Below are 57,671 nucleotides of genomic sequence, written 5' to 3'. Positions count from 1 at the left end.
TATGCCTTCTCCCTTACTTAATGAAAACTGCAGCTAAAAAGCAGAATTTGCATAAAGATATAGTTATACTTACTGCAACTTCCGGCGATACAGGGAAAGCAGCATTGGAGGGCTTTTCAGATGTAGATGGAACAAAAGTCATGGTATTTTTCCCAGAAGAAGGGGTAAGTAATATACAGAAGAAACAGATGATCACACAAGTAGGAAAGAATGTAAAGGTCCTTGGCATAAAGGGGAATTTTGATGATGCTCAAAGAGAAGTTAAAAAGATTTTTAATGACGCTGAATTAAAAGAGGAACTGAATAAAAGATCATATATGTTTTCTTCGGCTAATTCCATAAATATTGGAAGACTGATACCACAGATGGTATATTATTTTTACAGCTATATGGAACTTCTGCGGAGAAAGGAAATAGAGTTCGGAGAAAAAATAAATTTTGCAGTTCCAACAGGAAATTTCGGAGATATACTTGCAGCTTATTACTCTACAAAAATGGGCTTGCCTATAAATAGACTTTTATGTTCTTCCAATGAAAATAAAGTGCTGAGTGATTTTTTAAATAGTGGAATTTACGATGCTAGAAGAGAGTTTTTAGTTACTATATCTCCTTCAATGGATATATTGATATCCAGTAATTTAGAAAGATTTATATATGATATAAGCGGCAGAAATGCTTTTACTGTGAAGGAGCTTATGAATGACTTAAATGAATTTGGGAGATATAAAATTAGCGAACACATGAAGAGCAGAATGAATATATTTTATGGCGGTTTTGCCACTGATGAAGAAACAAGGCAATCCATAAAAGAGGTGTTTGACAAATATAGATACCTTATGGATACTCATACTTCAGTTGCCTATTCTGTATATAAAAAATATTTACTGGAGACTCATGATAATACTAAGACCGTAATAGTTTCTACTGCGAGTCCCTTTAAGTTTACCAGATCTGTAATGGGTGCTTTGGATGACAAATATAATAAGGTAGATGATTTTGAACTTATAGAGGTAATGAGTAAGGCAGCTGATCTTAAAATCCCTAAGCCTATAGAGAAATTGAATAAACGTGAAATTATACATAATACTGTATGTGAAATGGGGCAAATGGAATCTGAAGTGAGAAAGTTTTTAAAATAAAATTTCAATATAAAAATTTACCAGATTATCTTCAACAATAATTTGGTAAATTTTGTTTATATATTGTAAAAAATTAAACAATAATGAATATTGAACATAAAACCATAGCTAAATTTTGTAAAATAACGGTATAAATTCGCGATAAGTATTATATGAAAATGCTATGATATACCTTTAATGAGTAGTATAATATGAAATAGAAATAGCTAGATATAAGCTTGTTGTATGTTTTTATATTTATTTATGGGCAATGTATTTTTATATTTTAAAGGAAAAATTTTACTAATAATATATACTTTTACTGGTATTATTGTAAAAAGCGATAATTTAATGAAATTGTATATATAATAAACAATTTTTGGGTTCAAATCAGTTTTTGCTCATATTTAAGTTAAATAGATTGTAATAGAGGAGAGATTTATGTTTATATCATTATTGGAGAGATATAATCAACTTAAAAGTGACTATGAAAGCTATCAAAAATTAGCGGAAGAAACCATACAAAAGCAGAATAAAGAGATTAGGGAATTGGATAAAAAACTGGATATGTTATCTTCAATAATAGAGATAAGTCAATATATAAATAAATGCCTTGGCAGCGATGAGATAATTTCTAAGATAAATGATATAATGATAGGGATTTTAGGGGTGAATTATTCTAGTGTATATCTTCTTGAGAATAGAAAATTAAAGTTAAAATGTACTAATTTGTACAATACGGATCATCATTTTAAAATAAGAGAATATAATGAACATAAGTTGTCCAAATTAACTCCATGTTTAGCTAATTCTGTGGACAATATGTGCATGGGCAGCGATATTCAGGTACATTCTTCTCTATTTATGCCTATATACTTGAAAGAAGAACTTTTGGGAGCTATTTTAGTAGAACATAATATATACAATTATTTAAATCAGGGCAGTATAAAGTTATTATCTGCTCTTAGCAATCAAATTGCCATATGTATAGAAAATAATAGACTCTACAATAAAATAAAGGAAAATTCTCAGAGAGATTTTCTCACGAATTTATTTAATAGAAACTATTTTTTCTCTGCTATACAGGAGAAAATAAAAAATTGTGGAAGGGGTTTTGCCATCATAATGGTGGATATAGATAATTTTAAGAACTGTAATGATACTTTTGGACATCAATGTGGTGATATGGTTCTTAAAAGGGTGAGTAGTATTATAAAAGATAACCTGAGAAAAGAAGATATGGTAGCCAGATATGGGGGAGAAGAAATCATAATATATATGTATGATATTAAAGAAATGTTAGATGTATATAATAGGATGAGCAGTATAAGGAAATCTATAGAAAGAGAACCTGTAGAATATAATGGAAAATTATGCTTTGTCACAGTTTCTATAGGAATAAGTATATCTGATAATAAAGATGAAAATATCGAGAATGTCGAGAATGTCATAAGAAAAGCAGATATGAATTTATATAAGGCAAAGAATTCTGGAAAGAATAAGGTAGTCTATTGATTTTAATACAGTATTTGATAAAGAGGAATGATACCTATGAGTAAAAAGTGGACTGAAGCTCAACGTGAAGCTATTTTTACACAAAAATGCAATTTGTTAGTAGCAGCAGGAGCTGGAACAGGTAAAACGGCAGTGTTGGTGGAAAGAATAATACAGAAGATAACTAACACTGATGAAGATGTAGATATAGATAGGTTGTTGGTTGTTACATTTACAAACGCAGCAGCTTCCGAAATGAAAGAGAGAATAGGAGAAGCACTTTCAAGGTTATTGGAGATGAACTGCAATTCTAAGAATCTTCAAAAGCAACTGGCCTTGTTGAATCAATCCAATATAATGACTATTCATTCTTTTTGTCTTAAAATTATAAAGAGCAATTTTCATTTAATAGATTTAGATCCAGGTTTTAGAGTGTGTGACAATACTGAGGCCATACTCTTGAAACAAGATGCACTTCAAGAAATTCTGGAGGAAAAATATCAGGATGCAGAAAGTGAATTTTTAAAGCTGGTGGATAGCTTCAGGGACAAAAATGACATAAGGCTTCAAAATATGATTATATCTCTGTATGAATTTTCAAGAAGTAATCCCTGGCCTAAAAAATGGTTAGAGGAAGCTGCAGAAGATTTCAATGTGGGGGAAGATTTTAATTTCGAAGATACTCTGTGGGCTAAGATGTTAATACATAATTTGAATGTAGAAGTCGGCGGCTATAGAGATAAAATGGAAAATGCCCTGGAGATAATTAAAAGCACTATAGGTCTGGAACATTATATATGTCCTTTTGAAGATGATATTAAAAGTATAGATAAAATACTTCAAACTAATTCATGGAATGAAATGAAGAAGGAGTTTATGGAATTGAAATTTCATAAGCTTCCTGGTAAAAAAACAGGAGATGATATAGAAAGTATAAAAAAGAGTGTTAGAGATATAAAAGATGAAGTGAAGAAAAAGTTAAATGATATAAGGGAAAGCATATTTTTAAATTCAGATAATCTAGTTAAAGATATGAAGAAGGTGTATCCTAGAATTAACTGTCTAGTAACTCTTGTGATGGATTTCAGCAGCAGATATTATGATAAAAAAAGGGAGAGAGGAGTGCTGGACTTTAGTGATATTGAGCATTTTTGTCTTGATATATTGACAGATATGGATGATATGGGACATAAAATACCTTCGCAGGTTGCCCTGGAATATAGAAAATATTTTCAGGAAATATTTATAGATGAATACCAAGATAGTAATGAAGTTCAAGAAGTTATAATAAATATGATAAGCAGAAAAGATCAAGATGCAAATTTATTTATGGTAGGGGATGTAAAACAGAGTATATATAGATTTAGACAATCAAAACCGGAGTTATTTCTACAAAAATATGATGCCTATTCTGAAAGAAAGGGAAGTAGAAATAGAAAAATAAAATTATCTGAAAATTTTAGAAGCAGGAAAGAGATAATAGATGGTGTGAACTATTTATTCAAGCAAATAATGTGCAGGGAAGTAGGGGAGCTTGATTATAATGATGACGAATGCCTGATAAGTTCAGCTCAATATAAAGATTGCAGTGGGAAATCTGGGGGAGCCATAGAAATCTATATGGCTGACAAAAAGGAAGCTGAGTCAGGATTGGAGCTGGATAATGAGGAAATGTTGGATAACATTCAAGTGGAAGCCCGTATGGTGGCGGGGAAAATAAATGAATTGGTGAACCCAAAATCAGTTGAGGGGCGTTTTAAAGTATATGACAGTAAAATGGATTGCTATAGAAATGTTATGTACAGGGATATAGTAATATTGATGCGTGCAACTCGAAATTGGGCATCAACTTTTGTGGAACAGTTGAATGATTTTGGGATACCTGTATTTGCAGATACTTCGACAGGTTATTTTGATACCGTTGAAATAAAAACTGTAGTGTCACTTCTTGAAATAATAGACAATCCAATACAGGATATACCGCTGATAGCAGTACTTAGATCACCTATAGAAACATTTTTGCCAGAAGAACTTATGGATTTGAGAATGGTAAACAGGGAAGCACCCTTTTATGAGGTACTCAAAGCAGTGGCAGAGGAAAGCACAAACTCAAAATATTCTCTGGAGGGCATAGATGATGTATTGAAATGTAAAGTTGTAAAGTTCTTGAAGAGGCTTGAAAACTGGAGGAGAAAAGTTATATATATGCCCATAGATGAATTTATATGGCATCTTTATACAGAGACGGGATACTATGGTTTTGTAGGGGCTATGTCTGGAGGAGTTCAGAGGCAAGCAAATCTGAGGATGCTGTTTGAAAGGGCAAAGCAGTATGAGAAAAGCAGCTATAAGGGGCTTTTTAATTTTATAAATTTTATAAATAAACTTAAAAGCAGCAGTGGAGATCTGGGAAGTGCAAAAGTTCTCGGGGAAAATGAAGATGTGGTCAGGATAATGAGCATACACAAGAGTAAAGGTTTAGAATTTCCCATAGTAATATTGTCGGGAGCAGGGAAAAATTTTAATTTAATAGATATAAATAGAAGTTTGTTGTTCCATGATAAATTAGGGTTTGGGCCAGATTGTATAGATATTGAAAGACATATATCCTATCCTACGATTATGAAGCAGGTATTGAAGAGAAAATTAAAAATTGAGACTCTTTCTGAAGAGATGAGAATATTATATGTAGCTTTTACCAGGGCAAAAGAGAAGCTTATAATAACAGGAATGGTGAGGGACATTGAAAAAACAGCTAAAAAGTGGTGTGAGTATGCTTCTTATAGTAAATCTAAAATTTCAGAATATGCTCTTATGAATGCTAAAAACTTTTTAGATTGGATAGGACCAGCAATTGCAAGACATCCTTTTGGAAAACCTATCAGGGATATTGCAGGTTCCCAAAATAATTCAAATTGGATAGTTAAAGAGGACGAATCCATATGGAAAATGTATATTAAGGGTATGGATAGTTTTATAAAAGGCATATCTACTGGAGAAGTCCGTGGAGATGATATAACGGAATGGATCAAAAATTTAGATAAAATTTCTTGTAAGAAGACATGTGCAAAAGAGGTCAATAAAAGACTAAACTGGAAATATAAATATGAAAAGGCTTCTGAAATACCTGCCAAATTTTCAGTATCGGAATTGAAGAGAAGATTCAATCTTATAGATAGAGAAGATAGTGTGGAATTTATAGAACCCGTATATTTAAAAAAACCACTCTTTTTAAAAGGGAGTAGAGGTCTTACTGCAGCGGAAAAAGGAACGGTTATGCATTTGGCAATGCAGCATATTGATATTAAAAAAGTCAATTCCTATTCGGAAATAGAAGAGCAGATACGCAAATTGGTGCTGGAAGAATTTATAACTGAAGAAGAGGCAAAATCCATATCAATACAAAAAATATTAAAATTTTTTAATTCTTCTATTGGTGAAAGAATGAAAAAAGCAGAAAATTTGTATAGAGAAGTTCCCTTTTACATGGAAGTAGGCAGCAGTGAAATATATAAAGAACTGCCTTCAAAAATTTATGATAATGAGAAAGTGCTGGTACAGGGCGTAATAGATTGCTATTTTCAGGAGAAAGATGAATTAGTGCTCTTGGATTACAAGACAGATTATGTAGAAAGCTTAGAGAATATGAGAGAGAAATATAAAATTCAAATTTATTATTATGCACGAGCATTGGAAAAACTTACGGGTAAAAAGGTTAAAAATAAATATTTATATCTATTTTATAACGATAATATATTAGAAATTTAAATAATAATATAATTATAAAGTACTTTTTATGTTCAGATATTTTATTTTATTGGAGGAATTTGTATGGAAAATGCTGTAGATAAATTATTGAGATATGTAAAGTTTGATACTAGCTCTGATGAGGAATCCAGCACTGTGCCGAGTACTTTAAAGCAGTTGAAGTTGGCAGAGCAGCTTTCAGAAGAATTGTCAAGGCTCAATATGAAGAATATATCCCTGGATGAAAAAGGTTATGTTATGGCTACGTTACCTGGCAACACAAATAAAAAAGTTCCAACAATCGGTTTTATATCCCATATGGATACCAGTCCTGAAACTTCAGGAAGAAATGTAAATCCCCATATATTAGAAAATTATAATGGCGAGAATATAATTTTAAATAAAAAGGAGAATATAATTTTAAGTACCGAAGATTTTCCGGAGATAAAGAATTATAAGGGTAAGAAAATTATAACTACGGATGGAACAACTTTATTAGGTGCAGATGACAAAGCTGGTATTGCAGAGATAATGGCTGCAATGGAGTATTTAGCGGAACATCCAGAAATAAAACATGGAGATATAAGAGTAGGATTTACACCAGATGAAGAGATAGGGAGAGGACCAGATCATTTTGATGTAAAAAAATTCAATGCTAAATTTGCATATACAGTGGACGGTGGAGCCCTTGGAGAACTGGAATTTGAGAATTTTAATGCAGCTTCTGCAAAGATAACAGTTTCTGGAAGAAATGTACACCCTGGTGAAGCAAAAGGGAAAATGATAAATTCAATGCTCATAGCTAGTGAATTTATAAATATGCTTCCTAAAGATGAAATTCCGGCATCTACGGAAGGATATGATGGATTTTATCATCTAGTTTCAATGAAAGGAAATGTAGATGAAACTAAACTTAATTATATTATAAGAGATTTTGATCAGAATAAATTTAATGGCAGAAAAAGTTTTATAGAAAGATGTGTAAAAAAAATAAACGAAGAATATGGCAGAGAGGTTATAGATGTTAAAATAGAAGAACAGTATAAGAATATGAAAGAAAAAATTGAGCCTGTGAAATATATAGTTGACATAGCTTTTAAGGCCATGAAGGAAGTTGATGTAGAACCTAAAGTTGTACCAATTAGAGGGGGTACCGATGGAGCAAGACTTTCTTTCATGGGACTTCCAACCCCTAATATATGTACAGGAGGACATAATTTCCACGGCAAATTTGAATATATACCGGCTTTTTCCATGGAAAAAGTAGTACAGATTATAATTAAAATAGCCCAGATAACTGAAAAAAATTATAGTAACTCTTTTTAGAATTTATAATATTATATTCAATATAAGATATAAAAAAACTGGATTTTTGTTTTGATGAATCAGTATTCTCAATGGAAGGGGTATGGATGAAGGAAAATAATGAATTTAAAGTAACAACTGATATAATAGAAGAGTGCTTAAGGGAGTGCCTGGAAAATGAGGATGAACATGAAAAAAAAGATAAACCACACCATGTTAGTAGTAGATAAAGGTGTGGTTCTCATTACAATTAATTAATCGATTGAATATTTTTTTTCCAGGTGCCTGAAGGCAATTACCAAAACTGAAGTTATAACTAGATATATTACAGCAGCTATTATAAAGGGAGTAATGGTAAAATCACGGGTCACTACTTCCTTTGCTGCTCTTAAAAGATCCCCAACTCCAATAGTTGCAACTAATGCAGAATCTTTTATTAGATTTATACTTTCATTGCAAACAGGAGGAAGTACATTTCTGGTAGCCTGTGGAATTATTATCTTTGTCATAGTTTGGTAATAACTCATTCCCAAGACCCTGGAAGCTTCATACTGACCCTTGTCTATGGATTCAATACCAGCTCTGAATATCTCTGCTAAGTATGCAGCATAATTTATAGTAAAAGCAAGTCCGGCAGCAGCTAGAGGAGATAGTCTTATGCCAATTACAGGAAGACCAAAATAGGCAAAAAATAGCTGTAAAAGTAGAGGAGTTCCTCTAAAAGCCCAGGTGTACAAACTTAATATAGTTTTTAGTGGCTTAATTTTAGATATTTTACCTATTGCTACTATACATCCTAAAGGTATGGAAAATACAGCAGTTATAAGAAATAATTCTCCAGTTATTAGACTTCCCTTTAATATAAATCCTGTAATGTCCATAAGATTATCCAATTAAATCACATCCTAACTTTTTATTTTGCTATTATATCTTTACTGAACCACTTTTGGGATATCTTATCTGCAGTTCCATCTTTCTTCATAGAATCCAGTGCTTCATTTAACTTATCTTTAAAAGCTGCATCGCTTTTTCTAATACCAACACCATAATCTTCTTTCCCAAAATTGTCATCAAGTATTTTATATAATCCGGGTTTTTTCTGTAAATAATATCTCCCGACAACCTCATCTACCACAACAGCATCAATACGTCCCTGGTTTAAATCCAGTAGAGCTTCTGTATTATTTGAATATTTTCTCACTTCTTTTAAGGATTTTGAAGTGGCGGTATCCGACTTCAATGCAGTTTCACTGCTGCTCCCAAGTTGAAGTCCTACGGTTTTACCTGATAAATCTTTCTTAGTCTTTATATTTGAGTTGTTTCTCACTACAATTATCTGTTTGTTTTGAAGATATACTTTTGAAAAAGATATCTGCTTTTTCCTGTCTTCTGTTATGGTTAGACCGTTCCATATAACATCTATGTCCTTGTTGTTTAGACTGAGAATAATACCATCCCATTCTACAGGCTTAAAGACTACATTTACCCCCATTTTCTTTGCAGCGGCTTTGGCCATGTCTATGTCAAACCCTACGATTTGACCTTTTGAATCCCTAAATCCCATTGGGGGGAAACTGTCGTCTAGGCCAACTACAAATTTACCCTTTGATTTTATGTCATCCCAGGATGTATCTGTTTTTTGAGATTGTCCACATCCTGAAAATATTGATGTCACAATAAATACCATGATTGCTAAAATACTTAATTTTTTTTTCATTTTAATTGCCTCCCTTTTATATAAATCAATTACAATAAATATTATAATTTACCGTGGTAAATTTGTAAACTGATAAATTAAAAGTATATAGAGCTGTTAAGTGTGAAAAAATGCTGATTGAATTGTAGTCAAACTACAATTCAATCAGCATTTGATAACTTTTAATAAATACTATTTAAGTAGAGCTTTTGCAGCAGCCTTTATATCATTCTTTCCTAAGATAGCAGAAATTACGGAGATGCCATCCACTCCAGTAGATAATACATCTTTGAAATTCTGCTCATTAATTCCACCTATGGCAACAGCAGGTATGCTTATACTATTGTATATTTTACGTAGACCTTCTATACCTATTGGCGTATCTATATCCTTTTTAGTTCCAGTGAAAAATATAGCTCCTATTCCAATGTAATCTGCACTATTTTTTTGTGCATCTACAGCTTCTTCCACAGTACCTGCAGATATTCCTATTATTTTATCCCTGCCCAATATCTTTCTGGCTGCGACTAAGGGCATGTCGCTTTGACCAAGATGTACACCATCTGCATCTACAGCTTGAGCTATATCCAGTCTGTCATTTATTATGAAAGGAACTTTGTAATAATCAGTAACTTCCTTAATCTTCAGTGCTAATTTGTAAAATTCCCTTGTGGAAATGTTTTTTTCTCTTAGCTGAACCAAAGTGACGCCGCCTGAAATTGCATCTTCTACAGCTTTGGATAGATCAATATTTTTTAAAAAACTTCTGTCTGTAACCAAATATAGACTATAATCTATTTCCATACTATTTTGGCACCTTCTTTTAAATTTTCTTCACTTAACTGATATATGCAGTCTATGAGCTTAATTCTAAAGCTTCCAGGTGTATTTGCTGCTTTAAAGGCTTCTTCTCCAGCTATATTCATTGAGAGTATGGCATTTACAGTAGCTGTGAATTTATCTTCAGATGCTCCACAGGCAGCTCCGCAAAGGGCACCCAGCATACAACCGGATCCAGTAACTTTAGTAAACATTTCTGTGCCGTTTTCAATTACAGCACTTCTTTTACCATCTGTTATGAAATCCTTTTTACCGGTGGCAGCAACTGTGCACTTGTATTTTTGAGATAAAGCTATGCAGCATTCTAAGGCACCTTCTCCAGTATCAAAGGAATCTACACCTTTTACATTGGAGGATTGTCCTGCCAAAAATTTAATCTCTCCTATGTTTCCCTTTATGACATCAATTTTTCCAACCTGGAGTATTCTGTTTATAACTTGAATTTTTTTTGGCACGGCGGCACAGGCTACAGGATCTAATACTACGGGGATATCATGGATTTTTGCAGAAGTGCTGGCTAAAACTGCGGCTTGTTCCTGCTCTTTATTAAGAGTTCCTAAATTTATGTACAGGGCAGATGATAATTTGACAAAATCAAAAACCTCATCATAGGCCTCACACATAGCAGGGGAGGCACCATAAGATAGGAGAATATTTGCACAGTCATTTATGGTAACATAGTTGGTAATACAGTGGACAAGAGGTATTTTATTTCTAACCTCTGATAATATTTTTGTTACTTTGTCTAGATTTATATTGTTCAATTTTTTAACCCCCTTTAAGTTTAAAAATAATTTCTTCTATTAAAAAGTTATACCGGCTTTTTTATAAACTTCTATAAAATGTCCAACAGGGCCAACTCCATGACCAATGGGAAATGAATTTTCTATTGCCTTAGTTATATATTGCTTTGATAGGTTTACTGCCTTTTCAATATTGTGTCCTTTGGCTAAATAGGAAGCTATAGCGGAAGATAAAGTACATCCTGTTCCATGAGTGTTTTTAGTGTTTATTCTATGACCTTTAAGGGATAATACCTTATTATCGTGAAGCAAAATATCATTGGCATCATTGCATCTATGGCCTCCCTTTACGAGTATGCTCCTTGCACCCAGTTCTTTTATTTTAAAAGCTGCACTTTCCATATCTTTTTCATTTTTAATTTTTAGTCCGCTGAGAACTTCTGCCTCTGGAATATTTGGAGTTATTACATCTGCAACATTTACCATAGTTTTTATTGCTGTTTCTGCTTCAGGTTTTAAGAGAGAATATCCGCTTTTTGATATCATTACCGGATCGAGTACTATATTTTTGGCCCTATATTCTATTAAGAGCTTTTTTATTACAGATATGGTTTTACTATTTGAAACCATTCCGATTTTTACTGCATCTACTTCGATATCGTCAAATATGGATCTTATTTGAGCCTCCACAATTTCAGGAGTTACGTCCAGTACATCTTGTACACCTATAGTATTTTGGGCTGTAACGGCAGTGATTACACTCATTCCATACACGCCAAGTGCACTCATGGTTTTTAAATCAGCTTGTATTCCCGCACCACCTGAGCTGTCAGAACCTGCAATTGTCAATACTTTTTTCATTAAAAACACCTCTAATTTTGTATTTGTTTAAGCAACTCCAAGGTTCTAAAGAAGCTAGGAGTGCTGGCAGTGATAGACACCGTATAAATATAAAAGGTGTATGCGGAAAAGCATACACCTAATAAAAATCAAAAGTCATGTGAAATTGCTTCCCTACGCCAGTTTTATCTGGATCAGGTTCAAAGGGTTAGAGAATATCTCTTCTCAGCTATATAAAGCACCCCCACAGCCTATTTTATTTTAAACTCATTATACTACCTTGATAAAAATTTGTAAATCAATTTTAAATTTTATTCTTCTGGTTCAGATTTTGTAGGATTAGAGGTCTTTTTATTTAAGCCAAGTATAAAATAGAAAGCTAGTATAAGTAAGAACCAGAAACATCCTACAATAAGAGCAATCCTAGTATCTGGGCTAAAAGCTAGCATTACGATGACGAAAGCTAAAAATGCCAGTACAATCCAGTTAAGATAAGGATATCCAAACATTGGAAAATGCAACTTTTTTATTTCTTCCGGAGTAAGTCTTTTTCTAAACTTCATCTGTGCTATCAGTATAATGCCCCAAGTCCAAATTGCACCAAGTGTAGCTACACTTGTAATGTAAGTAAATACCTTTCCAGGTACCAGAAAATTAAGAACAACTCCAATTAACATAAAAAATGCAGAAATCAAAATGCCAGTAGCTGGAACATGGGTTTTACCAAGCTTACTAAACTTTTTTGGTGCTGTTCCCTGCAGGGAAAGATTGTACAGCATACGTCCAGTACTGAAAATGCCGCTGTTACAGGAAGATAAAGCTGCAGTCAATACTACAAAGTTTATAATACCTGCTGCTGCAGATACACCCAATTTGCTAAATGTTAAGACGAAAGGACTTCCAGTTGTACCAAGGGTATTCCATGGATAGAGTGACATTATTACAAAAAGTGCACCTACATAAAATATAAGTATTCTCCAAAGTACTTTGTTGATAGCTGACGGTATCGTTTTCTCAGGATTCTTTGCTTCACCTGCTGTAACGCCTATGAGCTCTGTGCCCAGATAAGCAAACATAACCATTGTTACTGCAAGCATAGGTCCCCATCCACCTTTAGGGAAAAATCCTCCATGTGTCCATAGATTTGAAATTCCGATAGGTTTTCCACCATTACCGAAACCAAATATAATCATGAGCAACCCTAGTACTATTATTGCAATAATTGTAACTACTTTGATAATTGCAAACCAGAATTCAAATTCACCGTAGGCTTTTACTGCAATTAGATTTACGCATGTCATTATAATAAGTGCTGCCAGTGCAGGTATCCACTGAGGCATAGTTGGAATCCAGAATTTAACGTATACGCCTACAGCTGTAATTTCAGCCATACAGGTTACCACCCACATAAACCAATAAGTCCATCCAGTCATATATCCTGCCAATGGACTTATGAATTCATTGGCATAGGCGCTAAAGGATCCGGAAACAGGATAGGAAGTCGCCAACTCACCTAGAGCTCTCATTATGACAAACATAGCTAGTCCAGCTATAATGTAAACCAATAGAATTGCTGGCCCAGCTGTTTGAATAGCAGTAGCAGAACCTAAAAATAGCCCTACGCCAATTGCTCCTCCCAGGGCTATCAATTGAATATGACGTTCTTCTAAGCCACGCTCGAGATTCTCATTTAATGCATCTTGTTTACTCATTGTGTTCCTCCTTAGTTGGTTAAATAAACCTTAGGATAATTACTTTAAAATTATTTAATTTAAAAATTTATCACCTTCTATGGCTATCATACATTATTTAGAATATTCTCAACTAAATAATAGCATATTTTCATTTACATAACAACTAGTATTTAAAATTTTCATTGAATTTACAATTATTTTAGATTTAAATAATGTTATTTAAAAAATATAAAAATAGTAAGATAAAAGTCATATACTGTTTCACAATATGAATATTATTATAAATTTGCTTTTATACTGCCTCTTGACCACAGGTGATATTTGTGATATTATACTTTTGTCACTTGCCGAAGTGGTGGAATTGGCAGACGCAACGGACTCAAAATCCGTCGATAGTGATATCATGCGGGTTCGACTCCCGCCTCCGGCACCATAGATGTAGAACAAAAAGAACACTTTGGAATTTTCCAAAGTGTTCTTTTTGTTCTATTCTTAAAAAATAGAACAGATCAAAAGATCAATGTGATTTCTTTAAAATAATGTTGACCTGGTCGGTTCATGAGAATATAATATTATATAAACCGATTCGGTTTATATAATGATTCTAAGGTTCTTAAAAAAAAATTTTCTCATAGGTAAATCACTGCAAGCCTTAGAATTACCTCATCCAGGCGCGTAGCAGTGTTTATCTCTCTTTAAAAAGTCAACAATATTAGCAATAGTAGCGTTTGGATGAATTTTGAGAGGTGAGCTTTTTGAAAAAATTTTTTAATTTGCCTGTAGAGAAGCAAAATAAAATCATAGATGTAGCACTTAAATCCTTTGGTAAAAATGGCTATAAGAAAACTTCCATAGGGGACATTGCTGCTGCAGCAGGAATTTCAAAATCCATGGTGTTTCATTACTTTGGTACAAAAAAAGCTTTGTATTTTTATTTAATTGAGCTATGCGACAATATTATTATGAAAGAAGTTGATGAAAAATTTAATTATAAGGTTACTGATTTCTTTGACAGAATTAAGCTTTCATCTAATATTGAAATTTCTGTTATGAGGAAACACCCTGCAATTCCATCCTTTTTAACAAGCATGTATTTTGAAAATGACGGGGAAGTAAAAGGTGATATAAAAACCATTATTCTAGCAAAAGGTGTAGATTTTAGGAACAAAATTGCTTTTGATGGTGTAGATTTTTCAAAATTTAAGGAGAATGTTGATCCAAAGCTTGTTATAAAGATACTTCTTTGGCTTACTGATGGATATATGAATCAATTGTCAAATAGGACAGCAATAAATTATGAAGCTTTTTTTAAGGAATTTGAAGAATGTATTGATTTACTCAGAGACAATCTTTATAAGGAGGAATATGTATGAATCCCTATGTGTTGGATTTCAGCAACATTGATAAATCAGATCTACCTTTAGTGGGCGGTAAAGGTGCTAATTTAGGAAAACTGTCTAAAATCAATGATATTATGTGTTCCAGAAGGTTTTTGTATAACTACTGAAGTCTATAAAAAAATTGTCTGTGACAATTCTGAATTTAATAGCGTAAATGATCAATTATCTTTTTTAAAGATAATTGACAAAAGAAAAATCAGTGAATTCAGTAAAAAGGTTCGGGAGATTATAGAACAGATACCTATCCCGATGGAGATTATAGAAGAAGTCTTGCATTACATTTCAAAGCTTGGCGAGAAAAATGCATATGCAGTGCGTTCAAGTGCTACGGCAGAAGATTTGCCTCTAGCTTCTTTTGCTGGTCAGCAGGATATCTATCTCAATATTAAGGGAATGAATAATATATTGAAATATGTAAAAAAGTGCTGGGCGTCACTTTATACGGACAGAGCGGTAATTTATCGTATACAAAATAATTTTGATCATCGAAAGGTGTATCTCTCTGTAGTAATACAAAAAATGGTTTTCTCCCAGGCCTCAGGGATAATGTTTACTGCAGATCCTGTAACTTTCAACAGAAAGGTAACATCTATTGATGCAAGTTTTGGCCTTGGTGAAGCTCTTGTATCAGGTCTGGTTAATCCAGATATCTATAAAGTGAGAGAAGGAAAAATACTGTATAAAAAGATATCTATCAAAAAACTCGCTGTTTCGGCACTGCAAAATGGTGGTACAAAAGGGAAGGACATTGATACTGCAAAGCAAAATATACAGACCCTTCGGGATGAGCAAATTTTACAACTGACAAATATAGGCAGAAAGATTGAGAATTATTTTGGATGTCCACAGGATATAGAATGGTGCCTTTGTGAAGGTAAATTTTATATTGTTCAAAGTAGGCCTATAACTACATTGTATCCTGTACCATCAGAGGCTGTGGATGGAAAAAATCATGTATATATTTCATTTGGGCACAGACAGATGATGACTGAAGCCATGCGGCCACTAGGAATATCTCTTTTTCAAACTTTATTCAAGCAGATGGTTGGCACTCCCATGAATGAAATGGGCGGAAGGCTTTATATTGATGTATCCCGTGAACTTTCCTCGCCATTTATCAGGATGTCTTTTTTCAAAGGAATGGATGCGGTAGATGTCTTAATGAAGAATGCTCTTGCTGATCTTGTAAAGCGAAAGAATTTTATCAAGACTCTGTATAGGAAGAAGACAGCTATGGCTTCAAAATCAATGTGGCTGAAATGGATACTATTTACTATAAAAGATTACAGAGCAAACAACCCTGCTATTCTCAGCAATATCAAAGCTTTTGGACCAGGTGCCCACAGTATGAAATTTGAACAGAACTTGATAGAGGCAAAACAAAAAAAACATGAAATTATAAACCGTCTTGAAAGATTGCACGGTGGAAAGGGAAAAGCAAGGAAGTTCAAAAAGGCAGTTAGCGTCCTGCGCAATTATGCCGGTTATCGTGAGTTTAACAAGTATGTTTTGGTATGGTATGACTGGATTATTAAACAGACATTTATGAAAGAAGCAGATGCTTTAGTCCATAAGGGTATAATACAGGAAAGAGAAGATATATATTATTTGACTTTTGAGGAATTTAGAAAAGTTGTTGAGGCACATGAAATAGATTACAATATCATAAGTAAGAGAAAAAAAGATTATAAGACTTTTCAAAAACTTACGCCTCCACGTGTTATAACCTCCGAAGGTGAGATCATAACAGGGCAATATAATAGGGATAAAATACCTAAAGGTGCTATGGCGGGAGTACCTGTTTCATCTGGAAGCGTTGAAGGCCGGGCACGTGTTATTTTAAGAATGGAGGATGCGGATATAGAGGAAGGCGATATACTAGTTACAAAATTTACTGATCCCAGTTGGACTCCGCTGTTTGTATCCATCAAAGGTTTGATTACTGAAGTAGGTGGAATGATGACACATGGAGCTGTTGTTGCAAGGGAATATGGTCTGCCTGCAGTGGTAGGTGTTGAAAATGCTACGAAATTGATCAAAGATGGACAGAGAATAAGGCTGAATGGGGAAGAAGGATATGTGGAAATTTTGTAATGGGGTGCATAATAAATTATTTGGAGATGAATTTTAATGAGAATAATTTCCGTTTTGATATCATAGGTATTTTATATAGTAACTTTTTCGGCTGCATTAATTATTTATGCATAATTTTTTTGGAATGGTGCATTGTGAACTGTGAATTAAATAAAATGTATTTAAAGATAAAGATAGTATAATTATATTCCACTTGCATTTAGTATACCATGGGAATTATAATTAATTATGGGATATGAGAATTATATTAAAAAAGATTTAAGGGGGTAATGCAAGTGGAATATCAATTTTCACCCATAAGATTTGATAATAGGGGATATATTCGAGATTCGGTATTTTCTATTTTACGTAATGCCATACTGGATGGAAAATTAGAGCCAGGCCAAAGATTAGTGGAGCGCAGTATTGCAGAACAGTTGAAGATAAGCAGGACTCCAGTACGTGAGGCAATCCGTCAACTCCAATATGAAAGGTTAGTAACATATATTCCACGTAAAGGTGTAGTAGTTTCTGGATTTAGCAAGGATGATATCGAGGAAATTCAACTTATTAGAACTACATTAGAGGCATTGAGCTGCAGCATTGCGGCTGGAAAAATCAATGATGAAGAATTGGACTATTTGAATTCAATTGTTAATCAAATATCAGATGAATGTGAAAAGGAAAATAACGGAAAGTTAAGCATGCTGAATAAAAGGTTTCATGAATGTATATGGAAAGCAGCAGATAGCCCACATTTATATTATTTTATAAATACACTCTGTGAATATGTTAATAAATTCACCCATTTGACCTATACTAAGCCTGGTAGAATCCAAGAAGTTATATTAGAGCATAGAGCAATAGTTAATGCTTTACAAAAACATGATAGTTCTGCTTCTTATGAAGCCATGAAAAAGCATGTAGAGAAATCTGGCCAGATATTTCTTAAAATGGCTTATTCAAATAAGAATAGTTGATGATGTCATTTATATGCAGTGAATATGTTTAGAAGTAAGTTACAGGGATTGGCGATTTTAATTGATAAAAAAGAGTTTGTTAAATAATAAATTTTCTGAAAATTTATTGAATTTATTATTTAAGGGTGCTATAATAAAGTTGGAAAAATTAGTTGTAGAATATAATGGTAGGAAATAAGGATTAAGTGTTGATATAAATTATGGTAATTAATCAGGTAAATTTATAATAAGATGAAAGGTTTATTGTGTTAAAATGGTATACGGTATACCATTTTAACACAAATTAAATCGCTACTATTGAATATTAAGTTAATTTGTCAAAAATAAAAAAAGTTATAGAGTAAAGGAATAATGAAGCATTAAAAATATATATTTTATCGTAAAATGGTATACCGTATACCATATATTAAAAATTTTGTCTAAATTCGATTGGCAGTTGCTCAAAGTTACTGGGAGGTTAAGAAAATGACTGAGTTTGATTCTATTAAATTAAAAGTTAAAGAGGGATTGGTAGAAGATTCCCGTAAGGGCATTGTTAGAATGAATCGAGAGGATATGGAGCAACTAGGAGTAGATACGGGAGATGCTATAAGTATAGAGGGTAAAAGGATTACTGCAGCAAAAGTTTATCCATCTTTTAATGATATTTACGGTCAGCCATTGATCCAAATGGATGGAATAGTTAGACATAATGCTGGTGTGGGAATAAACAGTGAAGTGACGGTAAGTAAAACTGAAGTTAAAATAGCGCGTAAGGTAGTGCTTTCCCCGCTTGAAAATTTCTATGATTGGACACAAAAAGATGAAATTGAGATAAAGAATATGTTGAAAGGAATGCCGATGCTCTGTGAGGATGAATTGTCTTTAACTCTCTTTGGCAGCAATGAGTGCAGTTTTCTTGTAAGTGGAACAACACCGTCGGGAGTAGTTAAAATTAATAAAGAAACTGATATTATTTTTGTACAACCTGAGCTTGGCATTAATGGATCGAGAATTACATATGAAGATATAGGTGGATTAGATGAGCAGGTTCAAAAAATAAGAGAAATTGTGGAATTACCTTTAAAGTACCCTAATGTCTTTAAAAGATTAGGTGTTGAGCCACCTAAAGGTATACTACTCTATGGCCCCCCAGGTACAGGAAAGACTTTAATTGCCAGAGCGGTTGCTTCTGAGACAAAGGTCTATTTTGTCCATGTAAATGGACCGGAAATAATGAACAAGTTTTATGGGGAAAGCGAAGCAAAATTAAGAGAAATCTTTAAAGAAGCAAAGAGCCGGGCTCCAAGTATAATTTTTTTAGATGAGTTGGATTCTATTGCACCCAAGAGAGAAGATGTTCATGGTGAAGTTGAAAAAAGAGTGGTAGCTCAACTCCTTGCGCTCATGGATGGTTTGGAAAATCGAGGTCAAGTTATTGTAATCGGTGCCACAAATATACCCGATTCTTTGGATCCTGCACTTAGACGTGCTGGAAGATTTGATAGAGAAATTGCAATTATGCCCCCTAATAGAGAAGGCAGGCTTAAAATACTGCAGATTCATACGAGATGTATGCCTCTTGATAAAAATGTGAAATTGGATAAGCTGGCCAAAATTACTTATGGATTTGTTGGTTCAGATCTTTCAGCACTGTGTAAAGAAGCAGGAATGATAGCACTTAGAAAAGTTTTGTCAAAAATTACAGATGACAATAATATTCCTCCTTTTAAGGTTTCAATGGATAATTTTACTGATGCACTGAGAGAAATAGAACCTTCATCTACCCGGGAATATTACTCAGAAATTCCAGATGTAAAGTGGAATGATATAGGTGGATTAGATAGGACTAAAAAAGTTTTGCAAACTTTAGTGGAACTTCCGCTTCATGATCCTGATCTGTGTAAAGAGTATGAGTTTACGCCGCCTAAGGGCATTTTGTTAACAGGTCCTTCAGGCACAGGTAAAACTTTATTGGCAAATGCAGTTGGAAGCTCCGCTAAAATAAACTTTATAAGTATAAATGGCCTTACATTAATCTCCCACTGGATGGGGGAATCAGAAAGGACCTTACATGATGTATTTGTAAAAGCTAAACAAACTGCACCTTGTATTTTGTTTTTCGATGAATTGGATGGCGTTGTCCGTTCCCGCTCTTCAAGTACAAACAATTTGAGAGACAGGCTCATAAGCCAGCTTATACTGGAATTTGATGGTTTAGAAAAAGTTCAAGGAGTTACGGTATTAGCTGCGACTAATAGAATAGATTTAATTGATTCTGTTTTACTTAGAGAAGGACGGTTTGAATACATACTGAAGTTATCTCTGCCTAAAATTGACGAAAGGGAATCGATTTTAAAAATCCATTCTAAGGGACTGCCTGTTTCGGAAGATGTAGATTTTAGGAAGCTAGCCGAAAAAACCAGAGGAATGAGCGGTGCGGAATTAGCTACATTGTGCCATAAGGCTTCATTTATGACGCTTATGTTGTCCATAGAAAATGGCTTGAAAATGAAGATAAGTCAAGATATCTTTAATCAATCCATTGATGAAATAAATAATCAAAAGAAATTTGGGGAGGTGATTAGAACAAAGTCTCAGCATTGAAATTTTTCACAATATTAACCATTAAAGAAAGGAAGGTGGAACAAGGTGTCAAGTCAAAATTTATTTGATGAACCAGGGTTGAAGCAGATCACAGTTTGGGGTAGAGGAGTATATGAAAATAAAGAAGCTCGCGATGTAGTAGTTTCTTTAACAGAAGCAGCTGCGTTAGAGGGAAAATATGTTCAAGCATGGGAGAACTATGTTGATCTTCCCGACCGTATTTATGTTCCGGTAAGGGCATATGGGAAAATTGGTACTCAGGAAATCGAGTCCAGATATGTTTATGAAAATGAAGCTCCTGACATTGTGGTTCTTACAGAAGAAACTCTTGTAAAAGGTGTGGATATTTTGTCTGGAATAAAGCCGGGGGCAGTGCTGGTAGTAAATACAAGGCGTTTGCCGGAATATCTATTTGGATTCATTAAAAAGAATACAGAAAACCTTTCAAAAATTGTTACAGTGGATGCAAATAGCCTTTCAAAATCTATTATTACTCTTTCAGGTGCTGAAGGTGCTACAGATGCATCGGGAATAGGAAAAGGTATTGGTGCTGTACTGGCTGCTGCTGTTGTTAAAGGCACAAAAATTGTGAAATTTGATAATTTGCTTCAAATTGTTGCCAATAAAAATGCTGCTAAAAAAGCTTATGAACAATCAATTGTTGTAGATGTAGATACTATACCAAAAGCTTCTGTGTAATAGTTAAAAAATATTAAGGAGGTGCTGTAAAATGGCTGTACCGTATGAAAAGATTCCCTTTGCAGGAACTGTACCTTCTCCCCAGAAAGAAAATGAAGGTATGATTACTGGTAATTGGCGTACTAGAAGGCCAATATTGGATTCTGAAAAATGTGTGGAGTGTCAAACTTGCTGGATTAGTTGCCCTGATTCCTGTGTGAATCTCATGACTAAAGATAGCCCTATTACCTTTAATTTAAAATATTGTAAAGGTTGTGGAATTTGTGCTGAAGTATGTCCAGTAGGAGCAATTACTTTAGTACCCGAACTGGATTTTAAAGATTGAGTTTATATTAACAGGAGGTGAATTGAAAAATGAAAAGCAATATAAAAAGAATGTCAGGGTGTGTGGCGACAGCTAATGCAATTAAATTGGCTAATGTGGATGTTATATGTTCATATCCAATCCGCCCATATACTGGAATTATGTCAGAGCTGGCAAGGATGGTGGCAGATGGAGAATTAGATGCTGAATTTGTTCTAGGTGAAGGGGAACATGGGCAGTTAAGTGTGGTTTATGGAGCTTCCGCTGCTGGGGCCAGGGCTTTTACAGGCAGCTCAGGAGTAGGTGTAACCTATGCTATGGAGGTGTATTCACCGATTTCAGGAGAAAGGCTTCCACTTCAGATGGCAATTGCAGATCGTACTTTAGATCCGCCGGGTGATTTTGGTTCAGAGCATACAGATGCTCTATGCTGCCGTGACCAAGGGTGGATTCAGGGATGGGCTTCTACACCTCAGGAGGCACTGGATTTGAGCCTTATGTATTACCGCATTGGTGAGGATCCACGTGTTCTTTTGCCGCAGTATGCCTGTCAGGATGGATACTTTGTATCCCATATTCTTGGTGAAGTAGATGTACCGTCTCAAGAGCAGGTGGATGCATTTTTGCCGCCTTATAAAAACCGTCACGTGTTGGATACAAAAAATCCTGTAATTATAGGACCGCAGATGGAACCTGAGATGGGACCTGGGACTCAATATCAAAGACATATGGCCGTAGAAGGGGTGTATAAAGTATTTGAAGAAGTTCATGAGGAATTTGCGGATATATTTGGACGTAAATATGATCCCTGGCTTGAAGAATATATGACTGATGGGGCTGAATCGGTTATTTTCATCCAGGGAGGACATGCCGAAACAGCTAAGAATGTGGCAAAGCATTTGAGAAATCTAGGTGAAAAAGTTGGTGTAGTTAGGCTGCGTACACTGCGTCCTTTCCCAACTAAACAGGTACGTGAAACCTTGAGTAAATTTAAAGTAGTAGGTGTGGTGGATAATTCAGTTAATTTCGGAATATCCTGTGGAGCAGGTGTTCTTCTTACCGAAGTCAGAGCAGCTCTATATAATAATGATAAAAAAGTGGAAACCATTGGATTTGTAGCAGGACTTGGTGGTTCCATGATTACTCAGGATGAGTTCTATAAAATGTTTAATATTATGAAAAATGTAGCCAAAACCGGGAAAAATGAAAAACAGAGTTATTGGTCGCCGTTTGAATTGTAAATATGAAAGGAGGAAGTCAAGTGTTAGAAGAAATTAAATCTATTAAGGAAGCACCAAAAGAAGAATATTATGTTCCAGGTCATCGTACTTGTGCTGGGTGTGGGCCTGCACTGCAATATAGATTAGTTGCCAAAGCAGCAGGCAAGAATACGATTTTTATCGGACCTACGGGTTGTATGTACGTCGCAAACACCAGTTATGGATGCGGACCTTGGGCTGTTCCATGGATACATGCGCAAATTACCAATGGTGGAGGAGTTGCCTCTGGAATATCAGCAGCATTTAAAGCTATGATACGTAAACATAAAACCGATGCAGAATACCCTAATATCATTGTAATGGCCGGTGACGGCGGTACTTCTGATATTGGAATACAGTCATTATCTGCTGCTTTTTACCGCGGACATAATATAGTATTTATTTGCTATGATAATGAATCCTATGCCAACACGGGAATTCAAGCCTCTCCAACTACACCTTATGGAGCATGGACTACTTTTACTCCAGCTGGTCCTGTAGTTCCAGAAGGTAGAAAACTTATGCCTAAGGACATTACCAAGATCATGGCTCATGGCCATCCTGAATTAAAATATCTGGGAACTGCATCGGTGGGTTATCCTCTGGATTTGATGAATAAAGTGCGTAAAGCTTGCAATGCGGAGGGGCCAGCTTTTCTCTATATCCATGCACCATGTCCAAAAGGATGGAGCTTCCCGGCAGAAAAAACAGTTGAAATTGCTAAATTGGCAGTTCAAACAGGTATGATACAGTTGTATGAACTTGTAGATGGAAAGTATAAACTGACTTATAAACCTGCTAAGTTGAAACCAGTCAGTGAATATATAAAATATCAAGGACGATTCAATCATCTTAAACCTGAACACATTGAAAAACTTCAGAAATTTGCAAATCAGCGTATGAAAGAAGTTGGAATAGAATACCGTGTACCTCCAGTGGTAGAATAATAAATTTTAGTTAAAATATATTAGTAGTAGCAATATCTGTAATCAAGTGGCTCTTAGATTCAGATGGAGTTTGTTAATAGTGAATGCTTTTCTCCATCTGGATCTTATTATCAGTATTCTTAATACCTTTGGCACTTGGAATACGTCATCCTTTAGTTGAAGAACTTATCCCAGGATAGATTTATTGATTCCGGGGTTCTAATTGAAAGAAAGTAAGGTGATAAAAAAGTAGATATTGTAAGCTGACTCATTAATTTGAGTGGGATCTTTGAAAATTAAATATTAATTTAAGGAGGAATAATGCATGACTAATGTTGATGAGATGAGAGTTAAAAATATCAATGCATATGGATCAATCCTCGGAAACCGTTGGGTTCAACTTATAGCTGCTGTCATTGCCATGATAATGATTGCCAATCTGCAGTATGCCTGGACTTTATTTACTACTCCATTAGTTGCACAATTAAAATCATCTCTAGCTGTCATTCAGTATGCTTTTACTCTGTTTATCATGTTTGAAACCTTTGTTCAGCCGGCAGGAGGATATCTGCTTGACAGATTTGGCTCTAAACTGATGTTTGTCATTGCAGGCCTATTTATTGGAGTGGGCTGGAGTATGATGGGACAAGTGAATTCTGTAAGCGGCCTGTATTTTGCCTATGCTGCGGCAGGAGTTGGCGCAGCAATTATCTATGGTGGTTGTGTTAGTGTGGCAATTCGCTGGTTTCCAGATCGAAGGGGTATGGCTTCCGGTATAATAGCAGGTGCTTTTGGTCTTGGCTCAATGCCTTTTGTGCCGGTAATTGATAGATTATTACAAAACAGCGGTGTTGCACAAACTTTTCTGGTTACTGGAGTTTTACAGGGTGTTGTAATCATAATTGTAGCTTTGATTTTGCGTTATCCTGTTGGTTCGAAAATGCCTAGTAAAAAAGAAAAAATTGCCAAGTTAGATCAATCTCAAATTGGGTTCAGTCCTACACAGATGCTGAAAACTCCAAATTTCTGGCTTATATGGTCCATGTTCTTTTCTATTAGTGTAGGTGGGCTGATTATTACAGCTAATACCAAACCTTTTGGAAAGGAAATGGGAATAGCCTCTTCGATTATTGTGTTGGCAGTCATGTTAAACAGCCTCGCAAATGGAATAGGAAGGGTTTTCTGGGGATGGATTTCAGATAGATTAGGCCGTCCTAGAACTATGTTCATATCTTTCGGCTTAAATGCAATATTCTTGTTTATTTTACCTGTCATAGGTGGTAATGGTATCCTCTATGTAATTTGTATGATGTGTATAATGTTTACCTGGGGACAGCTCTTTTCGTTGTTTCCACCGACTAACGCAGATGTATTCGGTTCCACTTATGCTGCTACCAACTATGGATTTCTCTATAGTGGAAAAGGAATAGCCTCTATTTTAGGTGGAGGTCTAGGAGCATACCTCGCTAGTTCTTATGGATGGAACGTAGTATTTTCATGTGCTGCAATACTTTCCTTATATGCCTGTATAATGTCACTGGTTTTGCCTCGCATACCAAAACCAGTGAAAAAACAGCCTGTGGTAAGTAAGGAAGAAGTTACTAAAGCTACTGATTAATATTTACCTAAAATATTTTTAAAGCCATTTCATTTCTACCTCTTACACTACACTTACAGTATACCATAAGCTCGAAATCATTTCAATAGTATTTGGTATACCAAATACCAATTCATATAAAGAATATACTGTAAGCTGTTCTAAAAGTTTGGTTTATTAAGCTAAATAAGTATAATTATAGGATAGGAGAAAGGGCTTATATTGTTGCAACAACTATATTGTGGAAATTTTGGAAATTCTATTGGAAATGGTTTTTTATTCTTTCTTTGCCTGATGTAAGTCCATAGTTGTAAAATAAGGTGTAACTTTTATTTTAAGTTATACCTTATTTTTAATGTAGTGTATTATAATTGTATAAGAAGATATTTTCATGTAAAGTATACTTACATAAACTACTTATATATAAGAAGGGAGAATTAGACAATATGGATATTTCATTTTTGGGAGGAGCCCGTGAAGTTGGAGGAAGCTGTATACTGCTGACAATATATAATAAAAATATATTACTGGACTGCGGCATAAGGCAAAGTTCTTCCAAAGATGCCCTTCCTGATTTTAAGTTGATTCAGGATAAGGGGGGCGTAGATGCCATAGTAATAAGCCATGCCCACATGGATCATATAGGCTCCCTTCCAATTATAAGCAGGGAATACCCAGAAGCCAGGATATATACTACCAGGATGACCAAGGATTTGATGAGAGTGCTGCTCTATGACAGTCTAAAAATTATGAACCACAGAGAAGGAGAAATTCCCCTGTATGCGGAAAAGGATGTCATAAGCATGCTGAATCGTGTATTTCCCATAAATTATATGGTTAAATTTACTGTATTCGACAATATAGTTCTTACTTTCTATATGGCAGGGCATATAGCTGGAGCCAGCTGTGTCTATATTACAACTCCAGAAGGTTCATTTTTTTACTCAGGTGATTTTTCTCTGTTTTCTCAGAAAACTGTGGAAGGGTTGAAACTGCCCAAATTAAGACCAGATGTGGCGATTTTCGAATCCACTTATGGTGACAGACTTCATTCAAACAGACAGGTAGAGGAAGAAAAACTTGTTGGTATAATAGATGAGTGCATCAGGGAAAAGGGTAAAATGCTGATCCCGGCCTTTGCTCTTGGAAGGGCGCAGGAGGTAATTCTCATTGTAAAAAAGGCGATGAATAAAAAAGTATTAAAAAATATTAAAGTCTATGTGGATGGAATGATAAGAGATATAAACAGAGCTTATAAATTAAACCCTCTGTATCTTAAAAATTCTCTGGGTAAAAAGATATTGAAAGGGATTGAGCCATTTTATGATGACAACATAATTGCAGTAAAGGATAATGAAACCAGGGAAAATATATTGGAAAGCGAAGAACCTTGTGTGATAATATCAAGCTCAGGCATGCTTACCGGGGGCTATAGCCAGTACTATGCGGAAAAAATAGCTGCTATGGAAAAGGGATATATAGTTATAACCGGCTACCAGGATGAAGAATCACCAGGGAGAAAACTGCTGGATCTTTTGAAAGATGAAGAGGATAAAAAATTATGCATAAATGAAAAAACCATTGAAGTAAAGTGTAAAGTTGAAAAAATAGGCCTTTCAGCTCACAGTGATAAATTTGAAATAAAGTCTTTAATTCATCTTTTAAATCCAAGAAGTATATTTATTGTTCATGGGGACCAAAAAGTAGTTGAGAGTTTTTCAAGAGAACTTTTTTCGGAAGTGACTGGAGAAATATATGCTCCTAAATGTGGGGAAAGTTATGAAATATATGTACACAGACCTCGAAAACAGCGGGAAAGATACATAGGCAAAATCATGAATTCCTATGAAGAATTGGATGAAGGCAATGTGAGAAAGCTATGGGAATTTGTATATGACAATTATGGGAAAAAGCTGTTTACGCTGGAAGAACTCTTCTATATATGGAGAGGCCGTAATAAATTGAAAAATTCTTTTGAGCATTTTCAGAAAATCATAATTGATTCTCCGTATTTTGAGAGCGACAGCAAAAGGTTGTTCTTGTTTGGCTGTCAGGAGGAGGAAAAGGTACGAAAAATTCTAGATAAGAAAGAGCTCAAACCAAATGAATTGAGGGAGATCATATATGAACATTTTGGCAAATTTAATTTTAAAAAAGCCAGCTATATATATGATGAGAAAAAAATTATTTTAAGCTTTGATTTTCCAGCTGTGGTAAACGGAGATATATATGATGTGATGAAAGAATTTCAAGAGGAATGGGGATGGGAAGTTAAAATAAGTAATAGGGTGAATATAAATGCGGTTTCAGAAATAATAAAAGAATTTTTTCAGAAGGAAAATATAAATAAGATATCCTATAGGCTGGAAAAAAATGAAGTTCTGGTAAACTTAAATTCACCAGTCGATATAGAAGAAAGCAAAGAGAGAAAATTTAAGAATATTACAGGAATGGATATTTTGATTAAATCAACGGGGGATTTAGCCACAAAGAATACAGATATTATAGCTGTAAAAGCTGATAATGAATGTGATACTATGGAACAAAACAAAGCTTTACAATTCATTGACGAGTTTTTTCACAGTGAGGAATTCAAACCCTATAAGAAAAGTGTGAAATCCTGCTTGAATAAAAAATATATAGAGCTGTCTTTTATTAGTCCTGTAATAGGGAAAAAATATAAAAGAAGTATTAAAAAAATAGCAGATAGTACAGGTTGGGATATAAGTATTTCAGAAAGTGCAAATCAGAATAAAATAATAGAAATGGCGGTAGTACTTTGCAAAAGAGAAAGCATAGAATTGAGAAAGAATCCGGCTTTTAATAGTTTTGATTTGAGTGTAGAATTGAAAATTAAAGAAGGATGTTTAGAAAACAATAAGGAAAAATTAAAGGATATAAAGAATGAGTTTGAACATAAAACAGGCTGTGTATTAAAATGGTAAATGAAAGTATAAAATATGACTTGTTATATACAGATTTGACAAGTATAAAATAATTTATAGAAGATTTAGACAAAATATGATAATATTATATATAAGTTACAGGAAGGGGACGTGTTAATGAAAAATAGAGATAAAGGTACGAAAACAGCGGAAGTATCAATGTATTTTTCGGAATTTGAAGTACCTCCAATGCAGGATGTTCTGATCATTGGCAAAAGGTCTCCTATTGGTCCGGAGGCAGCTAGAAGAATGGTAGACATGCTTTCTCCAGAACAATATGAAGTGATTAAAATAGAACATAAATATGTGGAGGCAATTGTTCTTAAAAAATCTTTAATAAATTTAATACCTGAAGATAAGTTGATTTCTATCATTATGGAGGAAGGAGGTAAAATTGCTGACGAAACAATGATTATAAAAGCGCAGGTTAGTATAACATTGCATGTTAGTAAATCCGTGGATTTATGATACAAAATGTTTTGAGTATAGCAGATAAAAATTTTTTAAAAGTCAATATGTTCTCAGGGGCGAATTCTATCCAGCACTGTTTTTATGAAAATGATGTTGAGTGTTTTGTAGTTTACAAATCTAATGAATTGGTTGGCATAGTTACAGAAAGAGAATTGATCAGGGCCCATCCCAATAGGATAATTGCAGATGTCATGTCGGATAGATATATATGTGTAAAGGGGAGTACGTATATATGGAAAACATTGGATATATTTAACAAGAATGAAGATTTAGAAATCATATTGGTGGAAGAAAAAAATGTTATTGTGGGATTTATTACAAAAATGATTTTAAAAATTGAATTGGGGAAACATATTGATTTACTTACGGAATTTTATAAAAGTGATTATATATTTTACAATGCTTACAGATTTATTCAGGAAAATAGAAATATTTCAATTATATTTATGGATTTAGATAATTTTGGATTCATAAATAAGAAATATGGGCATATAAAAGGAGACAAAATATTAAAATCAGTGGCCTCTATTTTAAAGAAAAATATTATTGTATCTGATAGTATCTGCTTCTGCAGATATGCTGGGGATGAGTTTGCTATTTTAACATCCTATTCTTCAAGCGAAAATAAGGCATTGGCAGAGCAGCTAATATCATCGATAAAAAAAAGTATTTTCCCAGATAAGATTTTAGTTTCGGTATCTATAGGAATAGCAGAGTATAAAGCAAAAAATCTCCATGAAGAAACTGATATATTAAATTGTATAGATAAATTGATTAATGCTGCAAGTCTAGCTTCTACTAGAGCAAAAAATATTAGCAGCCATTTATTTATAGCAGATGGGATAGACAATATATGTTTTAATGAAAGATGAATGTATTCAATTCACGATGTGTAAAAGTTCAAAGAACAAATATCAAGTATGACAATTTTTGACGGCAGATGAAATCTACCAAAATTGGACTTTGATATTTGAACTTTGAACTTCTTATATATCCTGAACCTGAAAATCGCATGATTTAGAAGTTATTATTTTTTAAGAGAATACTCAATTATTTTGTCTAACAATTGTGTAAAAGACATATTTACAGCATTAGCACTTTTAGGAAAGAGGCTATTTTTTGTCATACCCGGAAGAGTATTTAATTCAAGTACATATGGTGTATTGTCTTTTACTATCATATCCACTCTTACATAACCGGTGCATTTCAAAACCTTCCAGCATTTGAGGCATATTTTTTCTATTTCATTTTGAAGGGATTTTTCCAGCTCTACTATTATTTCTTCTGACCCGCCATCCGCATATTTGGAAGTGTAATCAAAAAAATTAGCCTTGGGTCTTATGGAGATAAGTGGAAGTACCTTACCGTTTAATATACAACAGGTTACCTCGTCACCTTTTATATATTTTTCGATTATAATTTCCCGGTCATAATCAAGAGCTAGCTTTACGGCATCTTCTACATGCTTTTTTTCGGTTACTATACTTGTAGCTACGCTTGAACCACCGCAATTGGGCTTTACAACTACAGGATATCCCATATCATCTAAGTATTTATAGTCTATTTCATCTATTGAATTGATACACAACCATTTTGCAGTATTAATTCCTGTAGCCTTAAATATTTTTTTGCTTATATCCTTATCCATGCATATTCCGCTTGTTAAAGGACCACAGCCTGAATATGGTATATCCATGGTTTCAAATACAGATTGAATTATTCCGTCTTCACCAAATTTCCCGTGAAGTGCGATAAATGCAAAATCTATATCTTTTACTTTTTCAAAAGCATCACTTTTTTTATCTATAACGATAGGTTTTACCTCGTATTTATTTTTATCCAGATAGTTTATTATCTCTTTGCCTGAGTTTAATGAAACTTCCCTTTCTGAAGATATACCGCCCATTATAACCCCTATTTTCATATCAATTCCTCCACATTTATTATTTTACCTACTATTGAATTTTGATATTATTGTTCTCAATAATTATTTTATACATTTACCTTGTAAAATAAAGAACCACATTTGGTCTATTTTGCTTAAGCTGTGGTTTCATATAGGACACTACCCTTTATTTATATGCACAATTGTGTAAAATATATATAGGTGAGGTGAAATCTATTATGTTCTCTGATATGAAAATAAGGGATAATAAATTTGTATATATACAATTAAAAGATTATATTAAAAGTATGATATTGAAGGGATTACTTAGGGCAGATGAAAAACTTCCCTCTTCCAGAGAAATGGCTTCAATGTTAAATATAAGCAGAAATACGGTGATGTATGCTTATGAATTTTTACAGGATGAGGGCTTTGTTTATATAAAAAGAGGAAAGGGCACTTTTGTTTCAGACGTAAAGGTAAATACCCAGGGAAAATGGAATATAGATTGGGAAGATGAAATAAATGAATATGGAAGGCTGTCGGAAAAATTAGATATAATCAAACATGAAACAAAATGGAAAAGTGGAATGATATCTTTTAAAAGCATAGCTCCTGATGAAAATCTTTTTAATATAGAGGAATTTAAAAAATCCTTTTTAAACCGCATGTCCATAGAAGGAAAAAAAATACTGAACTATGGATATGCTCAGGGTTATAAGTTTCTCATAGAATATCTTCTCAAGTATATGGAGAACAAAGGTGTTAATACAAGTGGAAAAGATATAATTATAACAAATGGTTTTACTGAGGGATTTGATCTGGTGCTGTCTTGTCTTACAAACAGGGGAGATAATATATTGTGTGAAAACCCCACTCATAATACGGCTATTAAGATTATGAAATTACATGGACTCAATATAAAAGGGGTCCAAATTGGTAAAGAAGGTGTAGATCTAAATGAGTTAAAAGAAAAATTAAAGGAAGGAAAATTTAAAATTTCCTATTTTATACCTTCTTATCACAATCCTACAGGCATTGTAATGTCTCCCGAAAATAGAGCAAAGTTGTATAATATACTTAAAGGTTATAATATACCTATAATTGAAGATGGTTTTAATGAGGAATTGAGATATTCAGGTGCCCATGTGCTTCCGATAGCTGCTATTGCAGGGAAGGGTAACAGTGTCATATACGTAGGAAGTTTTTCAAAAGTCTTGTTTCCAGGAATAAGGATAGGGTGGATATTGTCAGATAAGGTACTTACGGGATATTTGGAGAGTGTCAAGCGGGCAAGAAATATACATACTTCTTCTTTGGATCAAGCAATTTTTTATGACTATTTGCAAAGTGGAGATTTTAATAAATACATCAAAAAAGCTAGAAGAATATACAGGGAAAAATATGAATTTGCATTGAAATGTGCAAAGAATTATATACCCAATAGGGAAATACTTGGTGAAGGAGGAATGCATATTTTTATAAAACTAAAGGATATAAATTCCAGGCAGCTTTTAGAAAAATGCTGCGAGAGGAATGTTATATTCACTCCTGGAGATATATTTTATGTAGATGACAAGGGACAGGACACTTTGAGACTTGGTTTTTCAAGGGTGAGCAGAGAAGATATAAAAAAAGGTTTTAGCATAATTGGAGAAGAAGCTAAAAAGTTAGGAGGTATATGATGAGAAAATTATCGGATAAAACGCTTTACAGTGGAAACTGGATTAAATTGGAGGAAATAACTTACGAGGGAAAGAAACATGAACAGCTGAAGTGGGAAAGTATAGAGAGAACCAATACTACAAACACGGTTGTAATAATAAGTAAAATGGTTCCATCCAATAGATATATACTTATAAAACAGTATAGACCTACTATAGATAATTATGTTATTGGATTCCCGGCTGGACTTGTGGAAAGTGGAAGTTTACCTGAAAATGCATTGAGAGAGTTAAAAGAGGAAACGGGGTATACAGGAAATGTAAAATCTGTAGGGATTTCTCTGTATTCCAATGCAGCACTGTTGACGGACAAAGTAAGAGTAGTAAAAGTTGAGATAGATGAGAATTTAGAGGAAAATAAGAAACCAAAACAGAATTTAGAAGCAGCAGAAGATATAGAAGTAATTGCCCTGAAAAAAGAAGAGATAAAAAAATTTTTTTTAAAAGAGCAGGCTAGGGGAATTGCTGTGGCCATGGGTCCATGGTATGCTTTTTTTGGAATGGAGAATATATAATCAAAATTGAATTGGGAGTTTGTTTGAAATATAATCACAATTATGATATATTTTTAACATGGACATATTATAATTTGAAATTGCAGGTGTAATTTATGGAAGATTGGCTTTTAAAAAAAGATGATTATATTCCACCAGAAGATAAAGATAAATTTATAGACAAAAGTATTTTTTCTATATTACATCTATTATCTCTTATTAAAAGAAATAATAGAAATGAAAATAATCTCTTATACAATTTAAATCCCATAGTGAAATTGTCTTTTACTATTTTAAATATAATATTTTTATCTTTGTCCAAAAGTTTTCACTATGTATTTTTAATGGATGTATATTTTCTGTTGTTATTAAGCCTTTTGAATATAAAAGAAATAAAGAGAATACTGATTTTAAGTACAGCTGTTCCGCTGTTCACTGCTGTAATGCTCATGCCTTCCATGGTTATGGGCAATACAAAAAACAGCATTTTGCTTATACTAAAGGTAGTTGGAACTATAATTTCCATAAATACTCTATCCTATACTACCAGTTGGCATGATATAATAAAAGCACTGAAAAAGTTTTTTGTGCCTGATATTTTTATCCTAGTATTTGATATAACCTTGAGATATATTTACATTTTAGGAGAATTTGCTCTAGATATGTTTTATTCTCTTAAACTGAGATCGGTTGGAAAGAACAGCAACAAATATTCTTCCATTTCAAAACTCATGGGAGGTTTGTTTTTAAAGTCCAAGGAAATGGGAGATGAAATGTATTATGCCATGGAATGTAGAGGATTTACAGGAGAATATATATCTCATGTGAAGTTCAAGTTTAAGTTTGTTGATTTCCTATATTCAATAGTAAATATTTTTATAATAGGCATGTATTTTTACATAGCTAGGATGAGGTTAGGATGATAGAATTTAAGGATGTATCTTTTAAATATAAAGATGAAGAGGTGCTCAAGAGTATAAATGTTAAAATAGAACAGGGAGATTCAATAGCACTTATAGGTGCCAATGGCAGTGGAAAGTCAACTTTCTTAAAGTTATTGAATGGGATGATATTTCCTATGAGTGGAAGTTACTATTTTAATAATATACAGATATCTAGGAGTAAATTGGAGGATAGTAGTTTTTCTAAAAAGTTTCACAAAAAAATGGGATTTGTATTTCAAAACTCTGATGCGCAGCTTTTCTGTTCCAATGTATATGAAGAAGTGGCCTTTGGCCCAAGACAAATGGGAATGGACGAGGCTGAAGTAGAAAGAAGAGTGGAAGATTGTTTAAAACTCTTGAATGTAAAAAATTTACAAGACAAAGAGCCATATAACATAAGTGGAGGGGAAAAAAAGAGGGTGGCCATAGCTGCTGTACTTGCTCTTAACCCGGAAGTGCTGGTTTTAGACGAGCCTATGAGTGGCATAGATCCGAAGGGTAAAAAGTTTTTAAATAATTTGTTTATAGAGTTAAATAAGGCAGGAAAGACCATAATATGTTCTACACATGATTTTGAATATGTAAAGGGGCTTTTTAAACGTGTACTGGTATTTTCAGAAGATCATCATATAATAAGAGATGATGTTTATAATAAGGTAATTGAGGATAATGATTTTTTGATAAAATATAATATCAAGTAATCAGTTGACATGGAAAGTGGAATATAATAAACTTAAAACTATAATATAAAATAGATTCTAGGTGCCTTATATATAGGTGAAAAGGGAATGCGGTTAGAATCCGTAACAGCCCCCGCTACTGTATTTGATTATGAATTTTGACTTTTAACTTTAAAAGTAAGAGCTCAAAATAAATATGGATCATAAGCCAGGAGACCTGCCTAGTAGTTGTTTTTGCTTTCGGAGGGAAAGAACTTTTAGTATGTTTAATCTTTCAGTGTAAGCTGAATTTTTATGTTAAAAGCGATGAGCTCTAGAACTCATCGCTTTTTATTTAAATATATATTTTAATAAAAATAAATTTTTATTTTATTTAACAGGCTTAGAGGAGTGGTTATGATGGCGAAAATTATGATCCAGGGAACGGGTTCTTCTGTGGGTAAAAGTATAATTGTCTCTGCTCTTTGTAGGATATTTAAACAGGATGGATATTCAGTATGTCCATTCAAATCTCAAAATATGTCGTTAAATTCCTATATAACTCTGGATGGCAAAGAGATGGGGCGTGCCCAGGTGCTTCAGGCTTATGCTGCAGGACTGCAGCCTGAGGCTTATATGAATCCAATATTGTTGAAACCAACTTCGGATAAAAAATGTCAGATAATAGTAAATGGCAGGGTATATGGTAACAGCACTGCCATGGAATATCACAACATGAAGCTGGAATTTAGGGACATGCTTAGAAATCATTTTAAAAAAATGGAAGAAAGTTTTGAAATAATAGTGATGGAGGGCGCAGGAAGTCCTGCAGAAATAAACTTAAGAGATAGAGATATCGTGAATATGGGCATGGCTGAGATAGTGGATGCACCGGTGATTTTAGCCGGTGATATAGACAAAGGAGGAGTATTTGCCTCTCTTGCAGGGACTATGCTGCTTTTTGATGAAGAGGAAAAGAAAAGAGTTAAAGGTACAATAATAAATAAATTTAGAGGGGATATAGATATACTAAAACCCGGTCTTAATATGTTGGAAGATATTATTAAAGTTCCCTGCATAGGAGTTATACCATATTTTAATCTGGCACTGGAAGATGAAGATGGAGCTGTGGAATTTAACAGGAAGGTTACAGCACCTATAGATATAGCTGTAATAAAATTGCCCCATATTTCTAATTTCACAGATTTGGATGCACTGAAAAGTGAAGAGGATGTTTCAGTGAGATTCATAACTTCTGTAGAAGAATTTGGGAACCCTGATTTACTTATAATTCCGGGCAGCAAAAATACTATAGAAGATTTGATAAAAATTAGAAAGTGTGGACTTGAAGCCTGTATTAAAAAATACAGTGAAAGCGGAATTGTAATAGGGGTTTGTGGAGGCTATCAAATACTTGGAAAGACCATAAGCGATCCATATAAAACAGAAACTGATATGGGAGAAGTAGAGGGAATGGATCTTCTGGATATAGAAACTGTATTTGAAAAAGAAAAAGTAACCACAAGGATAAAGGCCATAAGCAATATTGATTTCCCTTTTATAAAAGGAAATGGATCCTTAGAAAGAAGAAAATTGGATGTCTATGGATATGAAATTCATATGGGCATATGCAAATATGGTGAAAATGCAAAGCCGCTGTTTAGATTTACGGAGAAAAATGGAGAAAAAGTCAATATAGAAGATGGAGCTGTAAACACAAGACAAAATGTATTTGGAACTTATATACACGGCGTTTTTGATGCCATTGATTTCAGAGAATATATTTTAAATAAAATAAGACAAAATAAAGGCTTGAGTTATAAAAAGTCCAAAGTATATGAAGATCTTAGGGAAGGCGAGATAGAAAAACTTGCTGGTATAGTGAGAAAAAATCTTGACATAGATAAGATATATGCCATTATGAGTGTAAATAGATAATGGATACAAAGCTTGTACAGTTACTTACAGTAATATTAGAATGGGGGGATTGATTTGTCTATTTCCCTTATAAGTATAAATATGATAGATCTTTTTGCAGCAGTTATAGTGGATTGGATATTTGGGGATCCACATTGGTTTCCGCATCCCGTTATATATATAGGGAAACTTATATCCTATTTAGAAAAAAGAGGAAGAAAATTTTGCAGGAAAAATGGTACTTTAAAAGCTTTTGGGGGTTTGATAGTTTTAGTAGTGGGAGCTGTAAGCTTTTTGGTTCCATTTGCTGTGCTTATGCTTCTTGGAAAGCATATGGTTTTATATCATATAGTAAATGTATTTATTATGTGGACAACTATTTCCGCCAAATGTCTAGCTGTGGAAGCTAAAAAGGTATATTATTCATTGAAGGAAGAGAATATTGAGGATGCAAGATTAAAGCTTTCCTATATAGTGGGTAGGGATACATCTAACTTAAACAGTGAGGAGATAATAAGGGCAGATGTGGAAACGGTGGCAGAAAACACTTCCGATGGAGTTATAGCCCCGCTTATATATGCAGCCGTACTGGGAGCACCTTTTGCTATGCTCTATAAAGGTATAAATACTATGGATTCAATGCTTGGTTATATGAATGAAAAGTATAGGTATATAGGATTTTTTCCCGCTAAGATAGATGATCTATTCAACTTTATACCTGCAAGAATTACGGGATTGCTGATGTGCATATCATCTTTTATGATAAATGGCAGCCCAATGAAAGCTTTAAAGATTATGATAAGGGATAGAAAAAATCACAAGAGTCCAAATTGTGCTTATCCGGAAGCCGCAGCAGCAGGTGCCCTGGGAGTTCAGCTTGGCGGTACGAATGTTTATTTTGGTGAAATAGTGTATAAGCCTACTATAGGAGATAAGCTTACAACATTGAATTTTGAACACATAAAGCATTGTATAGATCTCATGTATTTTACAGAAATATTCATGGTGATTTTAATTGGAATAATACTGATTGTGCTGAATTTGAGCTATATTTAAAGATCAAGATTGGGATTAGGATGTGTTTATATGGAACATGGTGGAGATATATATACAGAAGGACTTTTGAAGGGAAAGGAGCTTTTGGATTTCAGCTCAAATATAAATCCTTTAGGCGTACCGGACAGTTTTAGAAAAAATATAGGTGAAGCACTGGAAAGTGTGGAAAAATATCCAGATGCTGAGTACAGAAAATTAAAGTGTAATATAAAGAGGTATTTGAAATTTTCAAAGAATTATTTTGGAAATTCTAGATATGATGGAGAAAATGTCATTGATGATAGAGATATAGTCTTGGGAAATGGGGCTGCTGAAATAATAGATCTGGCCATAAGCTGCTTTAAAAGTATATGTATAGTAGTGCCTTCTTTTATAGAGTATGAGAAAGACGCACTGAAATGGAAGTGCAGTATAAGCTATTCCAATTTGACAGAGAATATGGATTATGATTATCAGGATATTAAATCAAAGATTAAAGATGCGGAGGCTCTGATCTTGGGAAATCCCAATAATCCCAATGGTGTGATAATAGATAAGAGCAGATTTCATGAAATTGTAAATTTCTGCAGTGAAAACCACAGGACAATAATTATAGACGAAGCATTTGTGGAGTTTACAGGTAAAAGGAACTGTAGTTTTTTAGAGGAAATGGAACAGAACAGATGTATTTTTGTCGTGAGGGCGCTTACAAAATTTTTTGCACTACCTGGAATAAGAATGGGTTATGGGCTCTGTAGAGACAGGAAATTGATGGATAAAATAAGAGCTAAACAAAATCCCTGGAATATAAATTGTTTTGCAGAGACGGCAGGTAAATACGTATTGAGGGATAAATCTTATATGGACAGCTCTCTTGAATGGATTGAAAATGAAAGAAAATTTATGATGGACAATTTGAGTAAAATTCACATAATAGAAAAAGTATATGATACATTCAGTAATTTTATACTTTGCAGAATACAGGGTGTGAACTGTGAAGAACTTTATAAAAGATGTCTGGAGAAGGGTATACTCATAAGAAAATGCAGCAATTTTAAAGGTCTGGACTGCAGATTTATAAGACTGGCAATAAAGGATAGAGCTAAAAATCAAAAGCTGATAAACCTGCTGAAAAAGATTTAGCTGGAGGAGAAGATAGAGAAGTGAATAAAAACCTGTTGAAGAATAATTCAAATATGCTCATTGCTCTACTGCCGTCGGAAATAAAAGTTATAGTAATAGGCGGAGGAAGAGCAGCTTATATAAAGTCAAGGACTTTTGCGCTGAAAGGATGCAGGGTATACGTGCTTTCACCGGAGTTTATCCAGGAATTTTATCATATGAAAGATAATTTGAATGTCAATATAATTCCGGGTTTATATCAAAAAAAATATATAGAGGATAAACACATTGTGGTCATTGCCACCAGTGATAGAGAATTAAATGAGGTTATAGGAAGGCATTGCAGGGAGTTGTGTAAAATTTATTTAGATGCCTCAGAACCTGAAAATGGCAGCTGTATTATCCCATGTCAGAGGAATACTGAAAATATTTCCCTGGGAATTAATACTATGGGAGTAGGTGTGTCTCCTATGACTTCGAGGTTTATTGCAGATGAGGTAGTAAAATATTTGAAGGACTATGATGATTTTGTGAAGTTTACCTCTAAAGTGAGAAACAATATGGGAAATATGGAATATAGAGAAAAAGTCATGAGATTTGTGTGTACGGAGGATTTTTACTTTTTCTACAGAAAAGGGAAATCTTCTATGATAATGAAGATGTTTTTTGGGTAAATGATGATTCGTTTTTGTAGGGGGTGATATCATTTGGAGTTTAAGATTGCAACTCGAAAGAGCAAACTGGCTCAACTTCAGACTGAAATAGTCATGGGTATATTGAAAAGAAATTTTAATGCTGAATGTCAAAAAATACTTGTAGAAACTACTGGAGATAAAAGACTTGACATAGCTTTAAATAAAATAGGAGGAAAGGGGCTGTTTCTAAAAGAAATTGAGCTGGCACTTTTGAAGGGCAAGGCGGATGCAGCAGTTCACAGCATGAAGGATGTTCCCTTCGACATTCCCGGTGAGTTTGAAATAGCGGCTGTACTAGAAAGAAAAGATGTAAGAGATGCTTTTATTTCGGCAGGTAATGTACATTTTGAAGAACTGCCCGAAGGCTCAAAAATTGGTACAAGCAGTAATAGAAGGGCTGCCCAGATAAAACTTTTAAGACCTGATTTGGAGATAGTTGCTATAAGAGGCAATATACAGACCAGGATAAAAAAGATAAAAGAACAGGATTTGCAGGGAATAGTTGTAGCTGCAGCAGGTATTAAGAGATTAAAACTTGAAAAATTAGTAACAGATTATTTTCCAATAGAAGAATTGATACCTGCCATTGGGCAGGGAGCTCTGGGGGTGGAAATAAAAAAGAACAGCCAGCACAAAGATTTTTTTGTGAATTTAAATGATAGGAGTACGAGAATCTGCGTGGAAGCTGAAAGAAGTTTTATGAGGACATTGAAGGGAGACTGCCATTCTACAATAGGTGCCTATGCCAAAATAGAGGGTAATCTTATAAATATCATAGGAATATTTAAGATGGGAAGTAAATTGGTGAAAAAGGACATAACGGGTAATGAAGAAAATTATATGTTTTTAGGTGAAAAACTTGCTAAAAATATAATAAATTCTTGAGGGAGGTTGCATATGGGTAAAGTTTATCTTATAGGTGCAGGTCCTGGTGATGAGGAACTTATAACTTTAAAAGCCGTGAGGAAACTTAGAGAATGTACTGTAGTAATGTATGATAGATTGGCAGGTACCGGAGTTTTAAAATATTTGAATGATCACTGTAAAATATATTATTGTGGAAAAGAACCAGGTTGTCATTATAAAAGTCAGGATGAGATAAATGCAATGTTAATTAAACTGGCAAAAGAGGGTCATATTGTAGGAAGAATTAAAGGGGGAGATCCTTATATATTTGGAAGAGGAGGAGAAGAAGCTCTTGCTCTTTTGAAAGAAGGTATTGAATTTGAGGTTATTCCGGGAATTACATCACCTATTTCTGTGCTGAATTATGCAGGTATACCTGTAACCCATAGAAAAATAGCTCAAAGTTTTCATGTGTTTACAGGGAAAACTGCAGATAAATTGAAAATAGATTGGAATGCTGCAGCCAGAATAGGTGGTACTTTGATTTTCCTGATGGGCTTTAAAAATTTAAGTATAATATGCGGCAATTTGATGAGAAATGGAATGAGGGAAAATACACCTTGTGCAGTAGTAATGAATGGAACTACTGCAAAACAAAAAAAGATTGTAGGACAGCTTAATGATATATGCGAAAAGGCCAGCAAGGCTTCATTGTCCTCTCCCTGTATAATAGTAATAGGGGAAGTGGTTGGGTTCAGTGAACAGCTGAACTGGTATGAAAAAAAACCGCTTTTTGGGAGAAATGTCTGTATAGCCAGATCCAAAACACAGTCAAGGGTAATGCGACAAAAGTTGCTGGACCTGGGAGCAGAAGTTACTGAAATACATTCTATTGAAATAAAGTATACATCAGAAAATATTAAAAAATATATAAACAGGCTTTCGGACTATGACTATATTGTGTTTACCAGTGTAAATGGAGTAAACAGTTTCTTTGACAGGCTTTTAAGTGAAAACTACGATATTAGAAAGATAAAAGGAAAGTTTACAGCAATAGGTCCTGCTACAGAAAAAGCTATAAAGCAGAGGGGAATTATACCGGAAATGGTAGCAGAAAAATTTGTAGCTGAAAGCCTCCACGACAAAATGAAAAGTTCTATAAAAAAGGGAGACAAGATATTTATTCCTAGATCTAAAAATTCAAGGCCTTATCTGGCAGAAACCCTGCGGAAAGAAGGATGTATCGTGGATGAATGTTATACTTATGAGACTGTATTGGGCAAATTACCTGATGGAGAATGTTTTGATAACGTGGATATAGTGGTATTTACAAGCCCTACCACAGTCAAAAATATGATATGCCTTGTTGGAATTGAAGCTATAAGGCAGAAGAAAGTGGTAGCTATAGGTCCTATAACTGGAAAGGAATTGGAAAAACATGATATATGTTATCATATGTCCCAGGAGTACACTACAAAAGGTGTTATAGATACTATTGTCCACACAATGCACAATTCACAGTGCACGATTTACAGTAATATCTAAATATAAAATAAGGAAAGGTAGTAATAGAGATGTTTACAAGACACAGAAGACTTAGAAAAAATCAAGTTATACGGGATATGGTAAGGGAAACAGCCCTTAACAGGCAGGACTTTATCTATCCGCTGTTTGTGGTGGAGGGAGAAAATATCAAAAGGGAAATATCTTCCTTGGAAAACAATTATCATTATTCTGTAGACATGCTTCATGATATTGTAGATGAGCTTAAAGATGCTGGGGTAAAGAGTGTAATTTTATTTGGAATTCCAGGATACAAAGATGAAGTTGGCACATCAGCTTTTGAGGAAAATGGAATAGTTCAAAGAGCTATCAGAAAACTTAAGGAATTGAATCCGGAACTTTTTGTAATTACTGATGTGTGCATGTGTGAATACACCAGTCACGGCCACTGCGGGATATTAAACGGGCATGAAGTTGACAATGATAAAACTATAAAATATATTGCAAAAATAGCTTTGTCCCATGCTGCAGCTGGAGCTGATATGGTGGCCCCTTCTGATATGATGGATGGAAGAGTGGGAGCTATTAGAAATACTTTGGACGAAAATGGATTCAAGGATGTGGGCATAATGGCTTACAGTGCTAAATACTGTTCCGCATTTTATGGACCCTTTAGAGAAGCTGCTAATTCATCCCCTAAATTCGGAAATAGGAAGTCATATCAGATGGATCCCGGGAATATAAGAGAAGCTATGCTGGAAATAGAAGATGATATAAAAGAGGGAGCAGATATAATAATGGTAAAGCCGGCCATGGCCTATTTAGATGTAGTTAAGCTTGCAAGAGAAAGATTTGATGTGCCTATAGCAACTTATAATGTAAGCGGAGAATTTGCAATGGTCAAGGCAGCAGCTAAAGCGGGTCTTATAAATGAAAAATCTATAGTGAAGGAAATGCTCACCTGCATGAAGAGAGCTGGGGCAGGTATGATAATTACCTATTATGCCATGGACATATGCAGGTGGATAAAGGAAGAAAATTAGGGTATATAAGTTTAAAATGGAATTGAGATGGGAAAGGTAGAGGTTATTTTGAAAAGTATTATTATATCTTCAGATAGCAGCGGTGGAGGGAAGACTACAGTAACTCTTGGGATTATGAAAGCTCTTATAAGAAGTGGATATAAGGTTCAGGGATATAAAGTGGGACCTGATTATATAGATCCTGCATTTCATAAAAGTGTAACTGGAACGGCTTCTAGAAATCTAGATATCTACCTTATGGGAGAAAATGGGGTAAAGGCGTCTTTTAGCAGGGGCAGGGGAGATTTAGGCATAATTGAAGGGGTTATGGGACTTTACGATGGCAAGGGAATAGACAGTAGATATTCTACAGCACATATAGCTGAACTATTGAATCTGCCTGTGGTTTTAATTATAAGTCCCAAATCTCAAAGTACCACTCTGTGTGCTGAGATAAATGGGATAGTCAATTTTGAAAATGTAAATGTATGTGGAATCATTTTTAACAATGTAAGTGAGAGCTATTACAGGCTTTTAAAAGCTGCTGTAGAGAAAAACTGCAATTTAAAGGTCTTCGGATATGTGCCAAAAGATGAAAGACTTTCTCTAGAGAGCAGGCATCTGGGATTGGTTCAAAGCAGAGAGATAGAAGATCTAAATGAAAAAATAGAGTTGTGCAGCGAACTTGTTCTGAAAAATGTAAATATGAACATGCTTCTGGAGTTTTTTAAGGAGAGCCCTGATTTCAAGGATGAATACCACCTTCAAAACAGGGGAATAAAGACAGCAGTAGCCTATGATAAGGCCTTTAACTTTTATTATAAAGAGAATATAGAACTTCTTGAGGAATGTGGAGAAGTTATATTTTTCAGCCCTCTTAAAGATAAATATCTGCCTGAAGATATAGATTTTTTGTATATAGGAGGTGGCTACCCGGAGGTTTTTATAGAAGAATTAAGTGCTAATAAATCCATGCTGGAAAGTGTAAATAAAGATTTAAAATCAGGCCTTAATTGTTACGCTGAATGTGGAGGACTTATGTATTTGACGGAAAGTATTGAAGGAATGGAGAAAGGTCATATTTTTGATACGGTGGGATTTTTTAAAGGAAATACGTATATGAGTTCAAAGCTGCAGAATTTTGGATATGCCCAGATTGAAGTGACTGAAGAAAACAATATTTTGCCTTTGAAATTAAAAATAAACTGTCATGAATTTCATAAATCCTATATTGAATCAAATGAAAAAAAGATCTATACGCTTACTAAAGACATTTATAGCGGGAAGATAAAACAGTGGAACTGTGGATATGTAAATAAAAATACTTTGGGAGCCTATGCCCATGTCCATTTCTTTGGAAATTTGAATATGATTGAGGAAATTTTGAGGGGAGTCAAAAAATAAGGAGGGTGATACTATTGGAATTATTGAAGAAAACCTTAAGTGCCATAGAGGGAAAGAATGAGGAGGCCGTGAAAAAAGCCTGGGTATCCATAGATGATCTTGCAAAGCCCATAGGAAGTCTTGGGGAATTGGAAAAAATAATAGCTAAAATGGCTGGAATAACGGGAAAAACCCACAATAGGATCCATAAGAAAAACATAGTTATAATGTGCTCAGATAATGGGATCTGGAATGAAAATCTGAGCAGCTGTCCTAAGGAACTCACAGTAACTATTACTAAAAATTTTGTAAGAGGTATAACAGGTGTGTGTGTACTTGGGGATTTTTTTAAATCTGACAGAACCGTAGTGGATATCGGTGTAGATTATGATTTCAAGGATCCTGGAATTATAAATAGAAAAGTGGCCTATGGAACTAAGGATATGACTGTGGAACCGGCGATGACCAGAGAAGAGTGTATAAAGGCCATTGAGGCCGGGATTAAAATAGTGGATGAACTTGTGAAAAAGGGCTATGATATGTTTGGTACAGGTGAGATGGGTGTGTGCAATACCGCTACGAGCTCTGCGGTTTTAAGTGTACTCAGAGATCTTCCTGTGGATATATCAGTTGGAAAGGGTTCAGGGATTACGGACCGTCAGTTTGATGCTAAAAAAAAGGCAGTGCAGCGTGCTATTGACATAAATAAACCAGATCCAGATGATCCAATTGATACAATGTCAAAGGTGGGAGGCTTTGATATAGCAGGTATATGCGGCTGTTTTTTAGGGGCTGCCAAAAACAGGGTTCCAATCGTAATTGACGGATTCATATCTGCTGTAGCTGCTCTCTGTGCTTTTAGGTTAAATAAAAATGTAGTGGATTATTTATTTGCCTCTCATCTTTCGGCAGAACCTGCAGTCAAATATGTAATGGAGGAATTGGGATTGACCCCTATGCTCAATTTGGGGATGAGGCTTGGAGAAGGTTCGGGATGTCCTATGGCTTTTGGAATAATAGAGGCGGCACTTTATGTCATGGATAATATGGGAAGTTTTTCAGAAGCCAATGTAGATGGTACGGTTCTTGTGGATATCAGAAAAGATGAATAATCAATTTCTGTGGAAATGGAGAATGTATAGTTATGAGTTATATGAAATCACCTATGGATATAGAAAATAAAAGTTTTGAGATAATAGAGCGGGAAATGGGAAAACACAATTTTTCAGATGAGGAGCTTTATGTAGTGAAAAGGGTAATACATACTACCGGAGATACCCAGTATAAAGACATAATATATATAAGACCCGGAGCTATAGACAGTGCACTCCAGCTTTTGAAAAGAGGGGTAACTATATACACTGATACGAATATGGCAGCAGCTGGTATAAATAAAAAGGCGGCAAATAAGCTCCACTGTAGAGTTGAATGTTTTGTAAACAGGGATGAAATATCAGAGACAGCCAGGATGAATGGCATAACCCGATCAATGGCCGCAGTAGAAAAAGCAGTGGAAGAAGGAGTAGAATTTTTTGTATTTGGAAATGCTCCTACGGCGCTATTTAGATTAAGGGAACTTGTACTTAAAGAGAAAGCCAGACCTAAGTTTATAGTAGGAGCTCCTGTAGGCTTTGTAGGAGCAGAAGAATCCAAAAGGGAAATTGAAAAGCTGGATATACCTATGATAACTATAAGAGGGAGAAAAGGCGGAAGCAATATAGCAGCGGCAATAGTAAATTCTCTTATGTATATGATAACCAGATGATGTTTTGAGGTGATAAGTTGTGCTGGACATGTATGTAAATCACAATGGAAAGAAATTGAGATGCGGGTATACTACAGGTTCCTGTGCAGCTGCTGCGGCAAAGGCGGCAGTGACCATGCTGTGTTTTGGCAGGAAACTTGAGAAAATTAAAATAGACACTCCTATGGGAATCGAACTTTTAATACCTGTCCATAAAACAGTTCAGGAAAAGGATTGTGTAAAGTGCTGTGTGCTGAAAGATGGAGGAGACGATATTGATGTAACCAACGGCATGGAAATATGGGCAAAAGTTAAGAAAATTCCTCATGGATATGTTTTAAAAGCCGGGAAGGGAATTGGTGTAGTTCGAGGAGACGGACTTTATGTAAGAAAAGGGGAACATGCCATAAACCCAGTACCGAGAAAGATGATTGAAAAAGAGGTAAGAGAGGTACTCCCGAAAGATTGTGGTGTGGAAGTAACTATTTTTGTTCCAAAAGGTGAGGAAATAGCAAAAAAAACCTTTAATCCAAGGCTTAATATAGTTGGAGGAATTTCGATACTTGGAACTACGGGGATTGTAATGCCAATGTCCCAGGAGGCCTTAATGCAGTCTGTGGAGCTGGAGATAAGCCAGAAGGCTGCCCAGGGGTATGAGGATCTGATTCTTCTTTTTGGAAGTATGGGTGAAGATATGGCATTGAAGCTCAATCTGGATAAGGATAAAATGGTTATAATGTCTAATTATGTCGGGTTTGCATTGAATTGCTGTATGGACAAAAAAATAAAAAAAGTGCTTGTGATAGGACATATAGGAAAGCTCAGTAAAGTTGCTTCAGGATGTTTCAATACCCACAGCAGGGTATCGGACATGAGACTTGAAACTCTGGCTCTTGAACTTGCCCTTATGGGTGAACCTGCGGAGCTTGTAAGAGAGGTTTATAAGCAGAAAACTACAGAGGGAGCTGTAGAATTTCTGGGGAAAGGATATGAAAGGCTGTACGAGAATATAGGATTGAAGATAAAAGATAGAATAGAACAGTATACTTATGGTTCAATTAGTGCAGATGTTATAATGTATTCCATGAAGGCAGGAGTGCTTTATAGTAGTGTAAAATAATTCAACAGTGGGTGGAATAAAAATGAATGGAAAAGTTTTTATAGTTGGAATAGGACCTGGAAATGAAGAATATGTACTTCCAAAGGCTGTGTCTATAATGGAACAATCTGATGTTATACTTGGATTTCAAAGGGCTGTGGAGAGTTTGAAGTTTATAGACAAGCATAAGATAGTGGTTAGAAAATTAGAGGATATAACAGATATTATAAAACATAGTGAATACGAAAAGATATCAGTAGCAGCATCTGGAGATCCTCTTTACTATGGAATAACTGAATATTTAAAGAAAAATTACCGGGGAAATATAGAAATTGTTCCAGGTATCAGCTCTTTTCAGTATATGATGGCTAAAATAAAGTTAAGCTGGCAGGGAGCTTTTTTAGGAAGCCTTCACGGCAGACAGGAAGATTTTTGTAATATAGTAAAAGAAAATCATATATCCGTATGGTTTACGGACAGCATACATTCACCGGATTATATGTGCAGGGTGCTGGAAAGAGAATCTATAGAAGCCAGAGTGTATGTGGGGGAAAATCTTTCCTATGAGGATGAAAAAATTACTGTGGGAAATGTAGAAGATATAAAAAGTAAAAAATTTGCCGGACTTTCTGTAGTTGTAATAGAAAAAAGGGAGAGTTCTTATGATATACATAAAGGATAATGAATTTATAAGAGGAAGCTGTCCAATGACAAAAGAGGAGATCAGAATATTAAGTATTTCCAAATTGGGCATAAAAGAAGATTCCAGAGTACTGGACATAGGAGCTGGTACTGGCTCTGTAAGTATACAGCTGGCTAAAATATGCAGCAAGGGTGAAATTTTTTCTGTTGAAAAAAATGAAGAAGCCATTCACCTCATCGAGCAAAATAGAAAAAAATTCGACGTACATAATTTAACTATTATAAAAGGGGAAGCTCTTGAGGTGGAGGAGGATATAAGTCCTGGATTCGATGCAGTATTTATAGGAGGCAGCGGTGGAAATATAGAGGACATAATAAAAAAGTACAGTTTAAAATTAAAAACACAGGCAAATATGGTACTGAATTTCATAACTTTAGATAATTTGTATAGAGCTTTAAACACTCTTAAGGATATGAAGTATCAGGCGGAATGTATACAGGTATCTATAAATAGAACCAGGGGTAAAAGCTATATGATGACTTCCAACAACAGTATATTTATAGTTACTGCAATTAAGCCATAAACTTTTTATTTAAATACCAAATTTCAAAGCTCAAATATCTAATTTTGTATGTAAAGGAGTAGAAAGTTAAATGAAAAATACAGATACATCTATGGGCACTCTATACGGAATAGGAGTTGGGCCGGGGGACGAAGAGTTACTTACTCTAAAGGCTGTGAGAACCATAAAAAAATGTGATGTAATAGTAGCTCCCTGTGCCAGAGAGGGAGAAAGCAGCATAGCATTTGATACAGCCAGAAATTTTGTAGATAAACATAAAGAAGTTATAATAAAGCATTTTCCCATGGGCGGAAAAGATCAGAATAAAAAGGTATTCGAGGCTTTTGAGAGTATAGAGTCAAAATTAAAAGAAGGAAAAAATGTAGCATTTCTTACCATAGGGGATCCTTTTGTGTACAGTACTTATATATATCTTTTAACCCATATAAAAAATAAAGGATATAATACAGAAACTGTACCGGGAATAACATCTTTTTGTGCAGCTGCCAGCTTAGCAGGTGAAAATATTGTCATAGGCGACGAGAGAGTGCTTATTTTGCCCGCGAATCAGGTGGATAAAATAGGAGAGGAAAAATTTATAGTTATAATGAAAGTATATAAGAATGAGGAAAAAGTTTTGGATAGACTAGAGCAAAAAGGTTTCAAATATGTTTTTGTAAAAAGGGCCTGCAGGAAGGGACAGCTGATATTGAGAAATAGGGAAGATATACTGAAAAACAGAGATTATATGTCACTTATAATAGCACAGAGAAAATAATGGAGGGATAGATATGACCAATAAAGTTTACTTTATAGGAGCAGGTCCTGGAGATGTGGATCTGATAACGGTGAAGGGAAGAAATATACTGTCTGGTGCAGATGTGGTGATATATGCAGGATCTCTTGTAAGCAGGGAACATATGAAGTATTGCAAAGATAATGTGGAAATTTATAATTCTGCTTCCATGACATTGAAAGAGGTTATTGAAACCATAGATAAATATTACAGGAAGGGAAAAAAGATAGTGCGATTACATACCGGAGATCCTACCATCTATGGGGCTATAAAAGAACAAATGGATGAACTAAATAAGCTTGACATACCATATGAAGTAATACCGGGAGTAAGCTCTTTTACAGCAGCGGCTGCTGCAATAAAAAGTGAATTTACTCTGCCAAATGTCAGTCAGAGTGTAATACTTACGAGAATAGGAGGCAGGACGCCGGTACCTGAGAACGAAAATTTAGAAAAACTTGCATCTATAGGATGCTCTATGGCGTTGTTCTTATCTGTAAGTATAATAGACAAAGTAGTGGAAAAATTGAAAAAGGGTTATGGAAGAAATGTACCTGTAGCAGTTATTCAAAAAGCTACCTGGCAGGATGAAAAATGTGTAATAGGGACATTGGATGATATTGCAGAAAAGGTAAAAAATGAAGATATAACGAAAACTGCACAGATATTGGTGGGAGATTTTATTAGCTGCAGATATGACAACAGTTTATTGTATAATGAAAACTTTACACATATGTATAGAAAGGGAAAAAATGAAGATAGCGGTAATTAGTGTTACAGATGCTGGAGGCAAAATAGCTGCAAAACTTGCAGAAGTTTTTTCCCTAGATCTTTATTCAAAAAACAACTGCAGTTTTAATTTGAAAAGTATAACTGAAATGGTTATGTCAAAATACAGGAAAATTGTATTCATAAGTTCTACAGGTATAGCGGTAAGAGCAATAGCTCCTTTTATAGAATCAAAGGATAGGGATCCGGCGGTAGTTGTAATAGACAGTTCAGGCAAATTTGCAATAAGCCTTTTAAGCGGTCATCTAGGCGGGGCAAATGAACTGACGATAAAGTTGGCGGATGTTTTAAAGGCAGTGCCGGTGATAACTACTGCTACAGATAATATGGGGATCAAGGCACCGGATGTTTTGGCCAGAGATAATGATCTTGTTATAGACAGTTTAAAGGATGCAAAATATTTAGCGGCGCTTTTAGTAAAAGGCGAAAAAGTTGGATTTGTAGATGAAGATAATTTAATAGACGTTCCCTATGGATACAGTTTGCAATTGGGAAATGTTCAGGGAATATTATGCATAACTCATAAGAAAAATTTGAATATGGAGAGTGTTAGAACTTTAAAACTTGTGAGAAAAAATATTGTGCTTGGAATTGGCTGCAGAAAAGGTTTTAAGCCTTCAGATATGATAGATAAAGTTGTAGAACTACTTGAAGATAATAATATAGATGAAAGAGCCATAAAATATATAGCTACTGCAGAAATTAAGGCCCAAGAAAAGGCTGTAATTGAGTTAGCACAGTATTTTAAGTGTAAGGTAAGGATATTTTCTTTAGAAGAGATAAAAAGCGTACAAAACAATTATAAAGGCAGTGATTTCGTTGAAGAATCTGTGGGGGTAAGGGCTGTGTGTGAGCCTTGTGTAGAACTTACTGGATCAGATCTGGTTACCGGAAAAATAAAGTCAGGTGGAATGACACTTTGTATTGGAAAACTTAAATATGATAAAAGGATGTGTTAGGTTTGGGCAAGCTTTATGTAGTGGGAATTGGGCCTGGGAGCATTGAAAATATGACTATAAGAGCCATGGGGGCAATAAAAAATAGCCAAATAATCATAGGATATACCAAATATATAGACATAATTAAGAGCTTAATTGAAAATAAAAAGGTTTTTTCTACAGGTATGAGAGGTGAATTGGATAGGTGCAGACAGGCTCTTCAACTTTCCAGAAATAATGTGGTTTCCATAGTGAGTACGGGTGATTCGGGAATATACGGAATGGCAGGTCTTATTCTGGAATTAAAAAAAGATGAACAGGTGGAAGTTATTCCTGGAATAACTGCTTCTTCTGCTGCAGGATCTGTAGTGGGAGCACCTCTCATGCATGATAATTGCAATATAAGCTTAAGTGATCTCATGACGCCTTATGAGCTCATAAAAAAAAGAGTGGAACTTGCAGCTTCTGGTGATTTTGTAATATCTTTTTACAATCCCAAAAGCCATGGAAGACCTTATTATTTAAAAGAGTGTATGGGTATTGTGAAAAAATATAGGGATGGCTCAACACCGGTGGCTGTAGTTAAAAATGCATTACGGGAAGGACAAGAATTTCAGATTTTTACCATGGATTCTTTTGAAGAAGACAAAGTAGATATGATGTCCATAGTAATAGTGGGTAACAGTAACAGCTATTTAAAGGAAGGTAGGTTTATAACTCCCAGAGGATATAAATTGATGGATTAAAGTGATTAATTGTGAACTATGAATTGTGCATTGTATAAGGGAGGTGGTGTGAATTGAGTAATTTAAAAAAAGGTATTCTGGTGGTCAGTTTTGGAACCAGCGTATTGGAAACATTTAAAAGCTGTATTGAAAATACGGAGAAGGAGATTAAAAAGAAATTTAGAGAATATGAAGTGAGAAGAGCTTTCACTTCGGGAGTAATAATCAAAAAATTAAAGAGGGAAATGAAAATTGAAATAGATAGTGTCCCGGAGGCATTGATTAAGATGAGAAATGATGGGTTTTCGAAGGTATATGTACAGCCTCTTCACATAATGCCGGGAGATGAGTATAACAAGATAGTGGTTGATGTAAGAAAATATTCAACTTTTTTTGATAAATTAGTGGTAGGAAGGCCTATACTATATAGAAAAGATGATTATATAACAGCAGCTGAAGCTTTAAAAAGTCAAATCCCCACCCTGGGTAGAAATGATGCAGTGGTGTTAATGGGACATGGCTCTGCTCATCCATGTAATGCTTCTTATGCCATGCTTCAATATATATTGGATGATTTAGGATTGAAAAATGTTTTTGTAGGTACGGTAGAAGGATATCCAACAATTGAAAACGTAATACTGAAATTGAAGAAGAATAGAATAAAAAAAGTCACTCTCATGCCGTTTATGCTGGTAGCAGGGGATCATGCACTAAACGACATGGCAGGAAAAGGTAGTGGTTCGTGGAAGAGAATACTTAAAAATGAAGGTTTTGAAGTTGATGTTTATATTCACGGACTCGGGGAAAATAGAGATTTTCAAAAAATATATGTACAGCATGTAGAGGATTGTATAAAGGGCAATCCGCTTATGGGTAAGAAAGTTGGAATTTAAGTTATTTATTAAGGAGAGTTTTAATTATGATAGGATTGATTCTTGGAACTTGTGAGGGGAAAAAAATACTTTCGATGTTAAATGAATTTACGAGGGACATATTTGTATCTACAGCAACGGAATATGGAGCTTCTCTTCTGAAGGGCTATAAATACAGCTATATGAACAACAAGCCTCTTGATTTTGAAAGACTTTTAGGTGAATTACAGGAGAAAAATGTAAAAATGTTGGTGGATGCATCTCATCCCTATGCAGTGGAAGTCACTGGAAATGCAATTGAGGCATGCAGTAAGCTGAATATAGAATATGTAAGGTATGAAAGACCCTCCTGTATAGAAGAATTTAAAGATGAATTTAAAGTTGTAAAAGTAGAGGATTACGATGAATTGAAATTAAAACTCAAGGATATAAATGGTACTATATTGAATACTACAGGTAGTAGAAATTTAGATAAAATACTTGCATTGAATCTGAAAAATAGGATAATTTACAGGGTACTGCCTACTGTAAAAGTTTTAAGTGAGTTTCATGACAGAAATGTAGCATTGGATGATATAATAGCGTTGAAAGGACCTGTTAGTTATGAGCTTAATTGTGCTTTTATAAGGGAGTATAAAGCTCAGGCCATGCTGCTTAAAGATAGCGGCATGGAAGGCGGTACATTTGATAAGATAAGAGCTTGTTTGGATTGTGGAATATATGCTTTTATAATAGAAAGAAAAAAGATGGACTATAATCGTGTTTTTCACAATGTGAATGATCTGGTGGAATATATAAAAGGGGCTATTAAATGATTCTTAGGTTGAAGTATAGTTAAAAGTTATTTGTAAAGGATGTATCTTATGAAAGCTGCAACGGTTTATCCTGGAAGTTTTGGTGAAATACTTCAAGGGAAAATAGATGGCAAAGATATTTTATTATCTTGTCCTGTAAATATTTATACTGAAGTTAAACTTATAGAATGTTGTGATCCTATAAGGAAAATGAGTTTCAAAAAGTCGTCTGATTTTTTATTAAACATATTGAAATGTTGGGGATACGAAAGATATTATAAGAATATAGATATAGAAATAAATTCCCGGATTCCCCGTGGAAAGGGGCTTGCCAGTAGTACAGCAGACTTATGTGCAGTTTACTACTCTCTCATAAGCATGTTCAATAGAGAATTCAGCGAATCAGAACTTATAGAAAACTGTGTGAATATAGAGCCTACAGATAGTATAATATTTAAGAAAATGACTTTGTTTGAATATAAAAATGGAAAGTATAAATGTACATTAGGAGACTATATGTCTTATGATATACTTGCTTTTGAAGGAGAGAAAATTGTTGATACAGTGGAATTTAACCGTAGGAATTTGCCGGAATTAAGTGACGTTGATGATTTAGTGCCTTTGCTTAAAGAGGCAATAACGGAGAAAAACCTAAGTAAATTGGCCTATGTGTCCACTGAGAGTATAATAAGAAATCAAAGAAGACTCTATTATGATTTCTTAGAGAGGGTAATCGATATAAAGGACAGAACTTCGGGACTTGGAATAGTGGGAGCCCATAGTGGAAATGTATTGGGTATAATATATGAAGATAGAGAAAAAATTGATTTTGGAGAAAAACTGTTGCAAAAGCTAAAATTAAAGAATATTAAAGTATACAGGGTGAAGACTTTAAAAAAGTTTTAAATTAGCGAATTATTATGATTATGATAAAAAGGAGTCGATGTTAATAATGGATAAAGGGTATATTCAAGTTTATACTGGAAATGGCAAAGGTAAAACTACAGCAGCACTAGGTCTGTCTCTTAGAGCCATATGTGCCGGCAAAAAGGTCTTTTTTGGACAGTTTGTGAAGGGTATGGATTACAGTGAACTAAAAGCAGGAGAATATCTGCCTAATTTTACATTAGAACAATTTGGAAGAGATGTCTTTATATTTGATAAACCAAGTGAGAAGGATATAAAAGTGGCTAGGGAAGGCCTGGAGAAAGTCAAGAAAATACTTGGTTCTGGGGATTATGATGTGGTCGTATTGGATGAGATAAATGTAGCTGTATTTTATAAGCTCTTTACTGTAGATGAGGTACTGCAACTTTTGGATATGAAACCTGAAAAAACAGAGGTTATACTAACGGGAAGGTATGCAGATCCTCAAATAGTTGAAAGAGCGGATTTAGTTACCGAGATGAAAGAAATAAAACATTATTATGTTAAAGGTGTAAAAGCTAGGAAAGGAATAGAAAATTAGTTTGTTTTGATAAAAGAAGTTTTGCCTGATGAATTTTATAAAATTTATCAGGTTTTAATTTTGCTGTTTACAAAAAGAATAAGTTAAGCTAAAATTAAAGATGAGAATGAATATCAATTGGTATATATAAATTTTAGTTTCTTCACCATGGTTTGGATAAATTTAATTGAAAAAGGGAGGATTTTATTATGAGTATTTTGGTTATTGGAGGAGACAGGTTAGGAAATATAAAGGATAAACTAAGGGAAAATGGATTTAATAAAATAGGTCATGTCAGTGGAAGAAAAAAAGGTGACAGAAAAATAAAAATACCTGAAAATACGGATTTAGTATTGGTATTAACGGATTATATAGGGCATAACATATCTGAAATAATAAAAAACAAATCCAAGAGAAGCGATGTAACAATTATGTTCTGCAGACGATCTTGGTCCAGTATGTACAAAAACATAGGAGATTATATAAAACAGGTAAAAAAGCCCTAGAAATGTATTTAAATGGTCAATTACCCTATAGATTAATAAACTTATAAAGAAGTTATCTGTTAAAAAGTTTTTTGTAAGTTAATATTATTAAAAGCAGCAGTACTGAAATAAGTGCTATGGTACCTCCAGGAGCACTGTTTATATAATAGGATAGAAATAATCCCAGCATTATGTCTATAAATCCAAATATGATGGAAAATGTAAATGTAAGTTTAAAACCTTTCTGAAGCTGGAGAGATGCGGCAACGGGCATGGCAATCATAGATGAAATCACAAGAATACCCAGTATTCTAATAGATACTGAAATAGTAGCGCCTACCAAAAGAGCAAAGAGGTAGTTTATGAGTTTTACCTTTATTCCACATACTTTTGCACCATTTTCGTCAAAGGTTATATAGAGAAGTTGGTTGTATAAAAAAAATAAAGTCAAAACTGAAATTATGCTTAAGGAAAATACTGTAAATAGGTCATTTTTAGATACTGTAAGTATACTTCCAAATAAGTAGGAGTTGACGTTTGCATTTGCTTTTCCCGTACTTATGAGTACAATTGCAATGCCAACAGAAAGGGTAAGTACTATTACCAATATCAATTCAGCATATTTTTTATAATAACTTCTTAAAAATTCTATTGTCAATCCTGCAATGGAAGTAAATATAAAAGAAGTTAATATGGGATTGTATCCCAGTACTAGTCCTATTGCCACACCGGCAAGAGAGGAATGTGACAGGGTGTCTCCCATCATGGAATATCTTTTCAAAACTAGAAATGTGCCTACCGCAGGGCATAATATGGATATGAATATACCCGCAATGATTGCATTTTGCATAAAACTGTACTGTAACATAATTTCCCTCCAGTGAAAATATTTTAATTTTTAAGAACTGTTAATCTTTTATATTCCTCAATATTATATAGGGATATATTTCCGCTATCTATAGTGCATATTTGACTGGAATTTTCAAGAGCAGCTTTTAAATTATGTTCTACAGATAGTATTGTTATGGATGAATTTCTGTTTAAATTGCTTATTAACTTATATATGTCCTTCTGACTTGGAATATCAATTCCTGTAGAAGGCTCATCAAATATCAGCAGGTCTGGATGACCTATGAGCGCTCTAGCTATAAATATTTTCTGGCGCTGTCCTCCAGATAAATTTCCTATAAGACTATTTTTGAATTTGCTCATCCCCATAATATTCAAGCATCTGTCCACGGATGCTTTATCTTTTATCTTTAAAATTTTCATATGGCATTTAATTAGCTCGGAAACTGTAATAGGAAATTGAGAATTAAAAGTTTCCATCATTTGAGGAACATAGCCGATTTTTTTTGTTGACACATGTATGGTGCCTTTTAAAGGATGTAATAATCCTAAAATCAATTTTATTAGAGTGGTTTTAGCGCTGCCGTTTTCTCCTATAATTGAAACATAAGCTCCTTTTTCAATATTTAAATTTATTTTATTTAGTAAATAAGGTGGACTGCCAGTGTAGGAAAAAGTTAAATCTTTTATGTGGATCATATTAAAATTCCTCCATTTGTTTATTGTTAGGTACAACAGCGGTATGTATAGTCAAAATTATGAATATACATGTATTTGTATAGAATGCATTACCACATTATTATATAACTACCTGCAAATTATTTGCAAGTAGTTATATAATAATGTGGTTTCTCTCGTGTATTAATTTACGTTGAGTTTTGTTTTTGTTTAAAGAGAATTTTGCTATGAAGGGTCTACTGGGCAAAGTACTTTTTTAACTTTTTCCGTCCCATAGGCATTTTTCCATATCTATATGTCCGTCATTTTTAAAAGTAATTCCTTCCGATTTTAAAAGGTATCTTTGAATATCAGAGCTTCCAAATACATAGTCCGGTGAAAGACTTCCAGATCTATTGACAACTCTGTGGCAGGGGAGATGGAGATTATTGGGAGCCTTTTTCATGGCCCAGCCTACTATTCTAGCGCTTCCGGGTTCTCCCAGTACGGCAGCTATTTGACCGTAAGTAGCAACTTTTCCCGGTGGTATTTTAGAAACTAAGTTATAAACTCTGGAAAAAAAATTTTTTGACAAAGACAACATCCCCCTGTATTTATAATTTAACATGTTTATTATAATGTAGATAATATGAAATTACAATTTAAACTAAAAAAATATTGACTAAATGAATAAAAAAATATATAATAATACCTGTTGATTGCAAAAATTAGTATGAGGTCCCTTGGTCAAGCGGTTAAGACGTCACCCTCTCACGGTGAAATCAGGAGTTCGATTCTCCTAGGGACTACCAAATCAGTAATAGCAGTGTTTTGAAGGGTTTCAGAGCATTGTTGTTTTTTACGTTTAACACATTCATTTCTTAATAGATTTTTATAACTTCTAAATAAATTTTTAGCATCTATATATTTACAGATTCAGTTAACTTACCATTGGTAAATATCATCAATTATAACAAATATGACAGTTATAAAATCTTTTAAATCTTCTATAATTGTGATAGAATCATTGTTATAAATCTCTGGCATATATGCTTCCTCCTTCATTGAATTGGTTGTGTTTTTCAATGATAGGTTAACACATTATGCTGGAGGTTTCCTATTTGTAAATCTTGCTAGTGATTTAACTCTAGCACAACGGGTTAAATTAATTTTGAGTATTGGAGGATAATTTTATGGAAAATCAAGTATTAGAGACTATTCTCAAGCGAAGAAGTATACGTAAATATGGGAAAGATCAAATTCCAGATGAAAAGCTTTCTCTAATTATTGAGGCCGGGCGTTTTGCCCCAAGCGGTGGAAATAAT

General features: G+C 34.2%; 52 protein-coding genes, 2 tRNA genes, 2 pseudogenes and 2 riboswitches (2 of these 58 only partly in view). Of the genes and pseudogenes, 46 read left to right on the top strand and 10 right to left on the bottom strand.

All coding sequences use genetic code 11. The features are described 5' to 3' along the window. The 5 genes from thrC to ACFHWD_RS02975 all read left to right on the top strand — a co-directional run. Positions 1 to 1,139, top strand: the 3' portion of a protein-coding gene (gene thrC, locus ACFHWD_RS02995) for a threonine synthase (protein ID WP_150357927.1). The gene continues 352 nt to the left of window position 1, outside the view; only the last 1,139 of its 1,491 coding nucleotides appear in the window; the start codon falls outside the window, past its left edge; the stop codon is at positions 1,137 to 1,139. A 420-nt stretch (positions 1,140 to 1,559) separates the two neighbouring features. Next, the gene (locus tag ACFHWD_RS02990; protein WP_150357928.1) at positions 1,560 to 2,633 is read left to right on the top strand and encodes a sensor domain-containing diguanylate cyclase; all 1,074 of its coding nucleotides are present in this window, start codon (positions 1,560 to 1,562) and stop codon (positions 2,631 to 2,633) included. Positions 2,634 to 2,669: 36 nt separating this feature from the next. Further along, positions 2,670 to 6,380 (top strand): helicase-exonuclease AddAB subunit AddA, encoded by a 3,711-nt coding sequence (addA, locus tag ACFHWD_RS02985; RefSeq protein ID WP_378060207.1) that lies wholly within the window; start codon positions 2,670 to 2,672, stop codon positions 6,378 to 6,380. Between the two features lie 63 nt (positions 6,381 to 6,443). Then, positions 6,444 to 7,685, top strand: a complete 1,242-nt coding sequence (gene pepT / locus ACFHWD_RS02980; protein ID WP_150357177.1) for a peptidase T — start codon at positions 6,444 to 6,446, stop codon at positions 7,683 to 7,685. Between the two features lie 86 nt (positions 7,686 to 7,771). Further along, on the top strand, positions 7,772 to 7,894 hold the full coding sequence (locus tag ACFHWD_RS02975; protein ID WP_268253824.1) for a hypothetical protein: 123 nt from the start codon (positions 7,772 to 7,774) through the stop codon (positions 7,892 to 7,894). A gap of 24 nt (positions 7,895 to 7,918) precedes the next feature. Here ACFHWD_RS02975 and ACFHWD_RS02970 read toward each other — a convergent pair whose 3' ends face one another. The 6 genes from ACFHWD_RS02970 to ACFHWD_RS02945 all read right to left on the bottom strand — a co-directional run bounded on the left by ACFHWD_RS02970 (position 7,919) and on the right by ACFHWD_RS02945 (position 13,495). Beyond that, complete coding sequence (locus ACFHWD_RS02970; protein ID WP_150357176.1) at positions 7,919 to 8,557, bottom strand: amino acid ABC transporter permease; 639 nt, start codon at positions 8,555 to 8,557, stop codon at positions 7,919 to 7,921. Positions 8,558 to 8,577: 20 nt separating this feature from the next. Further along, positions 8,578 to 9,381, bottom strand: coding sequence for an amino acid ABC transporter substrate-binding protein (locus ACFHWD_RS02965; RefSeq protein ID WP_150357175.1), 804 nt, complete (start codon positions 9,379 to 9,381; stop codon positions 8,578 to 8,580). 171 nt (positions 9,382 to 9,552) lie between these two features. After that, entirely contained in the window at positions 9,553 to 10,164 is a 612-nt protein-coding gene (gene thiE, locus ACFHWD_RS02960) for a thiamine phosphate synthase (RefSeq protein WP_378060203.1), read from the bottom strand. Further along, complete coding sequence (gene thiM / locus ACFHWD_RS02955) at positions 10,155 to 10,964, bottom strand: hydroxyethylthiazole kinase (protein WP_150357173.1); 810 nt, start codon at positions 10,962 to 10,964, stop codon at positions 10,155 to 10,157. The genes thiE and thiM overlap by 10 nt, the downstream gene beginning before the upstream one ends. Positions 10,965 to 11,003: 39 nt before the next feature. Beyond that, positions 11,004 to 11,804, bottom strand: a complete 801-nt coding sequence (gene thiD, locus ACFHWD_RS02950; protein ID WP_150357172.1) for a bifunctional hydroxymethylpyrimidine kinase/phosphomethylpyrimidine kinase — start codon at positions 11,802 to 11,804, stop codon at positions 11,004 to 11,006. Between the two features lie 132 nt (positions 11,805 to 11,936). Beyond that, a riboswitch (TPP riboswitch) is annotated at positions 11,937 to 12,039 on the bottom strand. Between the two features lie 55 nt (positions 12,040 to 12,094). Further along, the gene (locus ACFHWD_RS02945) at positions 12,095 to 13,495 is read right to left on the bottom strand and encodes an amino acid permease (RefSeq protein WP_150357171.1); all 1,401 of its coding nucleotides are present in this window, start codon (positions 13,493 to 13,495) and stop codon (positions 12,095 to 12,097) included. 328 nt (positions 13,496 to 13,823) lie between these two features. On the opposite strand from ACFHWD_RS02945, the gene ACFHWD_RS02940 reads away from it, so the two are divergent. The 13 genes and pseudogenes from ACFHWD_RS02940 (at position 13,824) to ACFHWD_RS02880 (ending at position 29,589) form a co-directional block, all read left to right on the top strand. Next, a tRNA-Leu gene (locus ACFHWD_RS02940) sits at positions 13,824 to 13,910 on the top strand. A gap of 322 nt (positions 13,911 to 14,232) precedes the next feature. Continuing rightward, the gene (locus ACFHWD_RS02935) at positions 14,233 to 14,850 is read left to right on the top strand and encodes a TetR/AcrR family transcriptional regulator (protein ID WP_150357170.1); all 618 of its coding nucleotides are present in this window, start codon (positions 14,233 to 14,235) and stop codon (positions 14,848 to 14,850) included. Beyond that, positions 14,847 to 16,971: pseudogene (locus ACFHWD_RS02930) on the top strand (phosphoenolpyruvate synthase). Before ACFHWD_RS02935 ends, ACFHWD_RS02930 begins: the two are co-directional and overlap by 4 nt. 275 nt (positions 16,972 to 17,246) lie before the next feature. Then, positions 17,247 to 17,930 (top strand): GntR family transcriptional regulator, encoded by a 684-nt coding sequence (locus tag ACFHWD_RS02925; RefSeq protein WP_150357169.1) that lies wholly within the window; start codon positions 17,247 to 17,249, stop codon positions 17,928 to 17,930. A gap of 465 nt (positions 17,931 to 18,395) precedes the next feature. Beyond that, on the top strand, positions 18,396 to 20,516 hold the full coding sequence (locus ACFHWD_RS02920; protein WP_378060199.1) for a CDC48 family AAA ATPase: 2,121 nt from the start codon (positions 18,396 to 18,398) through the stop codon (positions 20,514 to 20,516). A gap of 45 nt (positions 20,517 to 20,561) precedes the next feature. Continuing rightward, positions 20,562 to 21,215 (top strand): oxalate oxidoreductase subunit delta, encoded by a 654-nt coding sequence (locus ACFHWD_RS02915; protein ID WP_378060196.1) that lies wholly within the window; start codon positions 20,562 to 20,564, stop codon positions 21,213 to 21,215. A 31-nt stretch (positions 21,216 to 21,246) separates the two neighbouring features. After that, positions 21,247 to 21,540, top strand: a complete 294-nt coding sequence (locus tag ACFHWD_RS02910) for a 4Fe-4S dicluster-binding protein (protein WP_150357166.1) — start codon at positions 21,247 to 21,249, stop codon at positions 21,538 to 21,540. A gap of 29 nt (positions 21,541 to 21,569) precedes the next feature. Beyond that, positions 21,570 to 22,760 (top strand): oxalate oxidoreductase subunit alpha, encoded by a 1,191-nt coding sequence (locus tag ACFHWD_RS02905; protein WP_378060194.1) that lies wholly within the window; start codon positions 21,570 to 21,572, stop codon positions 22,758 to 22,760. A gap of 20 nt (positions 22,761 to 22,780) precedes the next feature. After that, the gene (locus ACFHWD_RS02900; protein WP_150357164.1) at positions 22,781 to 23,725 is read left to right on the top strand and encodes an oxalate oxidoreductase subunit beta; all 945 of its coding nucleotides are present in this window, start codon (positions 22,781 to 22,783) and stop codon (positions 23,723 to 23,725) included. Positions 23,726 to 24,029: 304 nt separating this feature from the next. Next, the gene (gene oxlT / locus ACFHWD_RS02895; RefSeq protein WP_378060192.1) at positions 24,030 to 25,322 is read left to right on the top strand and encodes an oxalate/formate MFS antiporter; all 1,293 of its coding nucleotides are present in this window, start codon (positions 24,030 to 24,032) and stop codon (positions 25,320 to 25,322) included. Between the two features lie 425 nt (positions 25,323 to 25,747). Continuing rightward, on the top strand, positions 25,748 to 28,246 hold the full coding sequence (locus ACFHWD_RS02890) for an MBL fold metallo-hydrolase (protein WP_179977848.1): 2,499 nt from the start codon (positions 25,748 to 25,750) through the stop codon (positions 28,244 to 28,246). A gap of 117 nt (positions 28,247 to 28,363) precedes the next feature. Further along, positions 28,364 to 28,714, top strand: coding sequence for a hypothetical protein (locus ACFHWD_RS02885; protein WP_150357161.1), 351 nt, complete (start codon positions 28,364 to 28,366; stop codon positions 28,712 to 28,714). Beyond that, positions 28,711 to 29,589, top strand: a complete 879-nt coding sequence (locus ACFHWD_RS02880) for a GGDEF domain-containing protein (protein ID WP_378060189.1) — start codon at positions 28,711 to 28,713, stop codon at positions 29,587 to 29,589. Before ACFHWD_RS02885 ends, ACFHWD_RS02880 begins: the two co-directional genes overlap by 4 nt. 155 nt (positions 29,590 to 29,744) lie before the next feature. On the opposite strand, the gene ACFHWD_RS02875 is transcribed toward ACFHWD_RS02880, so the two are convergent. Beyond that, positions 29,745 to 30,641, bottom strand: a complete 897-nt coding sequence (locus ACFHWD_RS02875; RefSeq protein WP_150357159.1) for a D-alanine--D-alanine ligase — start codon at positions 30,639 to 30,641, stop codon at positions 29,745 to 29,747. A gap of 200 nt (positions 30,642 to 30,841) precedes the next feature. On the opposite strand from ACFHWD_RS02875, the gene ACFHWD_RS02870 reads away from it, so the two are divergent. The 26 genes and pseudogenes from ACFHWD_RS02870 to ACFHWD_RS02745 all read left to right on the top strand — a co-directional run bounded on the left by ACFHWD_RS02870 (position 30,842) and on the right by ACFHWD_RS02745 (position 54,861). Next, positions 30,842 to 32,287, top strand: coding sequence for a PLP-dependent aminotransferase family protein (locus tag ACFHWD_RS02870; protein ID WP_150357158.1), 1,446 nt, complete (start codon positions 30,842 to 30,844; stop codon positions 32,285 to 32,287). Further along, positions 32,287 to 32,841: an NUDIX domain-containing protein gene (locus tag ACFHWD_RS02865; RefSeq protein ID WP_150357157.1), complete on the top strand. Its 555-nt coding sequence runs from the start codon at positions 32,287 to 32,289 to the stop codon at positions 32,839 to 32,841. Before ACFHWD_RS02870 ends, ACFHWD_RS02865 begins: the two co-directional genes overlap by 1 nt. A 95-nt stretch (positions 32,842 to 32,936) precedes the next feature. Then, entirely contained in the window at positions 32,937 to 33,743 is an 807-nt protein-coding gene (locus tag ACFHWD_RS02860; RefSeq protein ID WP_150357156.1) for an energy-coupling factor transporter transmembrane component T, read from the top strand. After that, positions 33,740 to 34,465, top strand: coding sequence for an energy-coupling factor ABC transporter ATP-binding protein (locus ACFHWD_RS02855; protein WP_150357155.1), 726 nt, complete (start codon positions 33,740 to 33,742; stop codon positions 34,463 to 34,465). Before ACFHWD_RS02860 ends, ACFHWD_RS02855 begins: the two co-directional genes overlap by 4 nt. A gap of 42 nt (positions 34,466 to 34,507) precedes the next feature. After that, positions 34,508 to 34,684, top strand: a riboswitch (cobalamin riboswitch). A 159-nt stretch (positions 34,685 to 34,843) separates the two neighbouring features. Next, a complete protein-coding gene (locus tag ACFHWD_RS02850) occupies positions 34,844 to 36,361 on the top strand; it encodes a cobyric acid synthase (RefSeq protein ID WP_229981437.1) in 1,518 nt (505 codons plus the stop codon). An 81-nt stretch (positions 36,362 to 36,442) separates the two neighbouring features. Then, positions 36,443 to 37,396, top strand: a complete 954-nt coding sequence (gene cbiB / locus ACFHWD_RS02845) for an adenosylcobinamide-phosphate synthase CbiB (protein WP_150357702.1) — start codon at positions 36,443 to 36,445, stop codon at positions 37,394 to 37,396. Between the two features lie 30 nt (positions 37,397 to 37,426). Continuing rightward, positions 37,427 to 38,518 (top strand): histidinol-phosphate transaminase, encoded by a 1,092-nt coding sequence (locus tag ACFHWD_RS02840; RefSeq protein ID WP_150357696.1) that lies wholly within the window; start codon positions 37,427 to 37,429, stop codon positions 38,516 to 38,518. Positions 38,519 to 38,538: 20 nt separating this feature from the next. After that, positions 38,539 to 39,171, top strand: a complete 633-nt coding sequence (locus tag ACFHWD_RS02835; RefSeq protein ID WP_150357694.1) for an NAD(P)-dependent oxidoreductase — start codon at positions 38,539 to 38,541, stop codon at positions 39,169 to 39,171. 33 nt (positions 39,172 to 39,204) lie between these two features. Beyond that, positions 39,205 to 40,077 (top strand): hydroxymethylbilane synthase, encoded by an 873-nt coding sequence (gene hemC / locus ACFHWD_RS02830; RefSeq protein ID WP_150357692.1) that lies wholly within the window; start codon positions 39,205 to 39,207, stop codon positions 40,075 to 40,077. 12 nt (positions 40,078 to 40,089) lie between these two features. Then, positions 40,090 to 41,583, top strand: coding sequence for a uroporphyrinogen-III C-methyltransferase (gene cobA, locus ACFHWD_RS02825; protein WP_378060184.1), 1,494 nt, complete (start codon positions 40,090 to 40,092; stop codon positions 41,581 to 41,583). 29 nt (positions 41,584 to 41,612) lie between these two features. Continuing rightward, on the top strand, positions 41,613 to 42,584 hold the full coding sequence (gene hemB / locus ACFHWD_RS02820) for a porphobilinogen synthase (protein ID WP_150357688.1): 972 nt from the start codon (positions 41,613 to 41,615) through the stop codon (positions 42,582 to 42,584). A gap of 48 nt (positions 42,585 to 42,632) precedes the next feature. After that, a complete protein-coding gene (locus ACFHWD_RS02815; RefSeq protein ID WP_378060181.1) occupies positions 42,633 to 43,967 on the top strand; it encodes a cobyrinate a,c-diamide synthase in 1,335 nt (444 codons plus the stop codon). 14 nt (positions 43,968 to 43,981) lie between these two features. Next, the gene (gene cobT / locus ACFHWD_RS02810) at positions 43,982 to 45,058 is read left to right on the top strand and encodes a nicotinate-nucleotide--dimethylbenzimidazole phosphoribosyltransferase (protein ID WP_378060179.1); all 1,077 of its coding nucleotides are present in this window, start codon (positions 43,982 to 43,984) and stop codon (positions 45,056 to 45,058) included. Between the two features lie 32 nt (positions 45,059 to 45,090). Continuing rightward, the gene (locus ACFHWD_RS02805; protein WP_378060177.1) at positions 45,091 to 45,711 is read left to right on the top strand and encodes a precorrin-8X methylmutase; all 621 of its coding nucleotides are present in this window, start codon (positions 45,091 to 45,093) and stop codon (positions 45,709 to 45,711) included. A gap of 19 nt (positions 45,712 to 45,730) precedes the next feature. Further along, the gene (cbiD, locus tag ACFHWD_RS02800) at positions 45,731 to 46,810 is read left to right on the top strand and encodes a cobalt-precorrin-5B (C(1))-methyltransferase CbiD (protein WP_378060175.1); all 1,080 of its coding nucleotides are present in this window, start codon (positions 45,731 to 45,733) and stop codon (positions 46,808 to 46,810) included. Positions 46,811 to 46,832: 22 nt separating this feature from the next. Continuing rightward, the gene (gene cbiE, locus ACFHWD_RS02795) at positions 46,833 to 47,471 is read left to right on the top strand and encodes a precorrin-6y C5,15-methyltransferase (decarboxylating) subunit CbiE (protein WP_378060173.1); all 639 of its coding nucleotides are present in this window, start codon (positions 46,833 to 46,835) and stop codon (positions 47,469 to 47,471) included. Continuing rightward, positions 47,452 to 48,015 (top strand): precorrin-6Y C5,15-methyltransferase (decarboxylating) subunit CbiT, encoded by a 564-nt coding sequence (gene cbiT, locus ACFHWD_RS02790; protein ID WP_378060171.1) that lies wholly within the window; start codon positions 47,452 to 47,454, stop codon positions 48,013 to 48,015. Before cbiE ends, cbiT begins: the two co-directional genes overlap by 20 nt. 91 nt (positions 48,016 to 48,106) lie before the next feature. Continuing rightward, positions 48,107 to 48,772, top strand: coding sequence for a cobalt-factor II C(20)-methyltransferase (locus tag ACFHWD_RS02785; RefSeq protein WP_378060213.1), 666 nt, complete (start codon positions 48,107 to 48,109; stop codon positions 48,770 to 48,772). A gap of 13 nt (positions 48,773 to 48,785) precedes the next feature. Further along, on the top strand, positions 48,786 to 49,562 hold the full coding sequence (gene cobM / locus ACFHWD_RS02780; protein ID WP_378060169.1) for a precorrin-4 C(11)-methyltransferase: 777 nt from the start codon (positions 48,786 to 48,788) through the stop codon (positions 49,560 to 49,562). Next, entirely contained in the window at positions 49,543 to 50,538 is a 996-nt protein-coding gene (gene cbiG / locus ACFHWD_RS02775) for a cobalt-precorrin 5A hydrolase (protein WP_378060167.1), read from the top strand. The genes cobM and cbiG overlap by 20 nt, the downstream gene beginning before the upstream one ends. A gap of 2 nt (positions 50,539 to 50,540) precedes the next feature. Then, positions 50,541 to 51,263: a precorrin-3B C(17)-methyltransferase gene (gene cobJ / locus ACFHWD_RS02770; RefSeq protein WP_150357670.1), complete on the top strand. Its 723-nt coding sequence runs from the start codon at positions 50,541 to 50,543 to the stop codon at positions 51,261 to 51,263. Between the two features lie 53 nt (positions 51,264 to 51,316). Beyond that, positions 51,317 to 52,135, top strand: a complete 819-nt coding sequence (locus tag ACFHWD_RS02765; protein WP_378060164.1) for a sirohydrochlorin cobaltochelatase — start codon at positions 51,317 to 51,319, stop codon at positions 52,133 to 52,135. A gap of 26 nt (positions 52,136 to 52,161) precedes the next feature. Further along, on the top strand, positions 52,162 to 52,929 hold the full coding sequence (locus ACFHWD_RS02760) for a cobalt-precorrin-6A reductase (protein WP_378060162.1): 768 nt from the start codon (positions 52,162 to 52,164) through the stop codon (positions 52,927 to 52,929). Positions 52,930 to 52,977: 48 nt separating this feature from the next. Continuing rightward, positions 52,978 to 53,814 carry a kinase gene (locus ACFHWD_RS02755; protein ID WP_378060160.1) on the top strand — a complete coding sequence of 279 codons (837 nt, stop codon included), beginning with the start codon at positions 52,978 to 52,980 and terminating at the stop codon, positions 53,812 to 53,814. Positions 53,815 to 53,842: 28 nt separating this feature from the next. Next, positions 53,843 to 54,376, top strand: a pseudogene (gene cobO / locus ACFHWD_RS02750) (cob(I)yrinic acid a,c-diamide adenosyltransferase); the annotation flags it as partial. A 188-nt stretch (positions 54,377 to 54,564) separates the two neighbouring features. Next, positions 54,565 to 54,861 (top strand): DUF2325 domain-containing protein, encoded by a 297-nt coding sequence (locus tag ACFHWD_RS02745; RefSeq protein WP_378060158.1) that lies wholly within the window; start codon positions 54,565 to 54,567, stop codon positions 54,859 to 54,861. 52 nt (positions 54,862 to 54,913) lie between these two features. Here the strand turns inward: ACFHWD_RS02745 and ACFHWD_RS02740 are convergent, their stop codons facing one another. The 3 genes from ACFHWD_RS02740 to ACFHWD_RS02730 form a co-directional block, all read right to left on the bottom strand. Further along, positions 54,914 to 55,708, bottom strand: a complete 795-nt coding sequence (locus ACFHWD_RS02740; RefSeq protein ID WP_378060156.1) for a metal ABC transporter permease — start codon at positions 55,706 to 55,708, stop codon at positions 54,914 to 54,916. Positions 55,709 to 55,731: 23 nt separating this feature from the next. Next, on the bottom strand, positions 55,732 to 56,388 hold the full coding sequence (locus ACFHWD_RS02735) for a metal ABC transporter ATP-binding protein (protein WP_378060153.1): 657 nt from the start codon (positions 56,386 to 56,388) through the stop codon (positions 55,732 to 55,734). A 235-nt stretch (positions 56,389 to 56,623) separates the two neighbouring features. After that, positions 56,624 to 56,941, bottom strand: coding sequence for an MGMT family protein (locus ACFHWD_RS02730; protein ID WP_378060151.1), 318 nt, complete (start codon positions 56,939 to 56,941; stop codon positions 56,624 to 56,626). A 142-nt stretch (positions 56,942 to 57,083) separates the two neighbouring features. On the opposite strand from ACFHWD_RS02730, the gene ACFHWD_RS02725 reads away from it, so the two are divergent. Together ACFHWD_RS02725 and ACFHWD_RS02720 are read left to right on the top strand one after the other, a co-directional pair. Further along, a tRNA-Glu gene (locus ACFHWD_RS02725) sits at positions 57,084 to 57,158 on the top strand. Between the two features lie 381 nt (positions 57,159 to 57,539). Continuing rightward, positions 57,540 to 57,671: the 5' end (the start) of a nitroreductase family protein gene (locus ACFHWD_RS02720; protein WP_378060149.1), read on the top strand. Its footprint extends 456 nt past the window's final position; the window shows 132 of its 588 coding nt (coding positions 1-132); the start codon lies at positions 57,540 to 57,542; its stop codon lies beyond the right edge, outside the window.

The sequence above is a fragment of the Clostridium sp. MT-14 genome, from assembly GCF_042436595.1.
Taxonomy (GTDB): domain Bacteria; phylum Bacillota; class Clostridia; order Clostridiales; family Clostridiaceae; genus Clostridium_B; species Clostridium_B aromativorans.
The sequence above is the reverse complement of the archived record's forward strand: the minus strand, read 5'-3'. Positions and strand labels throughout refer to the sequence as shown.

Bases quoted from the DNA above. Each gene is read 5' to 3' on its own strand.
- ACFHWD_RS02745 (WP_378060158.1), top strand. From the start codon at position 54,565: ATGAGTATTTTGGTTATTGGAGGAGACAGGTTAGGAAATATAAAGGAT.
- ACFHWD_RS02880 (WP_378060189.1), top strand. From the start codon at position 28,711: ATGATACAAAATGTTTTGAGTATAGCAGATAAAAATTTTTTAAAAGTC.
- ACFHWD_RS02740 (WP_378060156.1), bottom strand. From the start codon at position 55,708: ATGTTACAGTACAGTTTTATGCAAAATGCAATCATTGCGGGTATATTC.
- ACFHWD_RS02890 (WP_179977848.1), top strand. From the start codon at position 25,748: ATGGATATTTCATTTTTGGGAGGAGCCCGTGAAGTTGGAGGAAGCTGT.
- cobM (WP_378060169.1), top strand. From the start codon at position 48,786: ATGACCAATAAAGTTTACTTTATAGGAGCAGGTCCTGGAGATGTGGAT.
- ACFHWD_RS02760 (WP_378060162.1), top strand. From the start codon at position 52,162: ATGATAGGATTGATTCTTGGAACTTGTGAGGGGAAAAAAATACTTTCG.
- ACFHWD_RS02920 (WP_378060199.1), top strand. From the start codon at position 18,396: ATGACTGAGTTTGATTCTATTAAATTAAAAGTTAAAGAGGGATTGGTA.
- ACFHWD_RS02735 (WP_378060153.1), bottom strand. From the start codon at position 56,388: ATGATCCACATAAAAGATTTAACTTTTTCCTACACTGGCAGTCCACCT.
- ACFHWD_RS02875 (WP_150357159.1), bottom strand. From the start codon at position 30,641: ATGAAAATAGGGGTTATAATGGGCGGTATATCTTCAGAAAGGGAAGTT.
- ACFHWD_RS02965 (WP_150357175.1), bottom strand. From the start codon at position 9,381: ATGAAAAAAAAATTAAGTATTTTAGCAATCATGGTATTTATTGTGACA.
- ACFHWD_RS02805 (WP_378060177.1), top strand. From the start codon at position 45,091: ATGAGTTATATGAAATCACCTATGGATATAGAAAATAAAAGTTTTGAG.
- ACFHWD_RS02855 (WP_150357155.1), top strand. From the start codon at position 33,740: ATGATAGAATTTAAGGATGTATCTTTTAAATATAAAGATGAAGAGGTG.
- addA (WP_378060207.1), top strand. From the start codon at position 2,670: ATGAGTAAAAAGTGGACTGAAGCTCAACGTGAAGCTATTTTTACACAA.
- ACFHWD_RS02975 (WP_268253824.1), top strand. From the start codon at position 7,772: ATGAAGGAAAATAATGAATTTAAAGTAACAACTGATATAATAGAAGAG.
- ACFHWD_RS02910 (WP_150357166.1), top strand. From the start codon at position 21,247: ATGGCTGTACCGTATGAAAAGATTCCCTTTGCAGGAACTGTACCTTCT.
- cbiG (WP_378060167.1), top strand. From the start codon at position 49,543: ATGAAGATAGCGGTAATTAGTGTTACAGATGCTGGAGGCAAAATAGCT.
- cbiT (WP_378060171.1), top strand. From the start codon at position 47,452: ATGATATACATAAAGGATAATGAATTTATAAGAGGAAGCTGTCCAATG.
- hemB (WP_150357688.1), top strand. From the start codon at position 41,613: ATGTTTACAAGACACAGAAGACTTAGAAAAAATCAAGTTATACGGGAT.
- cbiE (WP_378060173.1), top strand. From the start codon at position 46,833: ATGAATGGAAAAGTTTTTATAGTTGGAATAGGACCTGGAAATGAAGAA.
- ACFHWD_RS02990 (WP_150357928.1), top strand. From the start codon at position 1,560: ATGTTTATATCATTATTGGAGAGATATAATCAACTTAAAAGTGACTAT.
- ACFHWD_RS02850 (WP_229981437.1), top strand. From the start codon at position 34,844: ATGGCGAAAATTATGATCCAGGGAACGGGTTCTTCTGTGGGTAAAAGT.
- cobA (WP_378060184.1), top strand. From the start codon at position 40,090: ATGGGTAAAGTTTATCTTATAGGTGCAGGTCCTGGTGATGAGGAACTT.
- ACFHWD_RS02945 (WP_150357171.1), bottom strand. From the start codon at position 13,495: ATGAGTAAACAAGATGCATTAAATGAGAATCTCGAGCGTGGCTTAGAA.
- ACFHWD_RS02840 (WP_150357696.1), top strand. From the start codon at position 37,427: ATGGAACATGGTGGAGATATATATACAGAAGGACTTTTGAAGGGAAAG.
- ACFHWD_RS02785 (WP_378060213.1), top strand. From the start codon at position 48,107: ATGGGCACTCTATACGGAATAGGAGTTGGGCCGGGGGACGAAGAGTTA.
- ACFHWD_RS02885 (WP_150357161.1), top strand. From the start codon at position 28,364: ATGAAAAATAGAGATAAAGGTACGAAAACAGCGGAAGTATCAATGTAT.
- pepT (WP_150357177.1), top strand. From the start codon at position 6,444: ATGGAAAATGCTGTAGATAAATTATTGAGATATGTAAAGTTTGATACT.
- ACFHWD_RS02905 (WP_378060194.1), top strand. From the start codon at position 21,570: ATGAAAAGCAATATAAAAAGAATGTCAGGGTGTGTGGCGACAGCTAAT.
- thiE (WP_378060203.1), bottom strand. From the start codon at position 10,164: ATGGAAATAGATTATAGTCTATATTTGGTTACAGACAGAAGTTTTTTA.
- ACFHWD_RS02870 (WP_150357158.1), top strand. From the start codon at position 30,842: ATGTTCTCTGATATGAAAATAAGGGATAATAAATTTGTATATATACAA.
- cbiB (WP_150357702.1), top strand. From the start codon at position 36,443: ATGATAGATCTTTTTGCAGCAGTTATAGTGGATTGGATATTTGGGGAT.
- ACFHWD_RS02755 (WP_378060160.1), top strand. From the start codon at position 52,978: ATGAAAGCTGCAACGGTTTATCCTGGAAGTTTTGGTGAAATACTTCAA.
- ACFHWD_RS02860 (WP_150357156.1), top strand. From the start codon at position 32,937: ATGGAAGATTGGCTTTTAAAAAAAGATGATTATATTCCACCAGAAGAT.
- ACFHWD_RS02865 (WP_150357157.1), top strand. From the start codon at position 32,287: ATGAGAAAATTATCGGATAAAACGCTTTACAGTGGAAACTGGATTAAA.
- thiD (WP_150357172.1), bottom strand. From the start codon at position 11,804: ATGAAAAAAGTATTGACAATTGCAGGTTCTGACAGCTCAGGTGGTGCG.
- oxlT (WP_378060192.1), top strand. From the start codon at position 24,030: ATGACTAATGTTGATGAGATGAGAGTTAAAAATATCAATGCATATGGA.